43 protein-coding genes (1 of these 43 only partly in view) are annotated in these 57,671 nt (G+C 46.3%); 32 read left to right on the top strand and 11 right to left on the bottom strand.

Annotated elements, in window-relative coordinates:
• Positions 1–167 precede the first annotated feature (167 nt).
• From GQF01_RS22285 to GQF01_RS22305, 5 genes are all read left to right on the top strand, one after another.
• Entirely contained in the window at positions 168–2,105 is a 1,938-nt protein-coding gene (locus tag GQF01_RS22285; protein ID WP_161408871.1) for a CAP and S-layer homology domain-containing protein, read from the top strand.
• A 659-nt stretch (positions 2,106–2,764) separates the two neighbouring features.
• On the top strand, positions 2,765–3,688 hold the full coding sequence (locus tag GQF01_RS22290) for an NAD(P)/FAD-dependent oxidoreductase (protein WP_161408872.1): 924 nt from the start codon (positions 2,765–2,767) through the stop codon (positions 3,686–3,688).
• Between the two features lie 29 nt (positions 3,689–3,717).
• Positions 3,718–3,957, top strand: a complete 240-nt coding sequence (locus GQF01_RS22295; RefSeq protein ID WP_127457915.1) for a glutaredoxin family protein — start codon at positions 3,718–3,720, stop codon at positions 3,955–3,957.
• Positions 3,958–3,994: 37 nt separating this feature from the next.
• On the top strand, positions 3,995–4,561 hold the full coding sequence (locus GQF01_RS22300) for a peroxiredoxin (protein WP_145659835.1): 567 nt from the start codon (positions 3,995–3,997) through the stop codon (positions 4,559–4,561).
• A 123-nt stretch (positions 4,562–4,684) separates the two neighbouring features.
• Positions 4,685–4,951: a hypothetical protein gene (locus GQF01_RS22305; protein ID WP_161408873.1), complete on the top strand. Its 267-nt coding sequence runs from the start codon at positions 4,685–4,687 to the stop codon at positions 4,949–4,951.
• Between the two features lie 63 nt (positions 4,952–5,014).
• Here GQF01_RS22305 and GQF01_RS22310 read toward each other — a convergent pair whose 3' ends face one another.
• On the bottom strand, positions 5,015–6,061 hold the full coding sequence (locus GQF01_RS22310; protein WP_161408874.1) for a LacI family DNA-binding transcriptional regulator: 1,047 nt from the start codon (positions 6,059–6,061) through the stop codon (positions 5,015–5,017).
• A 216-nt stretch (positions 6,062–6,277) separates the two neighbouring features.
• On the opposite strand from GQF01_RS22310, the gene GQF01_RS22315 reads away from it, so the two are divergent.
• Entirely contained in the window at positions 6,278–9,409 is a 3,132-nt protein-coding gene (locus GQF01_RS22315; protein WP_161408875.1) for an alpha-amylase family protein, read from the top strand.
• A gap of 61 nt (positions 9,410–9,470) precedes the next feature.
• On the opposite strand, the gene GQF01_RS22320 is transcribed toward GQF01_RS22315, so the two are convergent.
• A complete protein-coding gene (locus tag GQF01_RS22320; protein WP_145659828.1) occupies positions 9,471–9,707 on the bottom strand; it encodes an AbrB/MazE/SpoVT family DNA-binding domain-containing protein in 237 nt (78 codons plus the stop codon).
• A gap of 264 nt (positions 9,708–9,971) precedes the next feature.
• Here GQF01_RS22320 and GQF01_RS22325 point away from each other — a divergent pair, with 264 nt between their 5' ends.
• From GQF01_RS22325 to GQF01_RS22335, 3 genes are all read left to right on the top strand, one after another.
• Complete coding sequence (locus tag GQF01_RS22325) at positions 9,972–11,288, top strand: ABC transporter substrate-binding protein (protein WP_161408876.1); 1,317 nt, start codon at positions 9,972–9,974, stop codon at positions 11,286–11,288.
• Positions 11,289–11,370: 82 nt separating this feature from the next.
• The gene (locus GQF01_RS22330; RefSeq protein WP_161408877.1) at positions 11,371–12,162 is read left to right on the top strand and encodes a Nif3-like dinuclear metal center hexameric protein; all 792 of its coding nucleotides are present in this window, start codon (positions 11,371–11,373) and stop codon (positions 12,160–12,162) included.
• 71 nt (positions 12,163–12,233) lie between these two features.
• Positions 12,234–14,288: an alpha-glucuronidase family glycosyl hydrolase gene (locus tag GQF01_RS22335; RefSeq protein WP_161408878.1), complete on the top strand. Its 2,055-nt coding sequence runs from the start codon at positions 12,234–12,236 to the stop codon at positions 14,286–14,288.
• Between the two features lie 44 nt (positions 14,289–14,332).
• Here GQF01_RS22335 and GQF01_RS22340 read toward each other — a convergent pair whose 3' ends face one another.
• Positions 14,333–14,785: a hypothetical protein gene (locus GQF01_RS22340; RefSeq protein WP_328803510.1), complete on the bottom strand. Its 453-nt coding sequence runs from the start codon at positions 14,783–14,785 to the stop codon at positions 14,333–14,335.
• Between the two features lie 912 nt (positions 14,786–15,697).
• On the opposite strand from GQF01_RS22340, the gene GQF01_RS22345 reads away from it, so the two are divergent.
• The 6 genes from GQF01_RS22345 to GQF01_RS22370 all read left to right on the top strand — a co-directional run bounded on the left by GQF01_RS22345 (position 15,698) and on the right by GQF01_RS22370 (position 23,366).
• Positions 15,698–16,660, top strand: coding sequence for a carbohydrate ABC transporter permease (locus GQF01_RS22345; RefSeq protein WP_161408879.1), 963 nt, complete (start codon positions 15,698–15,700; stop codon positions 16,658–16,660).
• Positions 16,657–17,499: a carbohydrate ABC transporter permease gene (locus GQF01_RS22350; RefSeq protein ID WP_161408880.1), complete on the top strand. Its 843-nt coding sequence runs from the start codon at positions 16,657–16,659 to the stop codon at positions 17,497–17,499. The genes GQF01_RS22345 and GQF01_RS22350 overlap by 4 nt, the downstream gene beginning before the upstream one ends.
• 106 nt (positions 17,500–17,605) lie before the next feature.
• Positions 17,606–19,363, top strand: a complete 1,758-nt coding sequence (locus GQF01_RS22355) for a cache domain-containing sensor histidine kinase (RefSeq protein WP_161408881.1) — start codon at positions 17,606–17,608, stop codon at positions 19,361–19,363.
• 184 nt (positions 19,364–19,547) lie between these two features.
• Positions 19,548–21,167 (top strand): response regulator transcription factor, encoded by a 1,620-nt coding sequence (locus tag GQF01_RS22360; protein WP_161408882.1) that lies wholly within the window; start codon positions 19,548–19,550, stop codon positions 21,165–21,167.
• Positions 21,168–21,188: 21 nt separating this feature from the next.
• Positions 21,189–22,256, top strand: a complete 1,068-nt coding sequence (locus GQF01_RS22365) for an NAD(P)-dependent alcohol dehydrogenase (RefSeq protein WP_161408883.1) — start codon at positions 21,189–21,191, stop codon at positions 22,254–22,256.
• A gap of 21 nt (positions 22,257–22,277) precedes the next feature.
• Positions 22,278–23,366, top strand: coding sequence for a Gfo/Idh/MocA family protein (locus GQF01_RS22370; protein WP_161408884.1), 1,089 nt, complete (start codon positions 22,278–22,280; stop codon positions 23,364–23,366).
• A gap of 46 nt (positions 23,367–23,412) precedes the next feature.
• Here GQF01_RS22370 and GQF01_RS22375 read toward each other — a convergent pair whose 3' ends face one another.
• The 3 genes from GQF01_RS22375 to GQF01_RS22385 are packed head-to-tail and all read right to left on the bottom strand — an operon-like array spanning position 23,413 to position 26,721.
• A complete protein-coding gene (locus GQF01_RS22375; protein WP_161408885.1) occupies positions 23,413–24,276 on the bottom strand; it encodes a transglutaminase family protein in 864 nt (287 codons plus the stop codon).
• Positions 24,273–25,232 (bottom strand): alpha-E domain-containing protein, encoded by a 960-nt coding sequence (locus GQF01_RS22380; protein ID WP_161408886.1) that lies wholly within the window; start codon positions 25,230–25,232, stop codon positions 24,273–24,275. The genes GQF01_RS22375 and GQF01_RS22380 overlap by 4 nt, the downstream gene beginning before the upstream one ends.
• Positions 25,233–25,263: 31 nt before the next feature.
• Positions 25,264–26,721 (bottom strand): circularly permuted type 2 ATP-grasp protein, encoded by a 1,458-nt coding sequence (locus tag GQF01_RS22385; RefSeq protein ID WP_161408887.1) that lies wholly within the window; start codon positions 26,719–26,721, stop codon positions 25,264–25,266.
• Positions 26,722–27,069: 348 nt separating this feature from the next.
• On the opposite strand from GQF01_RS22385, the gene GQF01_RS22390 reads away from it, so the two are divergent.
• The 7 genes from GQF01_RS22390 (at position 27,070) to GQF01_RS22420 (ending at position 40,361) form a co-directional block, all read left to right on the top strand.
• Positions 27,070–29,289 (top strand): methyl-accepting chemotaxis protein, encoded by a 2,220-nt coding sequence (locus GQF01_RS22390; protein WP_161408888.1) that lies wholly within the window; start codon positions 27,070–27,072, stop codon positions 29,287–29,289.
• Positions 29,290–29,424: 135 nt separating this feature from the next.
• Positions 29,425–29,955: a hemerythrin domain-containing protein gene (locus tag GQF01_RS22395; protein ID WP_161408889.1), complete on the top strand. Its 531-nt coding sequence runs from the start codon at positions 29,425–29,427 to the stop codon at positions 29,953–29,955.
• Positions 29,956–30,181: 226 nt separating this feature from the next.
• The gene (locus GQF01_RS22400; protein WP_161408890.1) at positions 30,182–32,527 is read left to right on the top strand and encodes an AraC family transcriptional regulator; all 2,346 of its coding nucleotides are present in this window, start codon (positions 30,182–30,184) and stop codon (positions 32,525–32,527) included.
• Positions 32,528–32,775: 248 nt separating this feature from the next.
• The gene (locus GQF01_RS22405) at positions 32,776–33,672 is read left to right on the top strand and encodes an ABC transporter permease (protein WP_161408891.1); all 897 of its coding nucleotides are present in this window, start codon (positions 32,776–32,778) and stop codon (positions 33,670–33,672) included.
• A gap of 19 nt (positions 33,673–33,691) precedes the next feature.
• Positions 33,692–34,579 carry a carbohydrate ABC transporter permease gene (locus GQF01_RS22410; RefSeq protein WP_161408892.1) on the top strand — a complete coding sequence of 296 codons (888 nt, stop codon included), beginning with the start codon at positions 33,692–33,694 and terminating at the stop codon, positions 34,577–34,579.
• Positions 34,580–34,631: 52 nt separating this feature from the next.
• Positions 34,632–36,185 (top strand): ABC transporter substrate-binding protein, encoded by a 1,554-nt coding sequence (locus tag GQF01_RS22415; RefSeq protein ID WP_161408893.1) that lies wholly within the window; start codon positions 34,632–34,634, stop codon positions 36,183–36,185.
• A 186-nt stretch (positions 36,186–36,371) separates the two neighbouring features.
• Positions 36,372–40,361 (top strand): discoidin domain-containing protein, encoded by a 3,990-nt coding sequence (locus GQF01_RS22420; protein WP_161408894.1) that lies wholly within the window; start codon positions 36,372–36,374, stop codon positions 40,359–40,361.
• A 296-nt stretch (positions 40,362–40,657) separates the two neighbouring features.
• Here GQF01_RS22420 and trhO read toward each other — a convergent pair whose 3' ends face one another.
• Both trhO and GQF01_RS22430 read right to left on the bottom strand, forming a co-directional pair.
• Positions 40,658–41,563 carry an oxygen-dependent tRNA uridine(34) hydroxylase TrhO gene (gene trhO / locus GQF01_RS22425; protein WP_161408895.1) on the bottom strand — a complete coding sequence of 302 codons (906 nt, stop codon included), beginning with the start codon at positions 41,561–41,563 and terminating at the stop codon, positions 40,658–40,660.
• Between the two features lie 84 nt (positions 41,564–41,647).
• Positions 41,648–45,406, bottom strand: a complete 3,759-nt coding sequence (locus GQF01_RS22430) for a response regulator (RefSeq protein WP_161408896.1) — start codon at positions 45,404–45,406, stop codon at positions 41,648–41,650.
• 163 nt (positions 45,407–45,569) lie between these two features.
• Between GQF01_RS22430 and GQF01_RS22435 the strand changes: the two genes are divergently transcribed.
• From GQF01_RS22435 to GQF01_RS22475, 9 genes are all read left to right on the top strand, one after another.
• Entirely contained in the window at positions 45,570–47,276 is a 1,707-nt protein-coding gene (locus GQF01_RS22435) for a methyl-accepting chemotaxis protein (protein ID WP_161408897.1), read from the top strand.
• Positions 47,277–47,383: 107 nt separating this feature from the next.
• Entirely contained in the window at positions 47,384–48,520 is a 1,137-nt protein-coding gene (locus GQF01_RS22440) for a stalk domain-containing protein (protein ID WP_161408898.1), read from the top strand.
• Between the two features lie 157 nt (positions 48,521–48,677).
• Complete coding sequence (locus GQF01_RS22445; RefSeq protein WP_161408899.1) at positions 48,678–49,004, top strand: SPW repeat domain-containing protein; 327 nt, start codon at positions 48,678–48,680, stop codon at positions 49,002–49,004.
• Between the two features lie 57 nt (positions 49,005–49,061).
• Positions 49,062–51,134: a class I SAM-dependent methyltransferase gene (locus GQF01_RS22450; protein WP_161408900.1), complete on the top strand. Its 2,073-nt coding sequence runs from the start codon at positions 49,062–49,064 to the stop codon at positions 51,132–51,134.
• A gap of 117 nt (positions 51,135–51,251) precedes the next feature.
• Positions 51,252–52,019 carry an NUDIX domain-containing protein gene (locus GQF01_RS22455; RefSeq protein ID WP_202556601.1) on the top strand — a complete coding sequence of 256 codons (768 nt, stop codon included), beginning with the start codon at positions 51,252–51,254 and terminating at the stop codon, positions 52,017–52,019.
• A gap of 70 nt (positions 52,020–52,089) precedes the next feature.
• Positions 52,090–52,632, top strand: coding sequence for a cysteine hydrolase family protein (locus GQF01_RS22460; RefSeq protein WP_161408901.1), 543 nt, complete (start codon positions 52,090–52,092; stop codon positions 52,630–52,632).
• A gap of 63 nt (positions 52,633–52,695) precedes the next feature.
• Positions 52,696–53,529: an ammonia-dependent NAD(+) synthetase gene (gene nadE, locus GQF01_RS22465; protein WP_161408902.1), complete on the top strand. Its 834-nt coding sequence runs from the start codon at positions 52,696–52,698 to the stop codon at positions 53,527–53,529.
• 6 nt (positions 53,530–53,535) lie between these two features.
• Positions 53,536–54,981, top strand: coding sequence for a nicotinate phosphoribosyltransferase (locus GQF01_RS22470; protein ID WP_161408903.1), 1,446 nt, complete (start codon positions 53,536–53,538; stop codon positions 54,979–54,981).
• 85 nt (positions 54,982–55,066) lie between these two features.
• Positions 55,067–55,897 (top strand): aldo/keto reductase, encoded by an 831-nt coding sequence (locus GQF01_RS22475; protein WP_161408904.1) that lies wholly within the window; start codon positions 55,067–55,069, stop codon positions 55,895–55,897.
• A 220-nt stretch (positions 55,898–56,117) separates the two neighbouring features.
• On the opposite strand, the gene GQF01_RS22480 is transcribed toward GQF01_RS22475, so the two are convergent.
• Both GQF01_RS22480 and GQF01_RS22485 read right to left on the bottom strand, forming a co-directional pair.
• A complete protein-coding gene (locus GQF01_RS22480) occupies positions 56,118–56,282 on the bottom strand; it encodes a hypothetical protein (RefSeq protein ID WP_161408905.1) in 165 nt (54 codons plus the stop codon).
• Positions 56,275–56,625: a winged helix-turn-helix transcriptional regulator gene (locus GQF01_RS22485; RefSeq protein WP_161408906.1), complete on the bottom strand. Its 351-nt coding sequence runs from the start codon at positions 56,623–56,625 to the stop codon at positions 56,275–56,277. The genes GQF01_RS22480 and GQF01_RS22485 overlap by 8 nt, the downstream gene beginning before the upstream one ends.
• 177 nt (positions 56,626–56,802) lie before the next feature.
• On the opposite strand from GQF01_RS22485, the gene GQF01_RS22490 reads away from it, so the two are divergent.
• Positions 56,803–57,453, top strand: a complete 651-nt coding sequence (locus tag GQF01_RS22490; protein ID WP_161408907.1) for a nitroreductase family protein — start codon at positions 56,803–56,805, stop codon at positions 57,451–57,453.
• A gap of 117 nt (positions 57,454–57,570) precedes the next feature.
• Here the strand turns inward: GQF01_RS22490 and GQF01_RS22495 are convergent, their stop codons facing one another.
• Positions 57,571–57,671: the end of a hypothetical protein gene (locus GQF01_RS22495; RefSeq protein WP_161408908.1), read on the bottom strand. The gene runs 691 nt beyond the window's last position; 101 of the gene's 792 nt are visible here — the last part of the coding sequence; its start codon lies beyond the right edge, outside the window; its stop codon occupies positions 57,571–57,573.

Raw genomic sequence — 57,671 nt, forward strand, 5'->3', positions numbered from 1 at the left:
AGTTTCCAATTAGGTAAATTATGGTTCCATAATATCCGATATTGAGTTAGGAGTGAAATTCACAGAGAAAAGGAAGATGGTAGAGAATGTTCGGAAACACATCGGGAAGTCGCATAAACTTTCATTACCTGAAGTTATTGGTTTGCCTAGTTTTTGGGATAGGCTTCATGGCGACAAGTTATGCTATTGTATCAGCGGAAGAAGCGAAGGCAGAGTACAATTCAGATCAAATAGAAGGCCTAGCTCTTCTAAATGAGATTCGCGCCAAGGTAGGTGTTCCCTTAGTTCAATTGGATCCGAATATTACAAGAGCAGCTATTTTGCACGCAACTTACTATAACATGAATGGTGAAAACCCTAGTATTTATGCGCATGATGAAATCGAAGGTAAGCCAGGGTTCCATGGGAAAACGATACTAGATCGAATGAGAGCAGCTGGTTGGCAGGATCCAAAGTACGGTTACGCATATGGGGAAGTAATGCATTTTAATTCAAAGAGCACCGCGGATGCCATAAAGTCATGGCTTAACACCGCGTATCATCGAGCAATTCTGTTGAGCCCTGATTTTGACGTTGTTGGTATTGGACTTGTAGATGGGACGACAGTTTTGGATTTTGGGAATGCTGAAAATGATCACAAGACTCGTAATGGAATCGTCGTATATCCATATGATGATATGCGGGATGCCCCAGTTGGATTTTACGGATTAGAAATACCTAATCCATTGGATCGCTTCTCTGCCAAGTTTTCAGGGGGTATTATCTCGGTCATTACAGAAGATCCCATGATTAATCATAGTGTAAAGATAACCGATGAACTCGGAAATTCAGTTCCCTTCTATGAAGAGGAACAGGGGGGTAAGGAACTTTTTTTCTACCCAAAATCAGTGTTGAAGGGACATAGTACTTATACAGTAACCTTCCAGTATCAATTAGAAAATTACCAAAGTAAAACAAAGGTGTGGTCATTCACAACAGGCGCCGGTACAGCATTAAAGAAAATTTCATTTAGTTCAACAGAATTGGTCGTAGCTGAAGGTGATGAATTACCTTTCCAAATATTGGGCGCATTTAGCGATGGAACTACTTCAGCTTTAACTGAAGGGATTGATTTAAAATACACTGATGGCATTAAGATTTCAAGTGATGTCATCAAGGGGGTGAAGCCTGGTATATGGGAAATTGGAGTAACGAAAGACAATATAACCTATAAGCAAAACGTGAAAGTCATACCAAAAATAAACTACGACACTAGTGAAAACTTAAATGCATCCACAGATCTTTCTGATATTTCGAATCATTGGGCATCGCAATCAATTCTGTGGGCTATTCAAAGCGGAATTGCATCAGGCTACAACGATCATACATTCAGACCAGATGCCAATATAAGCGAAGCTGAATTCCTGGCTATGCTATTAAGGATGTTTCAAGTAAATATCTCAACAAATGATAGTCAGCATTGGGCAGATGTTGCTTATCGAATTTCAAATGATCGAAATTACCCTCTCTTAGGTATAACTAATATTCCGTTAAGAGAGACTAAAATATCGCGACTTCAGGTAGCGGAGCTGATTGCTGCTATTGATGGGTATAACTATAAAGATAATTATGCAGTTTGGTATATTATGGCCAAAGGCTATTCCAAGGGGAAAATCGGTTATTCCGTTGAAGGTTATAAAGCACTGGATTTGCTTACTAGAGCTGAGGCGATACAGTTTCTACAGAATATAAAACCATTGTTAAAAGAATTAAAATACCGTCCAAATCAGCCAACACCATTAACTATGCTGCCGCAATGGCCTGAAGACAAAAATCAACTGATCAGCGACAAGATGATGATTAGCAAATTTAATTCTGATCATTCGCTTGATATTGAAGGGTTATTTGCAGGACATAAAAATGAGACACTTACAATTTCAGTGCAGACGGGTGGTTCGTCGCCTAAACAGATCGAGGATGTAAATGTTCAAATTGATAGCAACGGACACTTTCAAATCCATGCAGGTGTGTACCAACAACAATCATTAAATATTTACCTTCGCGCTAATGAAGCGGTATACTGGATTTCTGTAGATGTAAATAGTGAGAAACGCAGTAAGTATTGAAATAATATTGTTGTAAGATAAAAACCACTCCCTGCACATTTGTAGGGAGTGGTTTCATTTTAGCATAAAGATGAAAACTGAGGCTTTCTGCTCAGTCAGTTTAACTTCATAATCCATAACGTTTGCAGTATCCAGCTTTCCATATGGTGGAATAGGAAAATCCCATTATTAATAATAATGTAGAGAGCTCCACTGTCCGACGGCAACAAAAATTGTATCTTTATAGTTTGCGGCGATACCACACACATACCCCAGCTCTACCCCGGTTCCCTTTTATTGTTATCATAAATCCATTTAATAGTCCAAGTATCGGCACACGGCCACATGGTTTGGAGTTTGGCGCTAATATGTATCCTAACTCGCCAAGCCAAAGGAAATAAAACAAAACGCTATAAAGAACAGAGAATATCATTTTAAATTCTGAGGCTTGGGTAGTTACGACCTCATACTATACCAAACATCTAATTCAATTGGCTGGGAAAATCCAAGTTAAACTAATTGATAGAGATGACAAGAGTTGAAACTACTAAGATTCCTTTCCTTATTTATAATAATTATCAACAAGTATTGACTTTCATTTAATTTTATTTATAATAATTATTATCTGATATCGATTATCAGTGGACAAGCAGTTGAGCGGATAAAGGGGTGCAGCGGCGATGTATGATGTCATTATTATTGGAGCAGGACCGGCAGGAGCTTCAGCTGCCATATATACAGCTAGAGGAAACTTGAAGACGCTGGTGATCGACAAAGCGCCGAACACGGGAGCTTTGGCCATCACGCACAAAATAGCGAATTACCCAGGCGTGACTGGGGAAATGTCTGGCAAGGAACTGCTGGATACGATGCGTGATCAAGCCAAAGGCTTCGGCGCTGAATTTATTCAAACGACAATTACGGCTGTAGATGTGGAAGATGAGACGAAAGTCGTTTTCACGGCGGACGGTATGTATGAAGGCAAATCGATTATCATTGCAACGGGGTCAAAAGGGCGCAACCGTATGCTTCCCGGTGAAGAGAATCTGCTCGGGCGTGGCGTGAGTACTTGTGCAACGTGTGACGGCGCTTTTTTTGAAGGAAAGACGGTCGCTGTCATCGGTGATTCGGAAGAAGCACTGGAAGAAGCCCATGCGCTCAGCAAATTTGCGGAAAAAATCCACTTCGTGGTACCTCGCCCCGAGCTGCAAGGTGTTCATCATACCCCGGAGATCCCGGGAACGGACATCCTCTACAAAGCCAAACCGCTTGAAGTACTTGGCACCAATAAGGTAGAGGGACTACGTATTCGCACAGGTGTAGGTACGGAGGAAGTTCTTGAGGTGGATGGCGTATTCGTCTTCCTATCAGGCAGCAAGCCTGGGACAGACTTCCTACAAGGCCAGGTTCCGCTGGACGAAGAGGGTTTTATGATTCTCGACAGCTCGATGCAATCATCGGTTCCAGGCGTTTTCGGCGCAGGAGAAGTTAGACGCACACCCGTTAAACAAGCGGTTGTTGCAGCTGCAGATGGGGCCATTGCGGCCATGGCTGTTGATAAATTTATTAATAAACGGGCTCAATTGATCCCGCAATATAAGTAACCAGATACCCTAAGAGGAGATGAAATCATATGTCTAATGTCATTGTATATTCAAGCACGAATTGCCCTTATTGCCAGCAGTTAAAAAAATACTTAACCGATCAACAAGTCGCCTATGAAGAAAGAAATATTGATTTAAATGATCAATATGGTCAAGAACTTCATGATATGGGCATGATGTCGTTGCCAGTAACGGTGATTGGCGAGCACAAAATTTTGGGTCTCAATGTGACCAAACTCAAAAAAGCTTTGGCTGAAGTAACTGTCTAACGAATACAAAATAGAGATATCAAGAGGAGAGCAAACCATGACACAATTAACCGTACAACCATCCCAAACTTTTGCTAAAATAGGGCTGCCAGCACCTGATTTTTCCCTGCTGTCCACGAAAAATATGGAAACCTTAGAAGAAAAAATTTCTCTTGAGGACTACAGAGGAAAATGGCTTGTCTTCTTCTTTTGGCCTTTCGATTTCACATATGTATGTCCAACGGAAATTACTGCTTTCAGCGACAACTATGAGGAGTTCCTGGATTTGGATTGCGAAATCGTAGGAGCATCCGTGGATAGTGTGTACACGCATAGAGCTTGGACACAAACGCCGCGTGATCAAAACGGTATCGGCCCCGTGAAATTCCCGCTCGTCAGCGATTTCTCCAAAGAAACAGCACGCGCTTATGGCGTATTGGATGATGAAACAGGCGCGGCTCACCGTGGTTTGTTCATTATCGACCCAGAAGGTGTGCTGCGCTACCAAGTCGTTACAGACATGAACGTTGGACGTTCAGTAGACGAAACACTGCGTGTGCTTCAAGCGCTTCAAGCCGGAGGACTTTGTCCGGCGAACTGGAAACCAGGCGATAAAACGCTATAATCCTTAAAATGAGAAAGCCCCAATCCGTTAGTTAACCGCGGATTGGGGCTTTCATGTGCATTCAGGGCTGCATTTGCAGTATAATAGAAAGGCAAATGAGGCGAAGACAGAAAGGTTAGATATATGATGCAGTCCATTTCGGACAAACTATTTATGGGTTCTTTGATTTTATTAATGATTGCCGTTGTGGTCAGCGGAATCGGGTTTCAATTCGTAAATTGGCGCTCACAAGTGACAGATGAGTTGGATGAAGAGACGAAAACGAGTTCTGCCCGGAAGAAGGCAGTCATGGACCGTCAGGATAAGAGCTTGAAACGGGTACTTCGTTCCTATTTATTTTGGATCGCAATTGCCGGTATGCTTGTATCCGTCTTACTCTCTCGATTGTAGGCTCTTTTAATACAGAAAAGGCGTATAGCGGCTCTAAGAGCCAGTTCTATACGCTTTTTTCATTTAACCGGAATCTCGCGCGATGAAACGTGACGAGAGGATGATTTTCTCAGCTTGTCTTCCTGGGTGCTTAAGCCGGTACAGGAGAGTTTCTACCGCTCGAATGCCGAGCGATTCTTTCGCAAGTTCAATCGTGCTAAGAGGCGGATGCGCATAGGCGGAAGCTTCAATGTTATCAATACCGATGACCTTAACCTGGTTCGGAACATCGATACCTTGGCGCTTAAGAATGGGAATCAGCTCTAGTGCTATCTGGTCATTAGCGCAAATAATGCCTTCGGGCATGCTTTTAGGTGAAAGAGACATGACTTTGCGTTCCAGGTAGTGAATGACTTGTCGATTCTGATAAGGGATGCTCCATTTCTTCAAAGAGTAGTCCTCTTCTGGCTTGGTCAAATCTTCCATGGCCATTCGGCAGCCCCAGAAGCGCTCCTTGAAGCTGACGGCAAATTGATCATCACCAACGAAAACAAGCCGTTTCAAGCCGGCTGCCAGCAGGCGTTGACAAGCCATTTTACCCGAGTCCAGATTATTATTGAGAACGCAATCCACATCTACCAAAGGCTCGTAATGGTCAATTAAGACAAGAGGAATTCCTGTTTGTTGGAGTGAAATGACCGATAGCGTAGGAAAAGTTCCTGCCAGAAGATGGCCGGCACAATGATCGGGATTCACATACGAAGGAATCTGCAGGTGTTCGTTATGATTAGCTGGAACAGGAATGATCAAGTGCTCGAAGCCCAGCTCCTTGCTGGCAGCCCCTATCCCTGCGAGAACTTTCCCCCAGAATGGATTATCCTGCTGATAAATAGCCTGAATCCAAACAAGAATGTAAGGCGTATGTTCGTTTGCTTTCATCGATTCATCATGAAGGGTACCGGAAGTTTGCGGACCTGATTGGATAAGGTATCCCATGGCTTTCGCCATTTCTTGAATGCGGAGCCGATTTTCCTCACTTACACCTGATTTGCCGGATAGCGCTTGGGAAACGGTATATTTAGACAGCCCTAGTCGGTCTGCAATTTGCTGCATGGAAACTTTTTTACTCAAGGATTGCACCTTCTTCAATTGAGATCTCACTTACATAACAAAACTAACAAAATTCATTGTTGACTAAAAAGGATATAATGTCAATGTTCTTCAAGGTTATTCGTAAAAATGAATTGACGTTAGGATTGAAAATGATTACATTAGGGGTGTTGAAATATTCGTTAGCCTAACAAAAATAACAATTTGATAAAAGCTCAACACAATGGAGGTTTTACAATGGGTGATTGGATAATTTTTTATGATGCAGCGTTTCCTTATGAAGGTGCTCGGCCAGACAGCCGCAGTTTAGAAGCTTTAGCAAAATATGGCCGGATTGTGGGAGCCGAGGCGTTAGCAGAAGTTCTGCAGCAAGGTACGGCTGATAATTTCCTTCATCTCCATGGTCGTTACTTTCCGAAAGCTGCTTGGGGAGCAGTCATGTCGCATGTTCGCAGAGGGAAAGGACTTCTTCATCTCGGGAGTGCGCCATTTCGGGTACCGGTTTATCTAACTAGCGAGGGATGGACGGATGAAGCGGAGCAAACGGGCTATCATCAGCTTTTGCAGATTCATGAGGTACTTCCTGTCGATCCGGCACCCATTTCTCATTATGCAGCACATTCAGATCTGCCTTTGCTTGCTGGCAAAGAGGCGCTATTTCAGGTGCAGCCAACGATAGGTATGGCGCTGCACGTAACTCGCGCAGATGATCATCCAGGTCAGATTGGCTCAAGCGGGCCTATGGATGCCCATTTGCTACCGCTGCTGAGGGGAATTTCTCAAGAAGGCCGCGAAGTTGCGGCGCCAATCGTGCTGCTGGAGAATACGAAGGGTGATTTTGCAGGCGGGCGCTGGATTTTCGCCAACTTCGTGACGGACGATACCTTCTGGACACAAGGTGGCGCGGAAGTGTTGGGGGATTTGGCAGCCTTTACGGCACGTGGCGTAACCGAAATTTGGTTCAAGCCAAATTACGCGTGCTATGATCCTGGAGATCGAGCGGCATTGACCATCCAGTTGCAAACGCTCGCCAATCGTGAAGAAGCTGTCTCAGCTAATACATTGTGGACATTCCATGTTCAGGTGAAGAAAGACGGCGGTTCGGAGCCGTTATGGTCAACTTCTGTTCAAATAGATGCATCCCGCGAGCTGACTTATAAAAAAATGAATGTACCGGTCGATCTAGAGCCCGGCTATTATACGGCCGTTTGTACAGCCGTTGCCAATACAGGCGAGACACGTACCTACCAGCAGGGCTTTTGGGGATATGATGCGGAGCTGCTGCGCGAAGGAACACCGCTATCCTGCGATCGCGATTATTTCATCAAAGATGGGCGACCGCTGCCGATTGTTGGCATGACCTATATGACGAGCGATGTAGCTCGGAAATTTCTTTTTCTGCCAAACGTGTCAGTTTGGGACAAGGATATCGCACAAATGGTCAAAGCAGGGATTAACCTGCTGCGCACAGGGATTTGGTCCGCGTGGCGCCAAGTCATGTTCGTAGATGGCCATCCCTATGAAGAAGTGATGCGTGCTATTGATGCCTTCATTCTGACATGTAAAAAGCACAACATTGAAGTCACGTTTAACTTCTTTGCTTTTACACCAGAGCTGTGGGAGGGGGTTAATCCGTACCTGGATCCGCGCAGCGTGGAAGCTCAGAAGCGGTTTATTTCCGCAATCGTGTCGCGTCACAAAGAAACAACGAATGTTCATTGGGATTTGATCAATGAGCCATCGATGTTTAACCCGAATAAGCCATTTTCCGGGCCACAATCTGCGCATGACAGATTCGAGAAGGAAGCGTTCGCGGCTTGGCTGGAAAACCGTCATGGCGATATTCGCAAGCTGCAGGAGCGCTGGAATATGACGCCAATGGAATTACCTGATTTTCAAAGCGCAAAACTTCCCGATGCTTCCGAAATGAATATGAAGACGACCGAGATGTTGGAGAAAAAAGGCGGACCATGGCTGGATTATACGTATTTTACAATGGATATGCATAATCGCTGGGCGCGGGAATTAATTGCGACTATTCGCAGTATTAATCCTGCTCATTTGGCTACGGTTGGTCAGGATGAAGGACTAGGTGCCCTGCGTCCATCACCATTCTTCTATGCGGAAGCGGTGGACTATACAACGGTTCATACTTGGTGGTTAATGGATCAGTTAGTGTGGGACGGTATTTTCTCCAAAGCGCCGGACAAACCGAGCTTGATTCAGGAAACCGGCATTATGTATATAGAAACGGCTGACGGACGTGCAAAACGCTCGGAACATGAGCTGCGAAATATTCTGGAGCGCAAGTATGCCTATGCCTTTTCGACAGGCGGGGCGGGTGCTGTGCAGTGGATTTGGAATATTAACTTCTATATGAACAATATTAATGAATCGCACATTGGTGCGCTGCGAGCAGATGGCACAGAGAAACCAGAAGCGGATGTTTCTTACGACTTCGGCGCTTTTATGGGCAGCATTCGCGATTTGTTTGTGGATCGCAAGCTGGAGGAAGTGGTGGCCATCTTCCCATATTCCAACGATTTTTCGACCAGAAGATTAGCTGGTGATGCCACAGGCAAGCTTACGCGTACCTTGGCTTATTCGATGAATGTGCCTTTCCGCGGTATGGGTGAGTACCAGCTTGACGCTTTGGAGCACAATCCTCCCAAGTTAATTATTGTACCTAGTGCTCACAACTTCAGTGATGAAGCTTTGGAAAAGCTGACTCAGCATGTGCGGACGCATGGCGGAACGCTTTTATTCACAGGTCCGCTTGGACTGAATGAATACTGGACACCAGTATCGCGTTTGACGGATGTGGTGGGCGAGACCGTGCTTAGCAACATTTTGCGGGAAGAAATGATGGTCTTAAGCGGCAGCCAGTATCCAGTCTCATTCGGCGGAGTACGAATTTCACAGGCGAACAAAGAGGTCGCTCTCTCCGAGGGCGAGGGTGAGAACGGTGGATGGAGTGCTGGGCATGGAGCCGTCCGGCGTTATGCGCTTGGCGAAGGGCAGCTCATCTGGTGTCCGCTGCCTGTTGAACTGAATGAACGCGGTGAAAGCATTGAAGCGTTGTACAAATATGCTTTGGCGGAAGCTGGCGTCTCAGAGGAATTGACGTGGGTGAAAGGCGGGCAACTGCCGGGCGTTTACGGGCGCAAGCTTAGCTTTGCCCAAGGTTCACTGTATATTTTCGTTTCGGAGTACAGTGTAGATACAGAGATTGAAGTGAAAGATCCAGGGACAGGCCGCAGCTATGCTTTTGAGCTTGAAACGGAACGTACCGTCATGTTCGCCACAGATCGGGAAGGCGCATTGACAGCTGTCTATCGACCGAATCAAGTAGGCGTTGAAGTGAAGTAAATAAAAAAGCCTCTGTGCCGCAGCAGCTGATAACAGTCAGCTAAGCGGACGGAGGCTTTTTTTAGTTGATTTCATCAACGCAGGAGCTACAAACCATTTTACCCTTGAAATAGGTCATATTCTCAAAATTACCGCAGAACACACATGCCGGCATATACTTTTTCAATGTGATACGTTCTGGATCTACATATACCTCAATCGCGTCTCCAATATCAATGTGCAGCGTACGTCGAAGCTCAATTGGCAAAACGATGCGTCCTAACTCGTCAACTTTCCTTACAATCCCAGTGGATCTCATGTTAAACAGCCTCCTAGATATTTTGGGTTTAATCGTTTCATTAATTGATAACTACTCTTATTCCACATTTGAACTTGAATTCCTTTTATTTACTTGAAGGTAATATGTTAAACTTTGCATAAGCATCTGAGGTTGCCTATAATGGTGATCATTATCGGGCAAATTTAAAATAATTCGTGCATCTCTCTTATATAAAGGATAATCCACTATTGGTACTATAAAAGTAAGCAAAACATCACTGACGAAGTAGGGGGATTACACACGATGATTAAATGGAAGCGTTCTCTAGGCGTTGTGTTAGCGACGGCGTTGGCCGGGTCTCTAGTAGCCTGTGCAAATGGCGGCAATACAAATAGCAAGGCAGATTCACAAGGTACAACGGCAGCAACAACAGCTGCGGCGTCGAATGAGCCGGTGAAATTGCGCATTATGTGGTGGGGAGCGACAGTACGTCACGAGGCAACGCTCGCCGCATTGAAATTGTACACGGAAAAGCACCCGAACGTTACTTTTGAGCCTGAGTATTCCGGAATTGATGGATATTTGGACAAGCTGTCAACGCAAGCAGCAGCGAATAACGCACCGGATATTATGCAGCTTGATCCAGGCTGGATTTCGGATTGGGCAGGCCGTAATCAATTAGCTCCGCTCTCAGGTGTTGATGTGAGCAAAATTGATGCCAAAGTATTGTCCGGCGGCCAATCTGCTGGCAAGCAGTATGCTATGCCATTAGGTTCAGTTGCTTACGGGATGATCTACGATAAAGCTGCCATGGACAAGCTTGGTTTGAAAGCTCCGCAAAATGGCTGGTCATGGGATGATTTCTTCGCACTCGCGAAAGAAGCAAAAACAAAGCTGCCAGAGGGTCAATACTTCACGAAGGATTATGCCGGTGACTATTTCGCTTACTCCGCATTCCAATATGCGAAAGGCAAGGGCATGGTCGTATCGGATACGGGGAAATTCAATGTTGATCAGGCTACTTTCCTAGAGTGGACGCGTAATTTTGATGAGATGCGTAAAAATGGCATCGTGCCGCCTGCGGATGTGAACTCCTCTGATAAAGAGTTTGATCCGAAAATGGACTTGATGGTTAGCGGTAAAATTTTGTTCCGCATGGGCTTTTCCAGCAACTACGGCTCATGGGATAGCTTGAAAAAAGGCGCTTATGCCCTTGTTACAATGCCTCGAACCGTTGAAGCCGGCGGCTGGTTGAAACCATCCTTGTACTTGGGGGTTTCCGCAACATCCAAGAAAGCGGAAGAAGCAAAAAAATTCGTGGATTGGTTCGTCAACGATCCGGAAGCGGCCAAGATTTTGACAACTGTACGTGGTTTGCCAGTTAACAAAGAAATTGCTACCTCGCTGGAGTCCAGCATGAGCGACGTAGACAAAATCGGATCTGAGCTCCTGCACGCAACCGAGAAAGACGGCCAAACGTGGAATCCAGGCGTCAAAGGTTGGACGAATTACATCGACAAGGATTGGCCGCTTGTTCGCGATCAGCTAAGCTTTGGGAAATCGACACCAGAGAAAGCTTTTGAACAATTGAAAGTAGCTGCACAAGCATACGAGAAATAAGGCACAAACGAGTCCGGAACATGCCTGTTCCGGCTCTTGCTGTTTTATTGTACAACTCGGAAGAGGAAGGGGATCTAGGGTTATGGCGATTCGTGTTCAGGATATTCTGAATCAATTAATCGAGCCGGTTGGACAGCTGGATGTGACGGTTGACACACTGAAATCCGGTGATCCGTCGATGGAAGTGAAGGGCATTGCAACGACGTTCATGGCAACACATCATGTGATTCAAAAGGCTATCGAGCTGGGTGTGAATTTGCTCATAACGCATGAAGGCACTTTCTATCATCATCATGATCAGATTGTGCTGCTTTCAAATGATCCCGTTTATCAAGCAAAGCAAAAACTTATCGAGGAATCTGGTATTGCCATCTTCCGTTTCCACGATTATTGGCATCGGTATCGGCCGGATGGCATCATGGTGGGCTTAATTCAAGCTTTAGACTGGGCACCTTTTGTAACGGAAAATAGACCTGCAGCTTCATTGCTGACGATTCCACCAATGACGGTGAAAGAGCTTGCCCTGCATGTGACAAATAAGTTGGGCATCTCATTTGTCCGAGTTGCCGGGGATCAATCTATGACTTGCACGCGTATTGGGCTGCTTGCGGGGTACAGAGGCGGGGGAGGGATGGCTATTCCTCTGTTTCAGGAAGATGTTGACGTGATCATTGCGGGGGAAGGACCCGAATGGGAGACGCCAGAATATGTGCGTGACGCCGTTCACCAAGGGAGGAAGAAGGCTTTCATTGCTCTTGGACATGCGGAAAGCGAGGAACCGGGCATGAAATATTTGGCGGAGATGATGGGAGCTTTATTTCCTGATTTGCCCGTGCATTTCATATCGGAAGCGCAGGTCTTTCGATCGATTTAATGAGTGAAGACTACAGATGCAATCATTTTTATAATAGGAACAATCATTACAGGGAGAGGAAGATTAATCTCATGAGCGATACAGCGGCGCAACAAACTGGCTACCAGGCGTGGCTTGAATATCATAGAATAACACCCGGCGAATTAGTTGAGCAATATGCGGTGTACAGTGGAATTGTTTGTACGGAAAAGGATGAAGTGATTCAGTCGGCTGTCCTGGAACTATCCCGCGGCATCAGCAAGATGCTCGGTAAGGAGATTGGCGAAGGCAGAGCTGTTATTGCGCTGGGCACATTTGGCGGCGGTAATGAGCTGGTAGATCGCGCATTTGGCGAAGAGACTCGATCAGCTGTTGTGCATGAAGGGTTCGCAATCACTACGGATCAAGCGAGTGGAAATATAGTTGTCGGCGCTTCATCGGCATCTGGTGTTTTGTATGGCGTCTTTCATCTGCTTCGACTTTTCAGCACTCATCAATCAGTGAAAGCATTGGATGTTATTGAAAATCCAGTAAATATGCTGCGCATGATTAATCAATGGGATAATATCGATGGTAGTATTGAACGGGGCTACGCAGGAAAATCGATTTTCTTTGAAAACAACCGCATCACAGAGGATCTGACACGTGTTCGCGATTATGCGAGGCTGCTGGCTTCTTCGGGGCTCAATGCGATTTCCATTAATAATGTGAACGTCCATCAATGGGAAACGAAGTTCTTGACTGAGGAGTACCTGCCGGATGTTGCTAGGGTAGCTGGTGTCTTCCGTTCGTATGGCATCAAGCTGTTCTTAAGCGTCAACTATGCCAGCCCGCTTGAAATTGGCGGTCTATCGACGGCCGATCCTCTCGATCCTGCTGTACGCGAATGGTGGCGTGTTAAAGCAGCTGAAGTGTATGCCGCGATTCCGGACTTCGGCGGCTTCCTGGTGAAGGCGGATTCGGAGAATCGCCCAGGTCCGTTTACGTATGACCGCGATCATGCGGATGGCTCGAATATGCTGGCGGAAGCGCTTAAGCCTTACGGCGGTATTGTGATTTGGCGCTGCTTCGTATACAACTGTAAGCAGGATTGGCGTGATAGGGCGACCGATCGGGCACGGGCGGCGTATGACCATTTTAAACCGCTGGACGGAAGATTCATGGATAATGTCATTCTGCAGGTGAAGAATGGCCCGATGGATTTCCAAGTGCGGGAGCCTGTTTCTCCGCTAATCGGAGCCATGGAGACAACGAATCAAATGATCGAATTCCAGATTACACAGGAATATACCGGTCAGCAGCGCCATCTGTGCTATCTTGTTCCACAGTGGAAAGAAGTGCTTGATTTCGAGACTTACGCCAAAGGCGAAGGCTCCAGCATTAAACGTATTGTCGATGGCTCTTTGCACGGTAATCGATTAAGCGGTTTTGCTGCCGTCTCCAATATCGGTAACGATGTCAATTGGACAGGTCATTTGTTGGCGCAGGCAAACTTGTATGGTTACGGCCGTTTGGCGTGGAATCCAGAGCTGTCCGCTGAAGAGATTGCGGAAGAGTGGATTCGCATGACACTTGGCGGAGACGAGAAGCTGGTCAGCGTGGTTTTGAGCATGCTCATGCACTCATGGAGCATCTATGAAGCGTATACGTCGCCGCTCGGTGTAGGCTGGATGGTGAATCCAGACCATCACTACGGTCCGAACGTAGACGGTTATGAGTATTCGAAGTGGGGGACCTACCACTTTGCGGATTGTCATGGCATTGGTGTCGATCGGACGAAGGCGACAGGCACTGGGTATGCTGCGCAGTACAAAGGCAATAATTACGACACGTACGAGTCGGTTGAAAACTGCCCCGATGAGCTGCTGCTGTTTTTCCATCACGTGCCGTATACGCATGTGCTGCACTCTGGCCAAACCGTGATTCAGCATATTTATAACACGCATTTTGAAGGTGTGGAGCGGGCTGAGCAGCTGACGGCTAAGTGGGCTAGCCTGGAAGGAAGCATGGGCGAGCTGGTGCATATGCACGTAGCGGATCGCCTTGCGGAACAGGCTGCGCATGCGAAAGAATGGCGCGATATGATCAACACGTATTTCTTCCGTAAAAGCGGCATTGAGGATGCAATGGGGAGAAAGATTTATTGATATGAGTTGGAGCAGCGAGTTTTGGCTGCTCTTTTTTATGTGTATCAAAAGTACTCAATCGCCGCCCTGGCTAGTGCATATCGTACGATTCTTTCCTTGCTTCCGCTGAAAGTAGGACGGAGTAGACCTTTGGTGCACATTCTTTTCAATATGAGCACCGTTGTCTTGTGATCGAGCTCAAAATGAAGCTCAACATCCTTCGGGCGCAGAGGTCGCGACTGTTCTATTGCCAGTCGAATAATCTCCTTTTCAGCAAGCTGTACGCGTGAAACAGGCTTTTGACTGGGCTGATATTTGCATAGCACCATACGAAGCAAGGTGATGCATAGGTCTGGGCGCTGCTCAACTTCGTCATAAGCAAAGGAAATGACATGGTAATCCATAGCATGAGGAAACGTCTCACGGTTCAATTCGTTGCAGTATTTCTGTCTATCCATGTCACGCACATGCGAGGCGTAGCCTTTGATCTCAAAGAGCAGCTTAACGTATCCCGGCATCCAAGCAAAATCTGCAAAATAGGATCTTCCTCGCCAATCAAGCACTTCGTACTCAGGATGAAGATCTTTGAAGCTGCCTCTGAGTGGCCACCAAACGTTTCGTAGAAAAAGATTTCGGTATGTTGATGCCCTCTTTCCAATCTGCCCCGGCGCTCTCCCGATCTGTTTTCGGTATGAAGGTGAATCAATGCTGCGTGTGCTTCTTCAAATGTCATTTGATCACAACCCCTTTAACAAAATAAAAAACGCCCCGAATCCATTCGTAGGAATGGATCGGGACGTGCTTCGTCTCTTGATTTTATTATAGAACAAATGTTCGTTATTGGCAAGGTTTTTTGAGATATTGACGAACCAACCAATACCCATCAGCAAAACTCCACACCTCGTCGTCTCCCACAGCAAAAAAAATACAGGGAAAATCTACCGCTAATTTCGCCCACGTAGGTTCGGGAACCAAAATAACTGGAAAAACTCCATCTAAAACTTCGATAGTTTGAGAATAAGCGTCAATTTGGATGGATTAGCTGGAGAAATTCCAGTTATTGGAGTTGAAGGTGGCTGATGTGTGTGTATTAGCAGGAGAAATTCCAGCTAATGCGGTGAGGCGGGTTAAGTGTACATATCAGCGGTAGGAATTCCAGGGAGAAGTTTGTTTGCCGGGGACGAGGTGTGGTCGGTGTGTGAACTAGAAGTAGATGCGCCAGTCACTAAGGCTAAAAGTCAGTTCGAGCCAGCTACTAGCCAGAGAAACTGGCGTTAAGCAAATACGGTGCCCTCCTCCCCGTGCTTTTCGGGATATTTTGAAAGAATTCGATGATTCCTCTCATTTAGTACCTGACGCGCAGCCTATATACTTGAGGTATACAAGTTGAGGTGTACAAGTAATCAGACTAACTGCAGAGGTGAACTTACATGAATCGTTCCATATCCGTTGCCGTGAAAGCCACTGCGAGCACGAAGAAACGCCGTTCTTTCCTAAGTCGCTGGGACGCGCCCATTGCGGGATATTTATTTATTTTACCGTGGCTGCTCGGATTTTTCGGGCTTACTGCCTATCCCATGTTTTTATCGTTGTACTATTCTTTTACTGACTATACGCTGATGGAGCCCATCAGTTGGGTCGGATTTCATAACTATGAGAAAATTTTTACGGCAGACGCGAAGTTTCTGCAATCCGTAAAAATCACGTTCCTCTACGTGCTTGCTTCCGTACCTTTGAAGCTAGCAGCGGCTTTGCTAGTCGCATTACTGCTGAACAAAGCGATGAGAGGAATCTCTGCTTATCGTACAGCGATCTATTTCCCATCGCTAATTGGGGGCAGCATCGCGGTATCCTTGCTGTGGCGGAACATTTTCGGCGTCGATGGTATTTTCAATGAGATCCTCGCGAAGTTCGGCATCCAAGGAATTGGCTGGATTACTAATCCGAGCACGGCGTTGTGGACACTTATTTTATTAACCGTATGGCAATTCGGATCTTCCATGGTTATTTTCTTGGCGGGACTTAAGCAAATTCCGAATGATCTATACGAAGCTTCCGGTGTGGACGGAGCGAATAAGTTTGTGCAATTTTTTAAGATTACGCTTCCGATGCTCTCACCGACTTTATATTTTAATCTGATCATGGGTGTTATTAGCGCGTTTCAAATGTTTACCTCGGCCTACGTTATTACCAATGGCGGACCAATGAACTCGACATACGTCTATGCCATGTACTTATACGAAAGAGCCTTCAGCCGTTACCAATTGGGGTACTCTTCGGCGCTGGCCTGGATTATGCTTGTTATGATTGTTATCGTGGCGGCTATTATTGCGGGCACCTCCAAATACTGGGTATTTTATGAAGCCGATACAGGAGGTAAAAAGAGCAAATGACAATTAAGTGGAGTCAAGCCGTCCGTCACCTATTCATGATTGCCTTCAGCCTATTGATGGCTTATCCAGTCCTTTGGTGGATCGGGGCATCGCTGAAATCCAATAGTGAATTGAGTTCGCCGAACCTATTTCCTTCTACACCGCAGTGGAGCAATTTTGTAAAAGGCTGGAATTCAGTTCCGGGACATTCGTTCACTGACTTTTATCTTAATACGTTCGGACTAGAAATTGCAGTTCTTGCCGTAACTTTGATTTCCAGCACGCTTGTCGCATTTGGTTTCGGAAGGCTGAATTTCCCGTTAAAAACGTTCTGGTTCTCGCTCCTTATGGTCACGCTGATGCTTCCAGGGCAAGTGCTCATCATTCCGCAGTACGCGATGTTCCATCAGTTGGGCTGGGTGAATACCTACTTGCCATTTATTGTGCCTCATTTGCTAGCTAGCGGTGCCGGTGGAACGTTCTTCGTCTTCCTGCTCATCCAATTCGTACGCGGTATTCCCAAAGAACTGGATGAATCGGCAAAAATAGACGGCTGCTCTTGGTTCGGTATTTATTGGCGCATTGTGATGCCGCTTACGAAACCGGCGATTGTTACGGTCATGATCTTCTGCTTCCTTTGGAACTGGGACGATTTCTTAGGGCATCTGCTCTATATTAACTCGGTTGATAAGTACACCGTTGGTCTGGCACTCCGGATGATTAATGATTCCCAGACGGGTCAGGAGTGGGGACAGCTGCTGGCGATGTCGCTTGTATCGATTGTGCCTGCGACACTGGTCTTCATGTTCCTGCAGAAGTACTTTGTCGAAGGGATTGCAACAACAGGCATTAAAGGATAAGATGAAAAACAAATAAGGAATTCATAGAACGGTAAAGCGGCGAAGCAGTTTCGCTGTTTTACCGTTTCTTTCGCCTAATCGGATACTTAATGGGAGCGAAGACCGCATGACGAATCCGTTCAAAAAGTTTAGAATCGACCACCTGTTTTTCCGCAGCTTTGCTGGCTTTATTATCGTTGTGTTGGCTTGCAGCGTGTGGGCGAGTTACAGCATTTCATCCAAAGAGATTGCTCAAACAACGTTTCAATATCAGCAAAAGCTGCTCGATGAGCTGAATAACGAAATCACGACAAGGCTTGTTACCATTGAACAAATCTCTCTATCTACGTCGCGCGACAACGAGCTTATCACCTTTCTGGTCAATAAACAGGACGAGTTCGACCGCTATCGGCGATCCATGAGCGTTGAGAAGGCGCTCGCGAACCTGACGTATTCGATCCCCCTCATTCAAGGGATTGATTTGTATATGAATCGACCTCTTCAAGGGGATGCCAAAAGCTATATTCAGTTCCGGGATATGGCGGATTTGGATAAGCAGTCTTGGGCGGAGATGTTGAAAGGGAATGATTTTACATGGTCAATCGAGCATCTAATTCCGAGCTTTCAAGGCGATGTCCCGGTCCTGAGCTTTGCCAGAAAAATCGTGTATGACGACAAATACTTAGGTGTATTGGTCATCCATGTGAAGGCGGATCAGATTAGAAGCGTGCTCGCGGGACATTCATCGGAAACGAACCGAATCATGATTGACTCCCGAGGAGAGCAGTTTCTGAAGATCGGTCAGATACCAGATCATACTGAGCTGTCCAAATGGATGGAAAGCGATGCGAAACTGAAGCAGTCAGGCTTCTTACGCACCAAGGGCAGCAGTGAAGCGGGCGATTCCCTCTTGGTTTATTCGAAGTTGCTCGACTCCACCTGGACATTGGTTGAAATCACCCCATGGAAGCAAATTACCGCCGGCAGCTTCAGGTTGGCCGAAGTCATCGGCATCATTGGCATTGCGGCTGTCCTGCTGACGCTATTTTTAACGCACTTTTTGAGTCGCCAGTTTACGAAACCTATCAAAAAGCTCGTAAGCGCAATGGGCGTCTATTCCGTAGGCGGCAATAATGTAGAGCTTCCGGTCGATTACCAAAATGAGTTCGGTTATTTGTTCGCCGGATACCGCAAACAGAACGAACGGATCGAGGAACTATATCTCTCCTTGCAGCGCAGATACGAACAGCAGCGCAAGGCGGAAATTGAGGCGCTGCAGGCGAATATTAACCCGCATTTCCTCTACAATACACTCGATCAGTTGAATTGGATGGCCATTGAAGCGGGGCAGGATGAGATTAGCCGTATTTTGGAGCTAATGGGACAGATGTTTCGGATCGGCCTCTCGAACGGGGACAGCTTTATTACGATTGGCGAGGAACTTATGCACATTGAGTGTTATTTGGAGATTCAGCAGCTCAGGTGGAGAACAGGACTTGAATATAGCATTGAAGCATCCCCTGACATCCGTAAGATGTTCATCCCGAAGCTGACGCTGCAGCCATTTGTAGAAAATGCGATCGTTCATGGCTTTAACTCGCGCAGTCAAGGATACATTCATATTCGACTACAGGACACGCAGAAGAGCATTCAAATTATCATTGATGACGATGGAGTTGGACTTAAGCAAGTGGTGGAAAAGAACCATAAACGCCGTACAGGCGGTTATGGGATTCGCAATGTCAGGGAGCGGATAGCGGGTTATTTCGGCGGCGAGTATGGCATTACGCTGCAGGATCGGCCAGAAGGAGGGACGCGTGTCGTTATTGAGCTTCCCCATCTGATCCAGCCCCCTGTGAAGGATCAGCTAGAGAAAGCGGAGTAGTTCGTTGTATTTTATAATAAATCGTGCTTTCCTCTCCTTTCAAATTTGGGCTTGGATTGATAGTATAAAGGTATCTTTTCAAATAGGAATAATGAAGCCTGGAACTTAAGCCTGTTCCGGGCCAATGTTATATGACATAGCTGTAATGAATTGAACAAAGGTTAAAGTTAAGGAGGCAGGCGTTGTGTGGAAGATCGCTATCATTGACGATGAACGCCAGGTTCTTCAAGGGATGAAACGAGCGATACCTTGGGATGAGCTTGACGCAGAGTGGGTTGGGGAAGCGCTCAACGGACAGGATGGACTGGAGCTCATTCGAACGGCTGCCCCGGATATTGTTATTACGGATATCTATATGCCGGTCATGAATGGCCTTGATATGATTGAGCAGCTAAGGAAAGAAGGATTTTGCGGGAAAATTATTATTTTGAGCGGATATTCAGATTTTGAACATGCGAGGCAGGCACTTAGGTGCAATGTTAGTGATTATTTATCTAAACCAATCAGCGTTCCTACATTAAAAACAATTCTTGGAAAAGCCATCGGAGAGCTGATGGAAGAAGAAGAGAAGCGGATTAAACAGGACGAGCTTCAACAGAAATTAATGCTTTACGAACCTTTTATTGAAAAAGAATGGGTGAAATCGGCGGTTGCCGGAACGTTGGACAGCTCTTATCGGAATGAAGACCGGCTGCCGAAGCCTTACCGCTTCTGGTGTGAGAGCAAACATGTGGTCATTGGCATCGACTTGATTCGCAATGTTCGCACATCGGACCTATCGCTGCCTGATTGGAGCCTGTTTCGTTTTGCGATTAGCAATGTTGTCTGTGAAGTGGCGCGCGAAGCTTTTCCGGCTATTGAATATGTGGAGCTGCATGGGACGAGGGCGGTGCTCATCCTTCATCCCCAAGCTGACAGTTCACAGCAAGAGCTGGAGCTGAAGCTTAGCAAGCTGGGGATCAGGCTCATCGATTGCGTCAAAAGCTATTTGAAGCTGGTCATTCGCGTTGGCATCGGAGGCACCAAAGAAGCATGGACGGAAATGCCAGATTCGACGGAGGAAGCATTCAGGGCGATTGATCTGCGGGATCGTCGCGTGGATTCGGCCTATGATGTATTCGTTTATAGCGAGGAAATGGGAAATGATCAGGGGACGCTCGTGATGCGGCCGGCTAAATTTTATTTTGAAATAGCGGGTGCTATGAAGGCGTCTCAGGAATCACAAGCTCAGCAGCTTGTGGCCCACTACACCCAGCAATTGAAAGAGCAAAAAGGGATAACACCGGATTACGTGCAAATGCTGGCGGGGGAGCTATGGGGCATTTTTGCCTATTGTCTCTATGAGGTTGGCATGGTGCTCGATGATATTTTCCCGAATGATCAAATTGTGAAAGAAATGGTCGGATTGACTTTACCAGGGCAATTAGCGGAATGGCTGACTGCCAAAATATCCGTTATTTTCAGCAGCAGGCAATGGAAAGGCAACAGCAAACACAGACAAGCTGTCGACTTCATGACACAATATATTCATGAGCATTACGCAGATGATATGACACTTGCGGATCTGTCAGATAAGGTGTATATCTCGCGCAATCATTTGTCGATCATTTTCAAAAATATGACCGGTGAAACGTTCAATACCTACTTAACGCGCGTGCGTATTGAGAAAGCCAGGGAACTGCTGCTGGAAAGAAACATGCTCGTTTACGAAGTGGCAGAGCGGGTGGGCTACAAAAACGTGCCCTATTTCAGCACGCTTTTCAAGAAATTTACCGGCATGAATCCGACAGAACTCATTAAATGATGACCAGGGGAGAGAGAAGAGATGAATGGACAATTACCTGCAAAAATGAAAGCGGCTGTCATGACGAAGCCAGGAACAATCGTGATTGAGGAGCGCCCGGTCCCGTCAGTTGATGCGAATGAAGTATTGGTCAAAGTAATGGCTGTTGGCGTTTGCGGTTCGGATGTTCATTATTTTGAAAATGGCAGAATTGGCCGCTATGTGGTCGAGAAGCCACTTGTTCTTGGGCACGAATGTGCGGGCATTATTGTCGCTGCAGGAGCTTCGGTGACGAACGTGAGCCTTGGTGACCGTGTAGCTATTGAGCCTGGCGTTACCTGTGGACACTGTCAGGCTTGCAAGGAAGGCCGATATAATTTGTGTCCCGATGTGCAGTTCCTGGCGACTCCGCCAGTGGATGGTGCTTTCGTTCAATATATGAAAATCCGTGCGGACATGGTATTTGCCATTCCGGAACATTTATCCTTTGAGGCGGCGGCACTCAATGAGCCTTTCTCTGTTGGCATTCATGCGGCTAAGCGCTGCAATCTCCAGCCTGGCGCTACGGTAGCCATCATGGGCATGGGGCCGGTCGGCTTAATGGCCGTAGCTGCGGCCAAATCGTTCGGCGCGAGCCGTATTATTGTCACGGACTTGGAACAGGTGCGATTGGAAGCTGCCAAACGGATGGGCGCGACAGACGTCATCAATGTGAAGGAAATCGACGCTGTGCAGCGAATTAAGGAGCTGACGGATGGGCTTGGCGCAGATGCTGCTTGGGAAACAGCAGGCAATCCGAGAGCTTTGCAAACTGCGCTCTATTCCTTGCGCCGCGGCGGTAAACTTGTGATCGTGGGCTTGCCAGCACAGGATGAAATTGCCCTCAATGTCCCGTTCATCGCTGACAATGAAATTGATATTTATGGTGTCTTCCGGTATGCCAACACGTACCCGACAGGCATTAAATTTCTTGCCGGAGACGGGATTGATGCGTTGGCGCTCATTACAGACCGCTACCCGCTTGAGCAGACGCAAGAGGCACTGGAGCGAGCGATTCATAATAAAAGCGGCAGTCTAAAGGTCATGGTCTATCCGAACGAAATCCTATAAACGTAGAATGGGGAGGTAGTTGTGATGAAACCAGTGAAATTCAGCTTGATCGGTGGTGCCGGCTTTCGCGCGCAATATTTTCTGCGAATTGCACAGGCGCTGCCTGAGCGGTTTGAAATTAGCGGCATGGTTGTCAGAAGTGAAGACAAAGGCAAGGAAATGGAAGCGAAGTGGGGGACAGCGACATACCGCACGCTTGAACAGCTTCTAGAAAACGAACATCCGGATTTTGTCGTCGTTTCCGTCTCTCCCACACAAAGTCTAGACTACCTTCTGACGTTGGCAGAGCGGGGGATCCCCGTTTTGTTGGAAACGCCGCCTGCTCCTGACTTGGACGGACTTCAGCTGCTGCATGAACGATTAACCCTTCAGGGTGCTCGTGTTCAGGTAGCGGAGCAATACCACTTTCATCCCGTTCAACAAGCGCGATTGGAGCTTATTCGTACAGGGCAATTGGGTAAAATTACGGAAACAACAGTTTCGATCTCACAAACGTATCATGCCGTTAGCCTAATTCGGAAAATGTTAGGGGTCAACTTCGAGGATGTTCGCATTAAGGCGATGCGTTTTCAGTCAGAATGGGTTCAAGGTCCAAATCGCAGCGGTCCGCCAACGGAAGATAAGCTCATTCCTTTACAGAGAGATCTGGCTTGGCTGGATTTTGGCGATCGTCTAGGCATTTATGATTTTACGAAAGACCAGCACCGCTCATGGACACGTTCCAATCATTTGTCCGTCCGAGGAGAACGCGGGGAAATATTCGATAATCGGGTTCTGATTCAGCAGGAGTCGTGCGCAGAGCTTCGATTGGAGCTGCAGCGCATGAACAGAGGCGAGCTGGAAAATGCGGAAGGGTATTACCTGAAAGGCATTCTCTGCGGCGATAAATGGGTCTACGAGAACCCGTTCGCGCCAGCTCGATTATATGATGACGAAATTGCGATTGCTGCATGCCTGCAGAAAATGGCGGAGTACAGCTTTGGCGGGCCAAGCTTTTATAGCCTTGAAGAGGCTTCGCAGGATCATTATCTCGGGATGATGATCGAGAAAGCTATTTCAACTGGCGAAACGATCACGACGGAGCCCCAGTGTTGGGTGCCCAAGTCATAAGTGAGGAGCAAGCAAGAAACTTATTCCTCACTTATTTCTGAGGGGCTTACTCAACTAGTTTGACGTCTACAATGACTTCAAGGTTTTGCCCGCCGGCCCCACGATACACCCCTTTGACAGGAACAATATCGTTGTAGTCGCGGCCATGTCCCAACTTGATATAGCGCCAATTGACCTCGCAGTCGTTGGTAGGGTCATACCCGAACCAACCGCTGCCAGGGATCAGGCATTCGACCCAGGCATGGGAGGCCTGCGTAAATTCAGCGCTGCCGCCTTGCAAATCGCCGACAAAGTGATAGCCGCTCACATATCTGGCAGGTATGCCCTTATCCCGGCAAACGGCGATCATTAAGTGCGAATAGTCCTGGCATACGCCTCGCCTAAGCTTCAACATCTCGCCTACAGTGGTCTGTACGGATGTAGCAGAGGGATCGTATGTGAAGTCACGGTGAATGGTTGTATTGATGGTGCTCAGCAAGTCATATAACGAAATGTGTTGATCGTTAATGGCATCCGAATAGGCCTTGATTTCGCTTGTGAGCCCCGTATAGCTTGTAGGCAATAAGTACTCTGCATAGTCATTTTGGAAATCATCACTGAGCCGCAGCGCCTTCTCCTCATAAGGAGAGAGTGCTGCACTCGGGATGTTATCATTATCGTGTGTCACAACAGTAGAGCTCATAATGATGGTGAGTTCACGATGGATTTTATTCACAGTGAAGGCATGCACACGATTATGAAAGTAATCCGAATACGTAAAGAAGGCAGATACAGGTTCGGTAGTAATACTGTGATGGTAGCAGGATTGCCGGTTGTCTGTCAGCGGTGTTAAACGAATCTCATTGACACTGTCCTGCGCCAAATCGGTGTAGGAATAACGTGTGATATGCGTAATCTCCAGCTTCTTCATGCAATGACCTCCTCCCTGGAGGGAAAAAAGACTTTGGACATTCGCATGCCCATCAGGTTGCACGATTCACGGAGAGCCTGTAAGGTCATTTCCAATTTACCAGATAAAATATCTTCCTCATCCATGCAGGCCAGGTTAGCTTTCACTTTTCCTGCCAGCTTGGCTAGTTTGTGTACCGTCATGTTCAATTCGGGATCTTCGAGCTGGATGCTCTTTAAGGAACGTTCCAGCGCTTGAAAAGAGTAGCTGATCGATCTTGGGAAGGCCTCATGCAGCATCAGGAACTTGATAATGTTGGTTAGGTTTACTGTGTCTGCATACTCTCTGCGGAATGATTCATAACCGCTGACCGATTTGAGAACAGAGAGCATAAGCGGGTAGGAGGACACTTCCTCTTTGGCGTAATCCAGGCATAAGGATTGCAGTAAGCGAAGCAAATTCTCCGCGCGCTCCAAATATCGTCCTGCTTCTATGAAATGCCATTCATTTTGGCGGGGCATGACAGAGGTGGCGGCTCCATGAAACATTGATAAATTGTCACGGACGAAACGATAGAATAAATGCGGCGAATCACTCGTGATATCGCGGACATCTTTTTCTTTTAGCCACAAATATAAACCGTTCATGATATCCCACAGCTCTGCTGGCATCTTCTCGCGAATATTGCGAAGATTGGTCCGCGCATGATTGGTGCAGGCGAGCAAAGAGTTCACATTATTTTTATCAAGTGTAATGTATTGAAGGACGTACTGCTCCGTGCAGCTGCTATATTGTTCATTAAAAACAGCCCTATCTCCGATTGTATCGATTAACCGGCTCCAAATTTGACCGCTGCCGCTCTCCCGTTCTTCGCGGATATGATAATACACATCAATTAACCTCGCGTGATTCTCTGTTCTCTCCGTATACCGTCCGATCCAGAATAAAGCTTCCGCTGTTCGTCCCATCATCACCATGTTCCGCTGGCCTCCCATCTCAATGTGGATTCTACGAATTCGTTACCCATGTGTCTTTGCAGCCCCCGCCTTGGGAGGAGTTCACAACGAGTGAACCTTCTTTGAGCGCAACCCTTGTAAGTCCGCCAGGAATGACCTGAATCGTCTCACCTGCGATAACGAAGGCTCGGAGATCAATATGCCGTGCAGCCATTTGGCCATCCATCATGACGGGTGCTCTCGACAGCTGAATGGTTGGTTGAGCGATATATCGATCAGGGTTCGCTATGATTTTCAGTCTGAAATCCGCCAGTTCACTGTCCGAAGCCGTTGGTCCGATGAGCATGCCGTATCCGCCCGAGAGGGACGTTTCTTTGACGACCATCGTGCTCAGATGTTGGAGCACATGCTCGCGTTCATCCGGCCTGGAAAGAATGTAAGTAGGCACGTTATTCAGTATGGGTTCCTCGTTCAAATAGTAGCGAATCATATCCGGAACGTAAGCATAGATGGCTTTGTCGTCCGCTACGCCAGTGCCTGGAGCATTCACGATGTTGATGTTGCCGGCGCGGTAGGCATTCATAATGCCTGCGACACCGAGCATTGAACTTGGGTCAAAAGCTAGCGGATCAAGGAAATCATCGTCAATTCTACGATAAAGCACATCGATTTGACGAAGACCTTTGATGCTGCGAATGTACACCTTGTGATCGATGACGACAAGATCGTTTCCTTCTACAAGTTCAATTCCCATCTGCTGGGCAAGGAAGGTATGTTCGAAGTAGGCTGAATTATAACAACCTGGGGTAAGCAGGCCGATAACAGGATCCTTTTTCCCGGAGGGGCTAAGTCTGCGCAAAGCGGATAGAAACACATTTAAACTTTGTTCAATATCTTGGATGGAATGGCTAAACACGAGCTCAGGGAATAAATGCGTCATGATAGAACGGCTCTTATATAAGTAGGAAAATCCTGACGGCGATCGGAGATTATCTTCGAGAACAAAGTATTCGCCGTGCTCATCGCGGATCAAGTCGATGCCAGAAACGGTTACGTATACATCATTAGGAATGGATAAACGCATCATTTCAGGACGGAAATAGCAGTTTGAGAGAACCATTTTTCTTGGAATAATGCCATCCTTGAGGATGCATTGGTCGTGATAGATATCCTTAAGAAATAAATTCAACGCCTTGACGCGTTGACTAAGCCCTTTCTCCAGCTTGAGCCACTCATCTCTTGGGATGATACGTGGAATTGGATCGAATGGAATCGTGCGTTCGAGCGCTTCAGTCTGATCAGGACTGTAGAGAGTGAAGGTAATTCCTTCTTCCATCATCCGTTTCATGGTAGCTGTTTGGCGCTTGTTCAGATTGCCGGACTTCATCGTCATGAACTGACGGAATACCGTTTGATAATGGGAACGAACCGAATAAGCGTTCATAAACATTTCATCGTAAAAGGGGTCGGGATCATAAGGTGTGGTGACCAGATTCTCAGGTTTTGACATCGCAGCTTCCTGGTTTCTTGACTATGCGTTCGGAAGCTAAGTGGAGATAAAGGCCCGAAGCAGAAACCAGGCCTCCTTTCTGATCTTCATTCTTAAATGGTGTTAGAGAATATAACGTAAATTGATGGCGATGCCTATATTTTCTTATATTGTAGATTTTTCAGAAAATTATGTCAATATAGCTAACGTAAAATTAATAAGACTGCCAAACCCTTATAGGTCAAAAGTAGTAAAGATTTTCGAAAATTTTTATTTTTATCTTGCGTTACGACAAAAACAACTATAAAATGTCGAAATAGATAAATGTTAAAAAAATTCACACATCATGTGAATATAGGGGGATGGGGTATGTTTGATTGGCTAGGTTATCGGAAAGGATTGCCGCTTTGGTGGTCATATCGGTTGAATCGTCACCTTAAGGAAGATGTTGAACATATTTTCGAAGGTATCGCTCAAACACGGATAGAGATCCTGCGAAGCTGGGTGGAAACGTATTGGTCTCATCTGGACAGATTGCATGCGATGCTATCCGAGTCGGCTTCAATTTCAGCTTCAGTTTCTTCGCAAATTTCTAAGGACCCAGCAGTTATACAGAAAATGCTCGCTGCTGCGCTGAAGAGTGGGGCTGATTTTTCAGAAGTTTTTATATTAAATGAAAGAGCTGCTGTGATTTACTCTACGTACGATGCTCACATCGGGAAGACGTATGTTGCTGGAAGCGGTCTTATGAAGGGGCTAGAGGAGACGCGCCGAGGGGGGAAATGTTTATTTGGGCCTTTTACTGACCCGCTAACCTTACAAATCGGTCCAAGCACTTCGCCGTTTCATGATGCTATGACGATGGCTTTTATCTTCCCTTTGATGAAGAATGGGGAGTGGCAAGGGGCTATTTGTGGTCGTGTGCCTAATGACGTGCTCGGGGATTTGATTCAACGGGAATCCGGACACGTATATCCAGACTCAGGCGACAACTATTTATTCATGGCGAAGCCGGTGTTGAACAAGCAGATTGCTCCAGGAACGGCGTTGTCCCGCAGCCGGTTTGAGGATCTGACTTTCACGCATGGCGATAATTTAAAAGACGGCGTACGCACGGATTTCGGTATCGTCGGCGTGAAGGAACATACGGAGCTGGAGCTGATCTTCACAGATCCAGCGACAAATCAGCTGCACCCTGGTGTTGCAGGGACCATTGCCAAAGGCGACAACCTGTTCGTCGAATTTCCAGGTTATTCGGATTACCGGCACATAGCGGTTATTGGGAAAGGTGTGACGTTCCAACTGCCTCATTGCCCAGATGTATGGGGGATGATGTGTGAAGGGGATCTGGAAGAGGTATACCGGATTCGCAGCATGGATTGGAAAATGTTCAGCTTACAAATTAAATTTATTGTAGGATTTATTTTACTATCAGGCGGGGGCTTTTGGCTGTTAAACGGGCATGTCTCAAGCGGACTGGGTACGGCAATTACAGCTGCTGCCAGTGCTGTATACGGTTGCATCGGCTCCAGTTTGATCAGACGCAAAGGCAGCAAGCCGGTTGTTAAGCAGCTTGCCCAGATTAATCAATTCATCCGTTTGAACGCGGAAGGCAGCGGGGACTTGACCCAACGCTTGCGCGTGCAGGAGTTTGCTGGGGATGAAACCCGGGAACTGGCGAAGTGGATCAATAATATGATCGATTCCCTCGAAGGTGTTATGCTGCAGGTGAAGCAAGCGGCGGCTGAGGTTCAAACCAGTCAAGATCGGCTTAATGATTCTACCGGCTCGACGGAGCAATCTACAGGTCGCATGAGCACACAGATACATAATATGATCCGATCTTTGCGAGGGCAGCTTAAGGACATTGACGTCGCCAAGGATGTTACGCAGAATATGAGCGGCACGTTGCGCGAGCTGGAAGAAAAAGCGTCGGATCAAATAGCGGTAGCCCAGGATGAAGTCGGTCGTATCGGTGACAAGATGGATCAGATTTCAGCTAAGGTAGCCGAAACGAACCAGACAATTCAGACATTCCTGCTTACTACGCAAGAAATACCAAAGCTTTTGAAAGTTATTGAGGAAATTTCGGCACAGACGAATCTTCTCTCCCTGAATGCTTCGATTGAAGCTGCGCGAGTAGGCGAACACGGCAAAGGTTTCGCGGTCGTTGCAGGTGAGATTCGTAAATTAGCTGAGCTGACCAAGAAGTCGACGACGCAGATCAATGAGACGATTGAACAGATCGAGCGCCATGCGAATGAAGCCTTCATCTCGATGGAGGAAGGCACCAAGGTCGTGTTGGAAGGGACGCAAATTGTTGCAGCGGCCTCCGAAATTCTCAGCAGCGCGAGCGCGCATGACACTATGAAAACTCAAGTGGTGGAGGAAGTGGTAGCGCTGATGGAAAAGGTTGCCGGCGTGAGCAAGGAGAACCGTCAAATCTCTGCAGAGGTGGAGCAGACCGTGCAGGAGCTGCTGCAGGATATGCTGCACGTACGCCAGACGACGGGAGATGTCGGGGCAATTACGCAATCGCTGCTCCAGCTCATGAATCAGTTCCAATTGACGGAAAGCCGTATTCGGTAAATGTTCTAATCAATCCATATTCCTTCGCATGATAGCTGACCCCACCTGCATAGAATGATAATGCAGAAAAGGTCAGCCTTTTTTGCGTGTGCTCACGAATATAGTTTCGGAGGAGAACTCAAAGGAGGATGTAGAATGAACGACCGTTTGAGCATTCAAACGAATAGGGAGTATAGTGTGGATCCAAGCTATTTTCCCATACTCGTAGAACGTCTGAAGGAGGAACATTTACAGATGCGCGGGCAGCTTGCCGAAATCCGCACCATGGCTGCTTTCTTGTACTCCCTCGAGGATTGCTCAATAGGCATGTGTAAGCTGATTGAACTCCAAGATTTGATTCTTTCTCTGGTGGAAGAGCTGGAACAGCATTCGGAATGGGAGGAAAATGAGCTGTTTCCTTGCCTGCAGTCCTATTTGCATCCCACGACTGCGCTATCGGTTTCCCGTTCTATAACCGTTTTGGAACAGGATCATGACTTGGCTAAAAGAGTTGTGCAAACTTTCGTAGACGGTGTTAACGCGATGAAAGTGCCGATAGATGAGGAATTCCTGCACGTGATGGCATCGGAATTAATGACGGCCTGTTTAATCCTGCTCAGACACTTCACCTTAGAGGAGGAACTTGTATATCCGCTTGCCGACCGCATTGTTGAGCAATTATCATAAGTACATAAAAGGGTTTCAACAAAATTCTTAATTTGTTGAGACCTTTTTTTGTGTCTTGAAAAGCTATTTTCGTATGGATTTCCTATAAAAGAAAGTAACTATACATTTAAGGATAGACGAAAGGTGTCGAAATATTTAGAATATAATTTAACCTGTAAATTCCAGTGTTACAAAGAAAAAGTAAACTAAATTCATTTTGGATATTGTGGGGGTATACAGAGTGAAGATGGCTAAGAAACTGGGCTCAAAAAAATATCTAGCCCGAATCTACTTATGGTTTGCCGCGTTAATTTTACTGGTAACAGCTATTTTATCGAGTGTCCTATATTACAACGTACAAGAAAAAGTATTTGATAACGAATACAAAAATAGCCGTAAGCTTCTTGCCCAGACCAAATACAACATTGAATATTTGGATAATATGGTTCGAAATTTAATTTTGTCAACGTATAACAATAACGATGTGCGGGCGTTAATGTATTTGAATGAAGATGAGACTTTTGATTATATGAATGTCATTAACAAGCTTAAAAGTTCCGTCGTTTGGAGCAATTCCTTCGTTCAATCGGTATACATTTATAACAATAACAAACAGAACTACTACTCCACATTCGGACAGTTCATACATAAAGACGTGGAGTGGGAGAAGCTGCTGCAGGCGCGTGGCGGATCTATCCCGCCGTTAAAGCCTGTTGTTCGCAATATGGATGTAAGCCTCGATTCAACGCATGTTCAAATGGAGAAAGTTCTTACCTATGTGATGTATGAGCTGACCGATGAGCAAGGCCGTATGGACGGCGCGGTCATCCTAAACATTAAACTAGAGTGGCTGTTCAATAATATTAAAGCGATTAACAACGTTGAAGTGGAGCAGCTCAGTAAAATGTTCATCCTTAGTGATGATCAGCAATTCATGGAAGTAAATGAGGCATTGTCAGAGGAAGGAACAAAGCTGGCGGCTTTATTGCAAGAGAAGTACCCAACACTCCGGGCGGCAGACAATTATTTCAGTATAAAACTGGACGGCAACAAATATTTGTCAACTTACATTACCGTAGATCATACGGGATGGATTTTGTTTAAGACGGTGCCTTATGACGAAGTCTACGTTTATTTAAATAAGCTAAGGACAAGCATTATCATTATAACCGTCATTGTATTGCTAGCTACACTATTAGTTCTCTTTCAAGTGTCCAGAGGGATATACAAACCTGTGGAACAACTCGTTTCGCAGCTGCGTTCGAGTCATTTCCTTAGCGAGGAAACCGCTGCATCGAGGGATGAATTTATTTTCTTACAGGACGTGTATAAGAATTCGGCTACTCAACTGGGGCAGTTTCATCAAGAGAAGATCTCCGGTCAACAACGCATGAAGAACCGCTTTTTAAGCAAATGGATATTAAATAGCTTATCGGTTTCTTTAACCGATTTTGAAGGATCATGCCGAGAGCATAAACTGCCTTTCCGGCAAGGACAAAATTTTATGATTTGTGTGCTCAAGTTCGATAACTATAAGCATGTGACTGAAAAAAGCTTTGAGGAGAAAGAACTCCTCGTATTCGCGGTAATGAACATCGCCTCGGAATTTCTAAGCCAGGCTTGCCATGCGGAAGCGGTTGATTTACGCAATGATCATGTAGCTGTGATTTTACAGGCGGAGACGTCGCTGGATCATCTTGAAGCGTTAATTTTGCAGCTGCTTGAGGAGTGTCAGACCTATTTGTTCCAATGCTATAATTTGTCAATTACCGCATCTTTAAGTGCCAGTGTCGCAGACCATACGTACGCAACAACGGCTTATCAACAAGCACTAAATGTATCTATGTACCGCTTCATCGCTGGTAAGATGTCAGTGTTGACACAAAGCTATATTAAACAGTTAGGTCAGATTCCATCGATGGATCGGGTGCTGGAGCTGGAGAATCAACTGCTTGAGCAGGTGAAGCATGCGAACTACCGAGGATCTGCGGATAAGCTTGCTGCACTTTTAGACGAAGTGAAAAAACTTGAATATAGCGACATGATGCTGTCCTTGCTGCACGCCGTGAATCAGTTTAAGTATCTCGTTTACGATCTCAATAAAGCGCGCAAAGAACCCATTAAAGTAAATACGATTCTAATGAGCAAAGAACTATTGCAAATTGAAACGATAGGCGAATTCCAAACCAAATGGATGGAAGTCATTGATGAAATTACGAGTGACAATGAGGTTGAAACAGATCGAATCTCTGAAGATGCCGTCATTGCGCTGCGTATTCAAGAAATGATTGACGAGCGTTATGCGGATTTGAATCTGGGAGCTTCAGAAATTGCAATGAGTATAGGAATATCCCCGGCCAAGGTCGGAAGGTTTTTCAAGTCGCACAAACAGATGTCCATTCCTGATTACATGAATCGAGTTCGGCTTGAGAAGGCTGTGGAGTGGATGGAGAACTCGCAATTGAACATTCAAGATATTATGCGTAAAGTCGGTTTTGAAAATGAGAGCTATTTTTACAAAGTTTTTAAAGCGAAATTCGGGACAACTCCCCGTGAATTTATGGCCAAGCGAATAAAGGAACGCAGCATGTGAGGATAAAGACCGTTAACGTTGACTTAGGCCCATCAAGCCTTGCTGCGTAACGGTTTTTTCATGTAGTTACAAAAAAATACAGTCCATGAGATGAAACAAATACAAAAAGTACGGTCGCTGCTTTAAGCAGAAATAAAATGAGCAGTATACGGGTTCTCGCTGTGCGTTTTACAGTTAGGGTGTCGATCAAGGTTGGACATACATTTACTCGAAGGAGTGGAGCTGTGATTCTGCTAAAGAAAGAATTCATGTATTTGAGAAAAAATAAGAGTTTGTTTCTTATCTCGCTTCCGGCACTGCTGTTTGTTTTTGCCTTCTCTTATTTACCGATGTTTGGCACTGTGCTGGCTTTCAAGGATTTTAATTATGCCAAAGGGATCTGGGGAAGTGATTGGGCAGGTTTGGACAACTTTAAGTTTTTCTTCACTTCCCAGGATGCACTCAGGGTGACTCGTAATACGCTGCTGCTGAATGCTTTATTCATAATAATCGGACTTGCAGCTTCGGTATTATGTGGAATTCTGCTGGCCGAGTTGGGAAGGAAGGCTGTGAGGGTATTTCAGACTGTTCTCTTCTTCCCTTATTTTTTATCCTGGGTAGTCGTCGGTTATCTCACGTATATCCTTCTCAATCCTACTTACGGTGCCGTCAATAAGCTGCTGGAATGGATGAATTTAACACCGCTAGACTGGTACTCGGACCCCAAATATTGGCCCGTCATCCTGGTAATCACCTATCTATGGAAAAATGTCGGCTATACCGCAATCATTTTCTACACAGGATTGATGTCAATTGATCCAAGTTATTATGAAGCAGCCGCCATTGATGGGGCCTCCCGGGTTCAACAGATCTTGCGTATTTCCTATCCACTAATTGTGCCTCTGGTGCTGCTTCTTTTCATGTTGAATGTGGGTAAAATCTTCTTCTCGGATTTCGGTTTGTTTTACTTCGTGCCTCGCAATGCGGGAGCCTTATACTCGGCTACCGATGTTATCGATACCTACGTGTATCGTTCATTACGAGTTGTCGGTGATATCGGAATGGCATCAGCAGCGGGCCTTTACCAATCGTTCGTAGGACTTGTACTTGTCCTTATCACCAATCGAATTGTTAAAAAAATAGACAGCGAGAGTGCGTTGTTCTAGCCCAAAAGGAGAGAAAGCTATGCCGTTTCGAAGTCGGGCTCAGCAATGGTTCCAAGGTGTAAATATCACATTTTTCCTACTCATTTCAATGATTACAGTTATTCCGCTAATCTACGTGCTCTCCGTGTCATTAACCTCCGATTCCGATATCGTTCATTACGGTTACAACCTCATTCCAAAGCATATAACAGGCAAAGCGTATTCGTATTTATTGCAAACGCCGAAGCAACTGCTGAGTGCCTATTTCATTACGATTATCGTCACTGTATTGGGCACTGTTTTAAGCCTCATGTTGACGACTACTGTAGCTTACGTTATGACGCGTAAAGATTACAGATATCACCGGATCACATCGTTTTATGTGTTCTTTACGATGATTTTTAATGGAGGACTGGTCCCCACTTATATGGTTGTGACCAAGATTCTGCATCTGCAGGATACGATATTTGCCTTATTCCTGCCCTATGGCGTAAGCGCGTGGTTCGCCATGCTCATGCGGGGATTTCTGATGAGTATGCCCTTCGAGATTATAGAGTCAGCCAAGATTGACGGAGCAAGCGAGATGCGAATTTTCGCTGCTATCATCGTGCCTTTGTCGAAGCCTGCACTGGCGACTGTCGGGTTATTTTACGCGCTGGGCTATTGGAACGATTGGTGGCTGGCGATGTTGTATATTTCGGATACAGATCTCGTTCCCCTGCAATACTTGCTGCAGAGTATCATGTCGAACTTGGAGCATTTAACCAGTCATATGCAGGCGGGACTCCATATTAATTTGGAGCAAATTCCGGGAGAATCCGTTCGCATGGCCATGGCTGTACTGGCGATAGGTCCTATGATGTTCGTTTTTCCATTCTTCCAGAAATATATCGTAAAAGGTCTCACATTAGGAGCAGTGAAAGGTTAGATTGTTACACTCATTTGAGTGTTCAATAATAGATAATTAGGGAGGTTCTAGAATGAAAACTAGAAAAATGAAGTCGATGCCGCTCGTACTAAGCACGATTCTGTTAGGCTCCATGATGTTTGCAGGCTGTAGTAAAACTGGGGTAATCTCTTCACCAGCTTCACCAGCTGCTGCAGAGAAAGAGACGGCGGCTCCGAGCGCCGAAACAAAGAAACTTGATCCGGTAACGCTCAAATGGTATCTCCCTCAAGGCGCTTTCCCCGATGCGAAAGCAGTATTCGCCGAGATGAACAAAATCACAAAAGAAAAAATTAATGCCGAAATTAATATCGAGTTTGTAGATTGGGGAAATTACGATCAAAAAATGCAAGCTGTACTGGCTTCGGGTGAAAATGTCGATCTGATGTTCACATCGAACTGGACGAATGATTATGTTTCCGCTGTGAATAAAGGCGCTTATCTGGATATCACGGATCAGCTTAAGAAGTATGGTACGAACATTTTGAAGCAGGTACCTGAAAAAGCATGGGAAGCCCCGAAAATTAACGGGAAATTGTATGGCATCATTAATACGCAGGTTCTTGCGAGAACACCAGGTATGTTGATCAATAAAACGTACGCGGATAAGTACGGCTTCGATCCGTCGAAGGCCAAGAAGCTGGAAGATTTGACTCCCTTCTTGGAGAAGGTGGCTGCTGGTGAGAAGGATAAATATGCGTTTCGCGTAAAAGGTAACGACGATCAGTTAGGTTATATTGGATCTGCGCTTGGCATTGAGTATTTCGCTGATACGAATCCAGGTGTGCTCCTCATCAATGACAACGATACGAAGGTCGTCAATCTCTTTGAGACAAAGGAATACGTGAACTTCCTGAAACTGATGCATGAGTGGTATCAAAAAGGCATTATCCGCAAAGACGCATCTACGATTACAGACCTTGATGCAGATGAGAAGGCTGGGAAATACATTACAAGAACAGCTGTTATGAACCCTGATGTACCTGCTAACCAAGCAGATCGTTATGGCAATGGCAAGCCGGAAAATGTGCTAACGGTCCAATTTTCTGCTCCCTATATGAGTACGGGTTCTATTATCGGAACTTTGACAGCGATTCCCCGCACATCGAAGAATCCGGAACGTGCCATGATGTTTTATGATTTGATGTATTCGGATATTAAGCTATTTAATCTTATGAACTATGGAATTGAAGACAAGCATTACAAAAAAACAGGCGAGGATCTAATTGAAACGATACCTAACAGCGGCTATAACGTTGCTTCGGGTTGGGAATACGGTAATATGTTTAACTCCTATCGCACAAGTCCGTTACAACCAAAATGGTTCCCGGCAGGCCCGGATATGAACAATAAGGCTGTTTCGTCCAAAGTGCTTGGCTTCAGCTTCGACCCTTCTAAAGTGAAAAGTGAGCTGGCGCAATGCGCATCCGCGATTAGTGAATATAAAGCGGGTCTGATTACCGGATCGCTGGATCCCGATACAACATTGCCGAAATTAAATGAAAAGTTGAAAAAAGCAGGCATGGACAAACTGCTGGCTGAAATGCAGACACAAATTGATGCTTGGAAAGTAGCAAATAAAAAGTAAGCGGTAACCGTGGCGGGGGTGAAATGTACCTCCGCCATGGTTAAAAATAACCGTCAATAGTGGAAGGAGGGATAATAAACCATTCAGGGTACGGTGTTGACGATAGGGTTCTGACACAAGGGCTTGGCATCTGAGACGTGCTTGCTGGTTTAGACTGAGCAAATCCCAAATAGAGGAGGTTATTTTATGTTCGTAAGAAAAACAATTGCCGGCTTGTTGGCGGCGTGTATGTTCGCATCTGTGCAAATCCCAATTGGATTTGCTTCACCGAATGAGCCGTCTTTGACTAGACTTCCGGGTGTTGTGGCAACGGCGAGCAGCGAGTGGAATAAAATGTATGCGAGTAGAACGATAGATGGAAGCGTGTCTGGGGACAGTTCTACCTGGACATCCAACCATAATGTGAGGCCCCATTGGCTGAAGATTCAGCTTCCAGCGGTAAAAACGATATCCAAGTATGTGCTTCACCATTATGGCGTGCATGGAGATAAGATTCTAAATGCTAAGAGTTTCAAAGTTAGCGTAAGCACGGATGATGTCAATTGGACTCAAGTGGATCAAGTGGATAATAGCATCTATGATGTCACGCAGCGTACACTTGCAGCGCCGGTGACGGCTCGTTATTTTAAAGTAGATTATATGACACCGGAGCAAGCTGGATCCGAAGGCAGCAGTGAAGCCCGTCTGGCCGAAGTCGAACTCTTCAGCAGCAGCGATGCCGTAAGCACATTGTATAATAAGACGCCGGTCATTACCTTGACTAATCGAACAATCGGCTATACTGGCGAACCGGTCAATTGGTACACGGATGGCGCAATCGTACCGATCGCATACAAGGGTGGGGTTGATTATTTGCAAGTCCCTTTAAAGTATCTATATAAAAAACATAACGTAACAGAAGCTTTTACGGAAACGGCTCCATTCCAGATTGGTCAGTATGATGTGAAGGTGCAATTTCCTGGAAATAACACATATAGCAGCGCGGAGAGCAATGTCGCCGTTCTCACGATAACCAAAGCAACCGTCAACCTTTCTCTGGAGAGCAAGTCCTTCACTTATACTGGCGTAAATGTTCCGATGACAGGGGCGGTAGCGTATCCTATTCAAGTACCTTATATTTATAAATATAAAGCGCTTACACCTGGTGCGACATGGAGGAATGCGCCTCCCATAGACGTAGGCACGTATATGGTGAAAGCTGATTTTGCGGGAAATAGTGTCGCTCTTCCTTCAGAAAGCAATGAAACGACGATGAGCATCGTGCCAGCTTCCGCAAAAGTCAATTGGCCAGAATTGAACACACTTTTGTCAGGACTTACGGCCAAACAAACGACTCCAACAGATACGGGTATTAATGGCAAGTATATGACCTCGGGTATGTTGATGGGTAATGGTACCTTTGGCGTTGTTTCTGATGCTCAAAAAAATCAACAAAGCTACTTCCTGGCCAGCGGTAATGCTTGGAGTTACAAAAAAATTATGAATGCCCGTTTGACATTTGCAAACGGTGATCCTATTGTTCCAACGCCCCCGAGTCACCCCGCCCCTTTTACATTTGACTCTTCCAATTCTGTATTAGTGAATAACCAGAAAGATAACGAGGCGAATCCACAAAATTATAGCCCAGCCTACGCATTTGATTCGAATGAGGGGACGGAGTGGATATCCTATACGCAAAAAAATTCGCAAACCTTTGGGCCGCGTCCGCTGGAAAAGTGGATCAAAGTTCAAGGAAGAGAACCATTTACGTTTAACAAGATTGAACTCAAGCATCATAGCGTGCTTTTTCCGGATGAAGCGAAGTATAACCTCTATAACTACGATATTCAGACTTCAAATAATGGAACGAATTGGACGACAATCAAAAGTGTAACGGGCAGTGTGTATTCGTCTGTTTATACCAATACGTTTGATTTTGCTGCACCGATTACTGCCAAATATTTAAGGCTATACACAACGACACCTGTAAACCCGCAATATGCCACACTGCATTTCCCCAAAGATATGACCTCTGCGCGCATTACGGATATTAATTTGTATAATAACGGCGCTAATGTGATCAATCCCCCTAAGACAGATAATGGACGTTTCTCGCATGAACGCGATATTTTGAATGCTGAAATCCGCAGTAAAATGGAATATAACAGCAATTTGGTCAGTTACAAGACCTGGGTCTCGGACGATCAGAATGCCATGTTTACGAATGTTACCTTGGATAGCAGTGCGGCAGGTCCGCAGAAAGTGAAAATCGAATTGAGCAGTCCGACAACGGATGGAGTCGTCAATGCAACGGGAACTGACGGCAATGCGATTTGGTTGACCCGAGATAACGAAACCGGATTTGTATTCCGCGGAGCAACGGCAACCAAAGTGATTAAGGGTAACTATCAAATGGGAGCGGGCAACGTCATTATGTTGACGCTGAATCCTGGTGAGACGGCAAAAATCGGTACTGTGCTGTATACGCACAGCGGACTGAAAGCGCCGGTAGGAACCGGTTCGATCCTCGTCACCAAAGATATAGCGACAGTGAAAAATACCGCTCTACAGAAACTAAATGCGATAACGGAAGCCTCAATCGATACAGCGCGCATCTATCACCTGAACTGGTGGAAAAATTATTGGCTCAAATCCTATGTGAAGTTAAGCGATTCAGTCATACAGGACTACTATTACACTACGCTTTATATATTAGGTACCGCCATTCGTCAAACGCCGGATTGGGCTGAACAGCCGAATGTGGTAGGAGGTTTAAATGGCATGTTCAACACGAATGATAATTCCGCGGCCGATGGCCATGCCGTCTTGAACTATAACTATGAAGCACCATTCTACGGAGTCCATTCCAGTAACCGAACGGATATGCTTCAGCCTTATTATGCTGATGCTGTGAATTCTTTGACTTTCGAGCAACAAAGAACGGCCGCGAGAGGTTATCAAGGGACTCAGGCCGACAGACATACGTTGCCGATCATGGCCTATTACGGGAAGTTGGATCCTGCACCGGTAGCAAGTGAAAGAATTCCTCAACTATCAAGCGACCAAAAAACAAACGTGGCTTTGTTCACCAGGGCATTAGAATGGGATTGGCTGTACAACAGGGATGACGAAGATCTAAGGAGGTTTATTTATCCTGCAATTAAACAAGTGGTGCAATTTTACTGTGATTTTGTAGTGAAAAAGGAAGATGGTAAGTACTGGGTGTATAATAGTGCGAATAACGAAGGGGGATGGAATATCAATGCCTCCATGGATATGGGGTATATCCGCTCCACATTCAGAGATTTTATGGAAATGGCGCAGCACTTGAATGTAGACGCGGACTTGATTGCCAAATGCCAAGAAATCCTTGCTAATCTGTCTCCGATTCCGACAAGCACGAACAATCCGACGACTGTAAACCTATTAGCCCAACTTGGCTTTAACCACAATAAGGAAATTTTTGTAGGTGGTGTTGAGAGTGCCAATCCCATTCAAGTGAAATACTATGATTTACCATGGGCCGCTTACATCTCGAATAATAACCAACCTGTTGTTATGGAAGGCTCGGTTCATCCGAGTGAATTGATCAACATAGGTTCAGACCCTGCGCTTCTTCAAATTGCGAAAGATACCTTCGATTATGGTGACTATTTAAATCCGCATTTCAATGGCGGCACACTTAATGGTTTCTCCAAATCGTACACCATTGCGGCAAGATTAGGTGTTGATGCAGATCTTTTAACCGATCGATTCCACAAAACGTTAAATATGATCTACAACAGCAAGAAGTTCTACGATAGCGGAGCCTCTTATGAAAACAGCGGGGCGTTGGAAAGTGTCAACAGCATGCTGCTGCAGAACGAGTTGAATGACATTTCGGGAGGAACGTACGAAATGCGCCTGTTCCCGGCATGGAGTAAAGACGTGGATGCCAAGTTCGTCACTTTGCGTGCGAAAGAGGCATTCCGGGTTTCCAGTGAATTGAAAAACGGAAAAGTGCTGTCAGCCGAAATTATCAGCGACGCTGGCAAATCAGTCACCTTGGTATCTCCATGGACCAAAGGCATCGTTGTCAAAGACAAAAACGGTCATACTGTCGTTGCAACACAAGGTACTACAAGGCATACCAATGAGGTTGCCTTTACATTTAACACGGTTGTCAATGGTGTATACACGATTACAGAAAAACCTTGATTTACTATTGGGAGCGGCCCACAGATTAGCGGGAAATACTAACGCTATTTCATGGAGTAATACCTCTGAGGGACTTAATAAATGGAATTTCTCCTGTTAATAAGGATGATAGAACCATGAAGTAGGAGAATTGGGGTAGATTAACAGTATTTATTCCAGTTATTCTTCTTTTAAAGCTGAAATTTCTTGAAATAACTGGAGTTTTTCCCGCTATCACTGCGAGCTCCATAAAAAAGAGGCTGCCCCAAGTCATCCAATGACCGCGGGGCACGCCTCTTTAATCTCCTTATTTGGACTCAAGCTTCAAGCGAACTAAGTGTCTTCTCTTCGCACTCTTTGGAGCAGAAACTGTTATGCTCCTCTTCGCAAGCCTCGCAGCATACATGCTTCAGATGGCACAAATCGTTCGCACAGTTGATATAGCGATCCTCAGGCTTGCCGCAATGGTAGCATTTGCCCACGATGATATCTTCATCCGTCCGATTGATAGGAACGGAAATCCGCTCATCGAACACGTAGCATTTGCCATCAAATAGGCGTCCCTGTACCTCTTCATCTTTCCCGTAGGTGACAATGCCGCCATCGAGTTGATAAACGTCTGTGAAGCCTTCCTGAATAAGAAAGCCTGACAGCTTCTCGCAGCGAATTCCGCCTGTGCAATAAGTGAGAATCGGCTTGTCCTTAAATTCATGGAGATTGTTGCGAATCCACTCTGGGAACTCGCGAGTCGTTTCTACGTCAGGGCGAATAGCGCCGCGGAAGTGACCGATTTCGTACTCGTAATGGTTGCGCCCATCGAGGACGATAACGTCATCTTGTTGAAGCTTTTCATAGAAATCTTTGGGTTTCAAATGCGTGCCGGTCAGCTCATTCGGATTCACATCTTCTTCGAGACGGAAGGTTACGAGCTCTTTTTTAGGACGAACGAACAGCTTTTTGAACGCATGTCCTTCGCTCTCATCAATCTTGTAGACCATATCTTTGAAAAGAGGCATTTGGTTCATCATAGCGATATAAGCATCGGTTTGTTCCACAGTCCCTGATAGCGTGCCGTTAATGCCTTCTGGGGCGATTAGGATGCGGCCTTTGACGCCGAGCTTTTTGCAATAAGCCAAATGCTCTTGAGCTAATGCTTCATGATCTATCACAGTAACGAATTTATAATACAACAAAATGCGGTATGGAGCGCTTTGTTCTGTCATGATATTAAACCACCTATACGTATAAAATGCATGCTCCTTATAGCGGAAGCCCTATGCCTATAGTGACATAAAACCGCACATTTTTCAATCAAGCAGCAATTTTTGGATGGTGTGGAAAACCTCCTCCAAAGCAATCGCTAGGGATTGCAGTTGGTTTTGGATGAGAATATTTTTGGATTCATCCAGAGGAGTGGACTGCATCAGCGTTTCTTCGAGCATGGTTGCCGCGGCATACACACGATTAGCTGATAAGTTGCTTGATGAACCGCGCAGCGTATGCAGCATATGCAAAGCTTCCTCATATTTGATTTGTTGAATGGCTGAAGTTAGTTCATCAATCACTTCTTGGGACTGTGCATGGAATTTCCGCAGCATTTGATGATAAATATCGGTTTTGCCAAGCAGCCGTTCCAGCGCTTCCTCTATATCCAGGCCAGGCGCGGCCATTTTCCCGCTCAAGCTTAGACTGGTACTCACGGCGGCAAACAAACGATCAGGGATGATTGGTTTGGAAATCACTTCATTCATGCCAGCGCGAATGCAAGCCAATCGCTTCTCTAAGGTAGAGTCTGCGGTGACGGCAATGATCGGAATGTGCCGCCATTTGGGTTGAAGTCGAATTCGCTTAGCGGTCTCAATTCCGTCCAGATCAGGCATATGAATATCCATCAGGATTAATTGATAATCTGAGGTTTCTAGTTGCTGTAAGGCTTCATAGCCATTAGAAGCTACTTGAACGACGCCATTCATACTTTCCAAAAGGGAGCGAGCCACGGTCTGATTGATGTCATTATCTTCAACAAGCAGAATGCGTGGAAAGGATGACCAAGCTTCATTGTTTTCAGGCTTCGCGACATGTGAAGTCTGGTCGACAGCATCCGAAGATAAGCTTCCTGTAATAGTTTGCAGCGTTTGGTACAGAACACTTCGGGAAACCGGCTTGACCAAGATTGCATACGGTGTGGCCTCTATAGGCAGCTGCTCCAAGGCATCGCGGCCAGGCAAAGTCGTATAAATAATCGTTTTCAAGTTGTTCCGATTGCAAGTCTCCAGCATGTCTAACCACACTTCTTCCCCATACATGTCAAAAGCCTCCATGTCGAGCAGAACCAAATCCAGTGGAATGAGTTCTATAGCTTTCCTTGCTTCCTTCCAGGAATAAACACCCGCTGCTTCCGAACACATGGATTGCAGCGTTTGCAGCAGCACACGGTGCAGCTCCGGGTGATCCTCCACGAGAAAAGCGCGGAGCGGGAAGCGGGTATGCGACTTCGTCGTCTGCAAGGTTAGAGCAAATGGGATGCTGACACGGAACACACTGCCCAAGCCATGCTCGCTTGAAGCTTCAATCGTGCCGCCCATATTATCGATGATGCTCTTGGAAATGACAAGTCCAAGCCCTGTTCCCCCGAATTTACGGCTTGTGACTTCATCCGCCTGAACGAAGGGCTGGAACAGCTTGGCGAGCTGTTCATCACTAATGCCAATTCCTGTGTCGCTGATGGTGAAGCCAATACATACTTTTTCTTCTTGAAGCTCCTCAATATGAACGCGCAGCGTAACGGTTCCTTGCTCGGTGAATTTAATAGCATTGCTAGTTAAATTGAGCAGCACCTGATACAGCCGCAAGGAATCACCGATAAGGCCAAGCGGCACCTGCTCTTCGATATCACAAATAAAATCGACCGGCTTATGACCGAGCAGCACGCTAAGTGTTTCGCACACACGGTCGATCGTATCATCCAGCAGGAAGGCATGATGCTCAATGGCCAATTTGTCCACCTCCAGCTTGGAGAAGTCCAAGATGTCGCTGATAATTTGCGACAGAGAGAGCGAGGACTTTGTGATTTTGGCCATATAATCCTTCTGCAACGGAGTCATCGCGGTTCGTTCCATCAAGTAGGATAACCCGACGATACCATTGAGCGGTGTTCGAATTTCATGGCTCATCCGTGCCAGGAAAATGCCCTTGGATAGATTGGCATCGTCAGCTTCCTGTTTCGCCAGGATCAGCTCATCTTTCGCCTGCAGCTGATCTGTAATATCCCGTGAAATGGCGGAAAAATAGCGTTCCCCTTTTTCGGCAGGCGTATGAGGAACGACCGTAACGGAGATGAAAATCCGGCGCTGATCTTTCGTTGACGCTTCAGCTTCGAATTCCCAGAACCCCTCGCGAATCGCGGTGTGAAGGCCTTCTTCGAGATTGACGTCGCTTCGAATATCTACATAATCGCTGAAGTGATATTTCTTCGACTGCTGAATATCTAAGCCAATTAGGTTTTTACCTGCTTGATTCATGTAGAAAATATAGCCCTGTTGATCAAAAGAAAGGATGGCATCACGAGCGCTTTCCACAATGGTAAGAAGCCGCATCTTCGTTTCATTGCTTTCTTTAATGTCGCTGATGTCGCGGGCAATGAAGACATAGCCTTTGAGATCACCACCAGGATGCGTAATGACGCTCACACTTAATTGGACAAATAGGCGAGATCCGTCCCTATGATGCCAAATCCACTCGCTGTCTTCTTTCAGATGGTGAAGTGTGCGGATCACGAGTGCTGTGCAATCGGGAGGAACGAACTCTCCGAGTTCAATCGTATATTTGGCCGCTCTTTCAATTAACTGGTCATGATTCAACCATAGGAGAGGGGTTGTTTTTTTGTGCACATCTGTGAACGTATAGCCCAGCAGCTCGGTCGCCCGGCGGTTCAGATGATTGATTGTAAAATGAGGGTCCGTGACGATCATCGCATATTGATTGTGCTGAATAAAAGCTTCGAAGGGTTCGAAAAGCTCACGCAGGTTTTCAATCATGCCATTCACGGAATGCGCCAGAGCGCCTAGCTCATCCTTGCTTTTGAACACCAGCGGCTTGATATAGAAGTCACCGGCAGCCACAGATTCCGTGACGCGAAGAATCTGTTGAACGCGTGAAATGATGAGTGAGTTCGCTGTTAAGCAAATAAGCAGAAACAAGATAGCAGCGGTTCCAACGATTAATCCTACCGTCCACCAAAGCAATGTGCTGGTTGGTTCCTGAAAGACAGTAGGCGGCATGGAATACCCGAGATGCCAGTTTAAATGGGGCACGCGGGCGTAGAACCATTGCGCTCTTTGACCATTATCCAAATACTCGTCCAAATAACCAGCATCTTGCTGGAAGGCATCCTGCAAGACAAAAGCAAGTGAAGGGTTGTTGGTGATAATATTCTCTTTTAAAATTTTGCGGGCATCTGTATGGTACAAAATAGTCCCGTCGTGGTTAACGATAACGGTCTGAACCCCCTCAATGGGGGGATGAAGATTATCGCGAAAAGTAGCTTCTGCGTCCAGTGAAATATCCACGATACTTGTTACTTCTCTATTTTCATTCCAAACAGGAGCCGTAATGGTAAGGATATATTTTCCTGAAATTTCACCGACGTGGGGGTCAGAAATGTATGTTTTGCCGAGTAAGGCCTCTTCAAACCTCCGCTCCCCCTTGATATTCAACCTTCGACCTGTGGTAAGAAGGAGATTGCCATCCGTATCCACGACTCCCATGGCCAGAAAGCGATTGTTGCCCGTTTGCAGCTCTTGGCTTAGGTAGTTCAGCCGTTCTTGAACCGTTCCTGTCTTCATAACACTAACACGGCTTACCATCTCAACTTCGGCTAGGCGAATGGATAGGAAGTCATATAAATTTTGCGCGGAATTAGAGACAGAAGTAATCGATTGAGCTTTTATTTGCCCAATTAATTTATCTTTTGAAAGCTTATAATTCGTAAAGCCTACAACGGTTAATGAAATGGTAGTGATTAGAACAAGAAGTGCAACTAGCTTAAAACGTAAAGAAAGTGACATCAGAAGCCTCCAAGGATCGTCAAAATGTTAGGAAAACTTACAATTTTAATAAGGGTACTACGTAATTCGTTTAACGTATACCCTTTATGATTGTAGGTAACAGAATGATTTGAGTATACATCATTGTTGGATCATTCATTCATTACTTGGAGGGATTTCATTCATGCGTTTTACTGTAAAAATGAAAATGATGACGGTATTTGCAATTATTTTTCTCATGGTTGGGGGCTTAAGTTTAACCGATATGACGCGAATGGGCGTGCTGAAAGACAACAGTTCTGAGATGGCTACGAATTGGATGATGGGTGTCCAAATTATTGATGAGATTCATTTTAACTCCGAGCATATCTTAACCCTCTATTACCAGAAAAAACTAGAGCCGGATTCGAAAAAGCATGAGCCTTTCGATACGGGTATTACGCAAATGATGACAAGAATCGACAAATTGTTAGAAAACTATAAGGAAAGTCTATCGGGGGACGAAGATACCGCCAAGTTCCATGAGCTGAATAAAAACTGGGAAGAGTTCAAAGCAGCTTTTATGAAAAATAAACAATTTTCCGGTGATCCGGCGAAAGCGAAGGAAGCTGCGGAAAGCCTGCAGGTGCTGGCAGCCGCATTTGGTAAAGCGCAAAAAACGATGGCGGAGATGGTTACCTTTAATCAGGAAGGCGGAAAGCTGGCCGATCAGGAGAATAAGAATCTTTATCAAAGAAGCGTCATGATCTCGCTAATCGTATTAGGTACAATGATCGTCTTTATGCTAGCTGCATGTTATGTGCTCGTCAGGAACATCTCTACACCTGTTCGCAGAACGTCACAGGCTTTAAATCGTATTGCAAATGGCGATCTTACGGTGGAGCCGATTATCGTGAAAAACAAAGACGAAATCGGCGACTTGGCCAGCTCTGTGAATCAAATGGTCGAGCACTTGCGCCATTCCGTGCTTCACATGCTGCAAGCAGCAGGCAGCGTTGCAGCATCCTCTCAGCAGCTGTTTGCCAGCTCGGAGCAGAATACGTCCGCTTCCCAGCACGTGGCAGCAGCTGTGCAGGATTTCGCAACCGGTGCGGATACCCAAGCACAAAGCTCGATGGAATGCGGCAGAGCCATGGAAGAGATGTCGGTTGGTATTCAAAGGATTGCTGAGACAACCTCTGATGTCTCAGAGCTATCCATTTCCGCTACGCAAATTGCGGAGGAAGGTACACACGCGATGGAGCGGGTGGTTCATAAAATGCAAGCTGTCAGCCATTCGGTCGACTCGGCGAATCAGGTCATTCAAGAACTGGAGAGACATTCCCAGAGCATTGGGCAAATCTCTACGCTGATTGGAAATATCGCCTCTCAAACCAATTTGCTTGCACTCAATGCGGCGATTGAGGCGGCACGTGCTGGAGAGAGCGGTAAAGGATTTGCCGTTGTAGCCGGAGAGGTTCGCAAGCTGGCCTCCCAGACAGATGAATCCGTTCGCGACATCTCTGAACTCATCTCCAACATTCAAAGAGATTCTGTTCGCGCTGCGGGGGTTATGAACACTGGACTCATAGACGTACAGGAAGGCTTGAAGGAAGTAGGCAGCGCCGAGATGGCTTTCAGTCAAATCGTAGCAGCTTCTCAGGAAGTAGCGAGCAAGATTCAAGAAACGGCTGCAGCTGCACAGCAGATGGCTGCTTCTACGGAGCAGATTGCCGCAACAGTAGCAAGTGTCGGATCAGTCGCACAGCAAACATCAGGGACAGCACAGTCTGTAGCAGCAGCTATAGAAGAGCAGTTGGCTTCCACGGAGGAGATCACTTCTTCTGCGAGAAACCTGGCAACGATTGCCCAAGATTTGCACCAAGTTGTGACAGCTTTCCGTATTTCGTAAAAAATTAAAATGAATACCCGACTTTTTCATTCGCTCGTGCGTCTTGTTATCGAGAAGGTTAGAACAACCATAGATGACAATACCATACGAATGAGGAGTGACGTGAAATGAGAAAGAATCCTTTTAACATGTTGAAAATGGGTGTGCTCGGATGTGCGATGCTGGTTGGTGTAAGCGGGGCTGTAGTAACATCAGGCTCAGCTTCAGCTGAAACGGTGACGGCTGTTCCCATTAACGCGAAGGTGAATCCTCCGACACCCGTTGCCATCCAAGCCACAGCGGTTCAAATCAAAGAGGAAGTGCTTACCTCTAAGTCGGAAAATTTGAAAACGAATGTTAAAGTCCCTCAGCTGACAGGGATGCTGGATGCGAAATATCAGGAACAGCTCAACGATATTCTTTTGTCCCATGCGAATGAGGATTTGGCGAACTGGGAGAAATTAGCGGATGAAGCTGCTGCCGATGCCAAAACCAAAGGTTTTACTTATCGTCCCTATGAACTCACGATTGTTTATGCGTTGAAATCCGATGGCACGAGTTTCCCAGCGGGGCTAGTCTCCCTGCAAATTACGACGTACGGAGCCACTGGGGGAACTGGTATGCCGCGCGTTGACACGTATAATGTGTTAAACCGCGAAGAAGCCCAGCGTGTGACCTTGCAGGACGTTCTTGGGGCTACCTACAAAGAAACCGTGGACGCTGGAGTCCGAGCGATAATGGACGAACATCCTGAAAACTATTTCAAGGAAGAATTTAAAGGTATTAGAGAGTCGCAGGGCTTTTATGTGGAAAAAGGAGAAGCCGTCGTCGTATTCCCGAAATATGCGATTGCACCGGGCGTGATGGGCTCGCCGGAATTCCGTTTTCCACTAGCTGAGGATTTGATCATTCCTGTGGCGACGGAGCCGGCAGCTAAAGTGGTCTTGGATCTGGCGGCAGGTGACAGCATAACGAACTCAGAAGGCGTATCATTCGTGCCACTCCGCAAGCTAGCAGAAGGTCTTGGTTATGAAGTAACTTGGAATCAAGCCACGTATGCGGCAGAACTCCATAAGGGGGCGCAATGGACGAGTGTGTCCGTGGGCAAAGATAGCTATTTCTATGCGAAAATGGCACCTGTCTCCTTGGGGGCAGCACCGATCATTCAGAATGATAGTTTGTATGTACCGCTCAAGTTCGTTTCAGATATTCTGAAGGCCGAAGTGAAAAAAGGCGATGCCGGCAATTTACACATTGAACAGTAATTTACTTATAAGCTCTTAACCAGGAAGCATCTAGTTCGCCCAAATAAATGGGTGCGCTGGAGGCTTTTCCATATCACATATTTGAAAGCGTTTGCGTATACTATTATATCTCGTAAAAGTTCCTCTTTTACGTGCCAAAACTTGTAGGAGGTGGAAGATGACCATGTATTTAAAAAATGTATTGTCGGCGTGCATGGGACTCTGGTTTTTGGTCAGCCCCTGGGTGTTTGGATTTGAAGATCAGACGAATGCTTTTTTCGCCTGTGTGCTGCTTGGAAGCGTGCAATTCGTAGGATCTCTGCTGGCTCTGGGCAAAACAGGGAAGCAGGTTTGGCAGAATTGGCTGTGCCTGACGATTGGAGCTTTATTCATTCTCTTTCCGAATGTGTTCCACGTAGGGTTGATGGCTTATTTCTTATTTGTTGTCCTTGGTTTCTTGACCATTCTCGTCAATTACGCGAATCTGTATGCCGACGAGCAATGATCGATTATACTGGTGTTAAGTTAAGTATCAACTTCCCATAGGAGGAAACACATAGATATGCTCCGTTCATTAGAACTGATACACAACCATCGAACAGGGGACACCACAGCAGCTGCTGAGCATAAATGGCTTGCCTTTATGGTATCGGCAGAAGAGCGCATCGTGAATTTCGAGCGAATTCAATCGATCCGTGAGCTGGCTCAGGCGAACCCTGTTCTTGATTATGCCCAGCGTACCCTGCTCAAATTGGACGAGCTGGCGCTGTCTTTTTGGAAGAAGGAAGTGCTCGAAGAAGTATTGATCTGGTCCGAGGTTGCCAAAGGCGGTACCTTGAGAGATCGTTTTCTATGGCAGGATCAAGGCATTCATCTCTATGTACATAATCAAGGCTCTGCAGAGCTGTACAAGCTTCATGCCGGGAATCAAAGTGATAAGTCGGCTGTGATACATACATTAATCTACACCCATGGGCTCATTGGGCAGACGATCCGAGGAGAAGTTCCTCTGCGGGAACATGCTCCGCTAACTAAATTAATTGCCGATCGTTTGCTTTCTGCAGATGAGTTAAGGGACTTGCTCCTGGCACTGAATGAGTGCATCATTGCGGCGGTCTCTGAAGAGCTATGGCATTCGGTCAGCGCTCAGGTGAAGTCGTTGATTGAGAAGATCTTAATCGGGGAATTGGAGCCTGAGATTTCTTTCAAAGACAGGTTGGCCAAACTGCGGGGAAACTCCATTCGAAAAGGCGAAAATTTCGAGCGCGACTATCAAAGGATCTTGGAAGAAGCGCCGGAGCTGTTAGCTGGTCTAGGGGCATTCTTGGAAAGATCAACCTTGTGGTATGTGGAGGCGGCTTTCCAGGATTTTACGCTTAGGCAGATGGTTAGAGTACTTCTGGTCATCCAAGCGTCAAGCCGTATGGGGGAAACGGTTCGCCATATTAGCTTTGAGCCCTTCATGAATACCTTGTATTACGATTACAAAGGAAGCAAGAAAGTGAATGTGTACAAGAAACGGATGATTGAAAAATACATGGATGAGATGACTTGGGAGGACATCGCACAAGGAAAGCTAGCGTGGAACAATGGCCACTTGAAGCACATCATTGAGCGGAAGCCCCAGCTTGCGGATACGGTGTTTTTTACATGCCAATTTTCCCCTGCTGCTGAGAAGCTAATTGAATTTTGTGTAGAAGCCGAGAAGTCCCCCTTATACGAAAAGGCAGTCCTGCTGCTATTCGATTTATTTGAATTGCGAAGAGATGCCTACGACCGTTTTCATAACGAGGAAGACTACTTGGCCACGATGAACCAAACGGCTGATTATAAGAAGCTGATGCTGGACTACGTCGTTGGGAAGAAGGTCGTAGATATCGGTCCAGGCGGCGGTGTCATGCTGGATCTGATTGAACAGTATTTGCCGGACAAGCATCCCATTGGCATCGATATTTCCTCGAATGTGATTGAAGCGCTGGAGCGTAAGAAGCAGTTGGAGGGTCACCGATGGACGGTTCTGAAAGGGGATGCCCTTGACCTGAAGCCGTATGTGGAGCAAGGAACCATTGACACGGTGATCTTCTCTTCGATCCTTCATGAACTCTATTCCTACATCCCTTATGAGGGGAGAAAATTCAACCACGCGACCATTGCGGCGGCACTGCGCAGCGCTTATGATGTTCTCTCTCCAGGTGGAAGAATCGTGATTCGCGACGGAATTATGACTGAGCCTGCAGAGCAAAAGCGAACCATTCACTTTTTACAGGAGGGGGCAATGGCGTATCTCGAGCGGTATGCGAAGGACTTTGCTGGCCGAGAGATTACCTATGAGATTATTGAGACGGATAAAGTGGTCATGCCAGTGAATGATGCGATGGAGTTTCTCTATACATATACATGGGGCGAGGAAGCGTATGTCCATGAAGTGCAGGAACAGTTTGGCTATTTTACGCCGAGTGAATACATAGCTTTCATCCATCGTACGCTGGGATCTGAGGTTAAAATTATCGAGAACAGGCATTTCCTGCAGGAAGGATACACGGAAGCGCTGCAGGGTAAAGTAAAACTGTTGGATGAAAGTGGAACCGTGGTTGCGCTGCCAGACAGCACTTGTTTAATTGTCATTGAAAAATAGGCGAAGCTGATGGGCAGTTTTGGGTAAAGTAACGATTGCATGTATCATTTAATTGTGTCATAATGAAAATATCAAAACGACAATATATAACTATTCACATCCAAGCAGGTGATCACCTTGAACGAAGAAAACGAAAGCAATTACCAGGTAAGCAAATATCGAACACCAGACGGTGCGCCTGCGGATATCGTGATCTTCACCATCACCGCTGAAGGAAAGGATTCCGTGAAGAAGTCGCTCCCGCTCAGAGAATTGCAAGTGCTGCTTATTCAAAGAAAACAGTGGCCGTTCGAAGGACAATGGGCGCTTCCAGGCGGATTCTCCTCCGAGAACGAAACGATTCATGAGAGCGCGCGGCGCGAACTAACGGAGGAAACAGGCGTTTCTGATGTCCACCTGGCCTATTTCAACGTCTACAGCACGCCAAAACGCGATCCTCGGGGGTGGATCATCTCTCACGCGTTCTTCGCGTTAGTGCATGAGCGCTTCCTGGAGAAGCGCCAAGCAGCGGATGATGCCGCAGATGTTCGGCTATTTCCAGTGGAGGAAGCGCTCGCGATGGATCTCGCTTTTGATCACGAAATCATCGTTCGCGATGCTCTTGAACAGATTCAGACGAAGATGCTCACGACGACGATCGCCAAGGAATTCTTGTCGGAGGAATTCACGATCAGCGAATTGTATCAAGTGATTCAGACGGTCGTCCCGACGTTCAATGAACGTAATTTTATTCGTAAAATCACGTCTACGCAGAGCCGCAAAGGGATTATCGAAGAGGTGCTGGATCACAACGGGCAAGGCAAAATGTCAAACCGATATTCCCAACGTGCCGCCCAGCTCTACCGTTTTACGGATTATGTGCCTCAGCTGTCTATTTACAGCTAGGCCTCTCTTTTAACCTTTGATATTGTCTTATTAATAGTATCAAATATACTAAATCAAGGAGTTGGTAAGTATGAAAGCATTGATTATTATAGACTATACGGTCGATTTTGTTGACGGGAAGCTTCCTTGCGGGGAGCCTGCTATTGCCATAGAAACGCGGATGTGTGAAATAACAGAGGCATTCGTTGCCCAGCAGGATTTTGTGGTCATGGCCGTAGACCTGCACGATGAACAGGACCCCTACCATCCAGAGACGAAGCTATTCCCGCCGCACAATATCCGGGGCACGTCTGGACGCGATTTATATGGCCGGTTGAAAACCGTGCATGAGCATCATGAGCGCGCAATTTATTGGATGGACAAAACGAGATATAGCGCCTTCTGTGGGACAGATTTGGAGCTGAAGCTTAGGGCTAGAGGCATCCAGGAACTTCATCTGATTGGCGTCTGCACAGATATTTGCGTGCTGCATACAGCCGTTGATGCTTACAATAAAGGCTTTGACATCGTGGTACACGAAGACGCGGTTGCCAGCTTTAATGACCAAGGCCATGTCTGGGCTTTGCAGCATTTTGAAAGCACACTTGGGGCTAAAGTTGTTCGCGGTTGGTAGTATGAAACAGCAGCATTAACAGGAATGCTAGGATAATCCAATATAATGAAGGAGATGACCCCTATGCCACAACCTACACAAGCTGAAATTCAAGCGATATTACATGTACAAAGCGAGATTAACGCAGAGAACGAAATAAAGCGCCGTACACAGTTTCTTAAAGATTATCTTCGACATACGGGAGCCAAGGGCTACGTGCTGGGCATGTCCGGAGGTCAAGACTCTACATTAGCAGGCAAGCTTGCTCAGATGGCGATTGACGAGCTGAATGCGGAGAGCGGTAAGGATGCCCATCAGTTTATGGCGGTTAGGCTGCCTTATGGTATCCAAAAAGATGAAGATGACGCGCAAGCTGCCATTCAGTTTATAGCGGCAAGCCGAGTTGTCACAGTCAATATTCAACCTGCGGTTGATGCCTCGGTGAAGCAATTTGCGGAAGCGACAGGCGACACATTGAGTGATTTCCATAAAGGGAACGTCAAGGCTCGCGAGCGTATGAAGGTGCAGTATGATCTGGCTGCACATTATGGACTTCTTGTGCTGGGGACGGATCATGCCGCCGAGGCTATTACGGGATTTTATACGAAACATGGGGATGGCGCCTGCGATGTAGCCCCTATTTATGGGCTCGATAAGCGGCAAGGCAAGGAATTGCTGAAGGGGCTGGGATGTCCGGAGCATTTGTATTTGAAAAAGCCTACGGCTGACTTGGAAGATTTGAAACCGGGTCTTCCGGATGAAGAAGCACTTGGTGTTAGCTACGTACAATTGGATGACTATCTGGAAGGCCGCCCCCTCCCTGCTGATATTGCGCAGAAAATCGAGGAACGTTACACGATTACGGAGCATAAGCGCAAAGGACCGGTAACCTGCTATGACACTTGGTGGAAAGGATGAACCTATATGAATTACGAAAATTTGACGCTTCACACAGATAAATATCAAATCAATATGATGTATGCGCATTGGCTGAAAGGCACTTATCAAGAGAAAGCCGTGTTTGAGGTGTATTTCCGCAAGCTGCCCTTCGATGGCGGCTACGCCGTATTCGCTGGCTTGGAGCGGCTCGTTCATTATATCCAGCACCTGCATTTCGGAGATGACGAAATTGCTTACCTGCGGGAGCAGGAAGAACATTACCGCGAAGACTTTCTTGAGGCGCTGCGCGCATTCAAGTTCAGCGGTGATCTGCAATGCGTACCTGAAGGTACGCTTGTATTCCCTAATGTGCCGCTCGTACGCGTGGTGGCCAGCATCTTTGAGGCCCAGTTTGTTGAGACAGCGATTCTCAACTTCGTGAACTACCAGACGCTCATCGCGACGAAAGCTTCGCGGATCAAACAGGTCGCCCCGAACGAGGTGCTGCTCGAGTTCGGGACCAGGCGCGCCCAAGAGGCGGACGCCGCCATCTGGGGCGCAAGAGCCGCTTACGTCGCGGGGTTCCACGCGACGTCGAACTTACGGGCCGGGATGCTGTTCGGCATCCCGACCAAGGGCACCCACGCGCACGCATGGGTGCAGGCCTTCGACACGGAAGAGGAAGCCTTCCGTGTCTATGCTGAGGCGCTGCCGGAGCAAGTGACGCTGCTCGTTGATACGTACGACACGCTGCGCAGCGGCGTGCCGAACGCCATTAAGATCGCGCGCATGCTGCAGCAGCAAGGCAAGCGCATGAACGCCATTCGCCTCGACAGCGGCGATTTGGCGTATTTATCCCAGCAGGCGAGGCATATGCTGGATGAGGCGGGCTTTCCCGAGGTGGCGATCGTCGCCTCGAACGATCTCGATGAGAATATCATCGAGGGGCTGAAAGCCCAAGGGGCCAGAATCGATGTCTGGGGCGTAGGCACCCAGCTCATTACCGCTGCCGACCAGCCTGCGCTCGGCGGGGTTTACAAGCTTGTTGCCCTGGAGAAGAACGGCGAGTTTGAGCCGGTCATCAAGATTTCGGGCAACCCCGAGAAGGTATCCAATCCCGGCTTCAAGGAAGCCTACCGGATTATCAACAAAAAAACCGGTAAAGCGGAAGCCGATTACCTGGCCATGGAGCACGAAGTCGATATTCAGCGTGGCGAGCGAGTGAAATTGTTTGATCCCACGCATACCTATATCTACAAGTACATTGAGGACTATGAAGCGGTTCCGCTGCTTAAGTCAATTTATGCGGGAGGCGAACTTGTCTATAAGCTGCCCACGTTGGATGAGATCCGGGCGTATCACCAGGAGCAAATTCGGACATTTTGGCCGCAATATTTACGCAAGCTCAACCCAGAAGGTTACCGCGTAAACTTAAGCACAGAGCTGTGGGAGCTGAAAATGAATTTGATTCACGCGCATACAATTATGTGATTGGATATTCCGAGTGGTATGATAGTGATTGTGCGTACTCTTTCAAGAGCCGTCATACCCTATTTACGGATGGAGGCAGTATCCAATGTCGACGCAAGCATTCACTCAAGGAGTTCAACTTGGTAATGGCGTGCATATGCCATGGCTCGGATTAGGTGTTTGGAAAAGCAAAGAAGGCCAAGAAGTCATTAACGCTGTGAAAACGGCCCTTCAATTGGGGTACCGCAGCATTGATACGGCAGCAATCTATCAGAATGAAGAAGGTGTTGGTCAGGGGCTGCGCGAAAGCGGTGTGGCGCGCGACGAGATTTTCGTCACCACCAAAGTGTGGAACTCGGATCAGGGTTATGAGTCCACGTTGCAAGCCTTTGAAGCAAGCCGCAAACGGCTTGGCCTCGAGACGATCGACCTGTATTTAGTTCACTGGGCTAAACCGGCGACCTATCGAGAAACTTGGAAAGCGCTCGTTCATTTGTACAAAGAAGGTCACGTGCGTGCTATTGGCGTTAGCAATTTTCAAATTCATCATTTGCAGCATGTGATTGAGGATACGGGTGTCGTGCCCGCTGTGAACCAAGTCGAATATCATCCGCAGCTGGCGCAAAAAGAACTGCTCGCCTTCACTCGCGAGAATAACATTCAGCTGGAAGCTTGGAGCCCGCTGATGCAAGGGAATCTCGATCATCCGGTGCTGTCGCAGCTCGCGGCTAAACATGGGAAATCAGCGGCACAAATCGTGCTGCGTTGGGACATACAAAACGGTGTCGTCACGATTCCGAAATCGGTGACGGAGCATCGGATTCGCGAGAATGCGAATATTTTTGATTTTGAGCTGAGTGCCGAGGATATGTCTCTTGTGGATTCGTTGAACCAGAACAAACGCATCGGGCCCGATCCGGACAACGTGCCGTTCTAATGTATAGAAGAATTTCCGCTGACGCTGTTTGTTGGCGGGGATTCTTTTTTTTGTGGAATGCCAATGCTAGTACCAGTACAGTTGCCCCTGCGTACGCTCAGGCATGAGATCAGCTTCCCCAAAATCGCAGCGACCTTTAAGTTGTGTTGAAAATGGGAACTACAGGGCGTTATTTGCCTGCGAAACAGCACTTTTGCGGCTGAGTGGGAACTATGGTCCTTTATTTGGTCGGTATTACGGCGAATCGCTTGTATTTGCCAGAAATAAGACCCCGTAGATCCTCTTCATCTGCTGCAAGGACTGATTTCGCCAGAATAGCGGACCATAGTTCTCCAGCGTCTATCTCTTTGTGCTTAATATTTTTAATGATGAGTATCTTACTCATTCGCCCTAATTGTAACTTCACCGCCAGGGTATCTACGCTTCACATAATCATCTCCCCAATCACAAACTACTCTTAAAACATCTTTCAATGAAGAACCGTAATCTGTAAGGGAATATTCAACCTTAGGCGGTACTTGATTGTAAACTTTTCTAGAAACTAACCCATCTTGTTCAAGCTCTTTTAATTGCTCAATGAGCATTTTCTGTGTTACTCCCGTAACCAAACGTATTAATTCACCAGTTCTTACAGGGCCACTCCCTAAATGAAAAATAATATGCGACTTCCATTTCCCCCTAATTAGATCTAACACAACTTCAATTTGATTATTGTATGTTTTTTTCATTTTGATCTCCTAATCATCATGCAATTCTTACTTTTTCGTGTGTATCTCACAAAAAAGTGCGTACTTTTCAATGTATTTGTACTATACCATAATAAACCCTGTTAGCGATTTAGTTCAGCCAAGTGGCAGTTAACTATCTATGCCTAATAACAAAACTAAAACGGAGGCACGGGAAAAATGGAAAAAAAGATAAATCGAAATGCTAATTTTTATGATGTCATTCATGATCGCCGATCTGTTCGGAATTATGATACTTCCGTTAAGGTTCCTGATGAAGAAATGAAAGAACTTATTGGAGAAGCTATCCTTGCTCCCAATGCACACAATCTAAATACTTGGAGATTTATGGTATTCACGGATCCTATTCTTAAAGAAAGGTTGCACAAAATTGCTTTAGGACAACGTCAAGTGCTTGAGGCACCTGCTGTAGTTGCATTGTTAGGCGATATGAATGCTTATTCTGTAGAAAATTCAGATAGAATCAATCAAAAAGCTGTGGATGCAGGTTATATGACAGAAGAGGCTAAGGAGAAAATTAATAATAGCATGGACGATTTTTCAGGACATGTAAGTGAACAAGTGAAACGAGAATGGCTAATGATTGATAGCGGTCTGGCAGCTATGCAGTTTATGCTGGCTGCAAAAGCAAGAGGTTACGATACTGTACCTATGATTGGTTATGATGTTGAAGAGTTTCGTAAAGAGTTTAATATTCCAGAAAATCTCGTAAACGTTCTAATGATTGCTGTTGGCAAAGCAAAGAAACCGGGACACACATCGGTGAGATTAGAGGTAGATGAAGTGACATATTGGAATGGGAGGCTGTAATAAACGCAGCCGCCAGAGTGGATGGATTTGTATCTAACGGGCACGTTCAATAAAACAGCGATAGTCTAGGACTCTATTATCACGTCCGTGGCTGTCGCTGTTTCAGTGATTGGCACTTCACTTCAGCAGCGTAATCATCTGGTACACCTCACGGTGGTCACCAGGCAGCAGGTAATCGGCAACTTTGAGCTGCGAGGACCCGTCGCCGTCCAGGAAAA

Origin of the sequence: Paenibacillus silvestris (genome assembly GCF_009882985.1) — a bacterium.
Lineage (GTDB): Bacteria > Bacillota > Bacilli > Paenibacillales > NBRC-103111 > Paenibacillus_E > Paenibacillus_E silvestris.

Coding starts and splice junctions, on each gene's coding strand:
- GQF01_RS22285 (WP_161408871.1), top strand. CDS start 168: ATGGCGACAAGTTATGCTATTGTATCAGCGGAAGAAGCGAAGGCAGAG.
- GQF01_RS22290 (WP_161408872.1), top strand. CDS start 2,765: ATGTATGATGTCATTATTATTGGAGCAGGACCGGCAGGAGCTTCAGCT.
- GQF01_RS22295 (WP_127457915.1), top strand. CDS start 3,718: ATGTCTAATGTCATTGTATATTCAAGCACGAATTGCCCTTATTGCCAG.
- GQF01_RS22300 (WP_145659835.1), top strand. CDS start 3,995: ATGACACAATTAACCGTACAACCATCCCAAACTTTTGCTAAAATAGGG.
- GQF01_RS22305 (WP_161408873.1), top strand. CDS start 4,685: ATGATGCAGTCCATTTCGGACAAACTATTTATGGGTTCTTTGATTTTA.
- GQF01_RS22315 (WP_161408875.1), top strand. CDS start 6,278: ATGGGTGATTGGATAATTTTTTATGATGCAGCGTTTCCTTATGAAGGT.
- GQF01_RS22320 (WP_145659828.1), bottom strand. CDS start 9,707: ATGAGATCCACTGGGATTGTAAGGAAAGTTGACGAGTTAGGACGCATC.
- GQF01_RS22325 (WP_161408876.1), top strand. CDS start 9,972: ATGATTAAATGGAAGCGTTCTCTAGGCGTTGTGTTAGCGACGGCGTTG.
- GQF01_RS22330 (WP_161408877.1), top strand. CDS start 11,371: ATGGCGATTCGTGTTCAGGATATTCTGAATCAATTAATCGAGCCGGTT.
- GQF01_RS22335 (WP_161408878.1), top strand. CDS start 12,234: ATGAGCGATACAGCGGCGCAACAAACTGGCTACCAGGCGTGGCTTGAA.
- GQF01_RS22340 (WP_328803510.1), bottom strand. CDS start 14,785: ATGCCGGGATACGTTAAGCTGCTCTTTGAGATCAAAGGCTACGCCTCG.
- GQF01_RS22345 (WP_161408879.1), top strand. CDS start 15,698: ATGAATCGTTCCATATCCGTTGCCGTGAAAGCCACTGCGAGCACGAAG.
- GQF01_RS22350 (WP_161408880.1), top strand. CDS start 16,657: ATGACAATTAAGTGGAGTCAAGCCGTCCGTCACCTATTCATGATTGCC.
- GQF01_RS22355 (WP_161408881.1), top strand. CDS start 17,606: ATGACGAATCCGTTCAAAAAGTTTAGAATCGACCACCTGTTTTTCCGC.
- GQF01_RS22365 (WP_161408883.1), top strand. CDS start 21,189: ATGAATGGACAATTACCTGCAAAAATGAAAGCGGCTGTCATGACGAAG.
- GQF01_RS22375 (WP_161408885.1), bottom strand. CDS start 24,276: ATGAAGAAGCTGGAGATTACGCATATCACACGTTATTCCTACACCGAT.
- GQF01_RS22380 (WP_161408886.1), bottom strand. CDS start 25,232: ATGGTGATGATGGGACGAACAGCGGAAGCTTTATTCTGGATCGGACGG.
- GQF01_RS22385 (WP_161408887.1), bottom strand. CDS start 26,721: ATGTCAAAACCTGAGAATCTGGTCACCACACCTTATGATCCCGACCCC.
- GQF01_RS22390 (WP_161408888.1), top strand. CDS start 27,070: ATGTTTGATTGGCTAGGTTATCGGAAAGGATTGCCGCTTTGGTGGTCA.
- GQF01_RS22395 (WP_161408889.1), top strand. CDS start 29,425: ATGAACGACCGTTTGAGCATTCAAACGAATAGGGAGTATAGTGTGGAT.
- GQF01_RS22400 (WP_161408890.1), top strand. CDS start 30,182: ATGGCTAAGAAACTGGGCTCAAAAAAATATCTAGCCCGAATCTACTTA.
- GQF01_RS22405 (WP_161408891.1), top strand. CDS start 32,776: ATGTATTTGAGAAAAAATAAGAGTTTGTTTCTTATCTCGCTTCCGGCA.
- GQF01_RS22410 (WP_161408892.1), top strand. CDS start 33,692: ATGCCGTTTCGAAGTCGGGCTCAGCAATGGTTCCAAGGTGTAAATATC.
- GQF01_RS22415 (WP_161408893.1), top strand. CDS start 34,632: ATGAAAACTAGAAAAATGAAGTCGATGCCGCTCGTACTAAGCACGATT.
- GQF01_RS22420 (WP_161408894.1), top strand. CDS start 36,372: ATGTTCGTAAGAAAAACAATTGCCGGCTTGTTGGCGGCGTGTATGTTC.
- trhO (WP_161408895.1), bottom strand. CDS start 41,563: ATGACAGAACAAAGCGCTCCATACCGCATTTTGTTGTATTATAAATTC.
- GQF01_RS22430 (WP_161408896.1), bottom strand. CDS start 45,406: ATGTCACTTTCTTTACGTTTTAAGCTAGTTGCACTTCTTGTTCTAATC.
- GQF01_RS22435 (WP_161408897.1), top strand. CDS start 45,570: ATGCGTTTTACTGTAAAAATGAAAATGATGACGGTATTTGCAATTATT.
- GQF01_RS22440 (WP_161408898.1), top strand. CDS start 47,384: ATGAGAAAGAATCCTTTTAACATGTTGAAAATGGGTGTGCTCGGATGT.
- GQF01_RS22445 (WP_161408899.1), top strand. CDS start 48,678: ATGACCATGTATTTAAAAAATGTATTGTCGGCGTGCATGGGACTCTGG.
- GQF01_RS22450 (WP_161408900.1), top strand. CDS start 49,062: ATGCTCCGTTCATTAGAACTGATACACAACCATCGAACAGGGGACACC.
- GQF01_RS22460 (WP_161408901.1), top strand. CDS start 52,090: ATGAAAGCATTGATTATTATAGACTATACGGTCGATTTTGTTGACGGG.
- nadE (WP_161408902.1), top strand. CDS start 52,696: ATGCCACAACCTACACAAGCTGAAATTCAAGCGATATTACATGTACAA.
- GQF01_RS22470 (WP_161408903.1), top strand. CDS start 53,536: ATGAATTACGAAAATTTGACGCTTCACACAGATAAATATCAAATCAAT.
- GQF01_RS22475 (WP_161408904.1), top strand. CDS start 55,067: ATGTCGACGCAAGCATTCACTCAAGGAGTTCAACTTGGTAATGGCGTG.
- GQF01_RS22480 (WP_161408905.1), bottom strand. CDS start 56,282: ATGAGTAAGATACTCATCATTAAAAATATTAAGCACAAAGAGATAGAC.
- GQF01_RS22485 (WP_161408906.1), bottom strand. CDS start 56,625: ATGAAAAAAACATACAATAATCAAATTGAAGTTGTGTTAGATCTAATT.
- GQF01_RS22490 (WP_161408907.1), top strand. CDS start 56,803: ATGGAAAAAAAGATAAATCGAAATGCTAATTTTTATGATGTCATTCAT.